The following is a 57,671-nucleotide window of genomic DNA, read 5'->3' as shown; positions in this document are numbered from 1 at the left end:
GGTGAGCCGACGAGGATCGCCGCCCATCTGCGTGGTCCTTCTGAGTGAGGGGCGCCGGCCGGTGAAAGACCCACTTCGCGATACCGGCGTCCCGCTCCTCCTCGGTGTACCCGAAATGTGCCTCGACCCGTTCTCGGTGCGGTTCGGGTCATTCGACCCCGGACGGTCATATCCGCGATATACGAAAATGAACTCGGCAGGTCGGTTCGGTGGAAATAGGAAAACACGCCTGAATCAGCGAAATATTGACCGCCTCAGTGTCCTCTGTGAAAGTCGTTCGGGCTCGATACGCGGAGGGGACACTGTGGCGGTCACGTACGGCGACCTGAAGAGCTGGCTCGATACGGTCAAAATAAACTCTCGGCTGGATCTGACACCGAATCGACACGACAGAGTCAAGGGGATTCTCGACCTGATCGATTTCGCCGCCGTCGATCAAGCGGCCGGGGCCGCGTCGACGGTCGTCCAGATCGATCGGAAGAGCGATCTCTCCCTCACGGGAACCCTCCCCAAGGGCGGGCTGGAGGTGACGCTGGAGTTCACTCTCGAAGACTCGAAGTCGACCGATGAAAAGCCGAAGTCGGACGATGGGGACTCGAAGTCGTCTGAGAAGGAGTCGGAGCCGGCCGACACGACCCCGGTGACCGGGCTCTCCCTCACGATCTCCCTCGATACGGACCACTCGGTCTGGGGGGCTCTCACCGACGTGGGCCTGAAGTCGCCCAAGCTCGTCTTCGCGGCCGAGAAGGTCACGAAGAACGACGACGAGGCCTCGGAGACCGAGAAGAAGCCCCCGAAGGCGGACGACGAGCTTTCCGAGAACACCGAAGAGAAGCGCTCGGAGGCCACCGAAGAGAAGAAGCACGAGGAGACGGAAGAGAAGGGTTCCGAGACCGAGGAGAAGTCTCCAAAGGGGGTGAGGAAGCGGCTCACCGTCGAACTCGTCCTCAAGACCTCGCCGGAGCTCCGGGCCTCCTGCGAACTCGGCTTCGAGAAGAAGAAGCGCACGAGCTACCTCTTCCGTGTCGCCCGCGCCGATAAGACCCCGTTCTCCCTCGTGGACGCTCTGAGCAGGCTCGGCATGACCGGGGTGGACGAGTTCGGCCGGCTCCTGCCGAGCACCCCCGGCCTCCGCCTCGACTACACCCCGGGCGGCGAGGACGTCGAGGTGGTGATCACCGCCGACAGCACCGAGGAAGAGGAAGAAGAGGAAGAGGAGTCCACCGAGGAGGAGAACGAATCCACCGACGAGGACGACGAGAAGAAGGAATCCGCCGAGGAGAAGAAGTCCACCGACGACGAGGACGAGGCCCCGGAGGGGTTCACGTGGGGTCTGGCGCTGCTGCCCAAGGCCGAGGGAAAACGCCCGCTGCTCCTCTCGGCGTCCTCCCCCCTCGGTGATCTGGCCCGTCTGTCCCGTCTCGACCTGGTCGAGGGCCAGGTCCCGAAGGACGCCGACCTGTCCTTGGACGCGGTGACGGTGATCGGAGCCACCGCCCCGATCCCCGAGGACGCTCTGACCAGGGTCGGCACCGTTCTGGAAGCCTACGGTGCCCCCAAGGTCCCCGGCTCCGGGGACCTGGCCAAGGGCCTTCGGGTCGGCCTGGACTTCACGCTGCTGAAGGAGAAGCGCTCCGTCGTCGTCCTGGGACGTAAGAAGGACGAGCCCGCGCCCTACGCCGTCTCCGCCGCCGAGATCGAACCCGCCGCCGACGACCCGGCCCCGGTGCGCTCGGACTCCTCCTCCAGCGAGGTCCAGCGCCCTCTGGGGCCTTTGCACATCGACCGGGTGGGCCTGCGGTTGGCCGTTCCCGAGGACGACTCAGAGGCCACCCGGGTGCTGTTGGACATCGACGCCGCGCTGGTCGCCGCCGGTTTCGAACTGCGCGCCACCGGCCTGGCCATCGGCCTGACCATCACTAAGGACCCCCGCGTCACCGTGGAGCTCTCCGGCCTGGGGGCGACCTTCTCCCGCGATCCACTGACGATTACGGGCGCGTTCGCCAAGCGGGACCGCGAGGGCTACGCGTACGACTACGAGGGCCTGCTGCTGGTCAAGGCGGAGAAGTGGGGGCTCCTGGCCGTGGGCTCCTATGCCCGGCTCAAGGACACCGAGAAGCGGCCCGGGTACACGTCCCTGTTCGTGTTCGGCGGGCTGGCGGGCAAGATCGCGGGCCCGCCTCCGGTGGTCTTCACCGGCCTGGCCCTGGGCGGCGGCTACAACAGCAGGGTCGAGCTGCCCGAGGCGGACGGCGTCTCGGACTTTCCGTTCGTCCAGGCGCTGGCCGACATGCCGGGGTTCGTCGGGGACCCGCCCGACCCGCTCTCCACGCTGGAGAAGATCACCGGGGGCGCGGAGGATTCGAAGGACGCGGTCGTGCTCCCCGAGCCGGGCGACCTGTGGTTCACGGCGGGGGTGGCCGCCACCATCGCCGAGACCGTGGCCGTACAGGCGCTGCTGATCGCGCAGTTCGGCCCGGACGACTTCTCCGTGGCGCTCCTGGGCGCGATGAACGCCGACTTCCCGGCTCAGCGCAAGAAGAAGGCCGAGTCCGGGAAGAAGGGTCCGAAGGCCCCGGCCACCGCCTCCGAAGACGCGGACACGCCCCGGGTGGCCCACATCGAGCTCGGGTTCCGCGCGCTGTACGAACACGCCAAGCGGCGGCTCGCGCTCACGGCGGCGCTCTCGGACAACTCCTGGGTGATCCACCCGGACTGCAAGCTCACCGGTGGCGCCGCGGTGTACGTGTGGTTCCCGGGCAGCGACCACGCGGGCGACTTCGTGGCCACCGTCGGCGGCTACCATCCGGCCTACCGACCGCCGGCCCACTACCCGCAGCAGGTGCCGCGCCTGGGTCTGGACTGGTCGGTGAGTTCGGACGTGCGGATCAAGGGCGAGCTCTACGCCGCCGTGACCCCGAAGGTCGGCATGGTGGGCGGCCGACTCTCGGTCGACTTCGTCTCCGGAGGGCTGCACGCCTGGCTCGACGCCGGGTTCGACGCCATCGTGCGGTGGGCGCCGCTCTACTTCGACCTGCGCATGTGGATCAGTATCGGGGCCAGCTACACCGCGCGGGTGCTGTGGTGGGACGTGACGATCCGGGCCGAGGTCGGCGCGTATCTGAACGTGTGGGGCCCGGCCACCGGCGGCACGGTCCGGGTCGAGGTGGGGCCCTTCTCCAAGAGCATCGACTTCGGCGAACCCAGGAGGCTCCAACGGGAACCGCTCCCGTGGGCGGACTTCCACGCCAGGCAGCTCCCGGCCGACCCGCTCGGCATCAGCCCCATGGACGGCCTGCTGACCGACCCGACCAGGCCGGAGGCGACCAAGGGCGGGCGTTGGCCGGTGAGCACGGACGGGTTCTCCTTCAGTACACGAAGCGCGCTGCCCTCGACCGGGTGGAGCCACGGCGACGACACGGCACCACGCGACCGGGCTCCGCTGACGGTCGGGCCGATGGGCGACGCCCGGGTGTCCATCACCCAGCACGTGAAGGTCACCCGAGGCGGCACGACGGTCACGGGCTGGGATGCCTCCGAGATCACAGGCGCCTTCCCCATGGCCCTGTGGGCCGCCCAGGAGGGGTCCGGAAGCACGCTACCGGGTCCGGGCGAACCGCAGACGGTCTCGTGCACGAGCGGGATCCAGGTGAGCGCCCCTCCGCCCACGACCAAGGGACAGAGTCTGACCGCCGACGGCGAGGCCGTCCAGTTCTCCGATGAGCGGTGCGCGGCCAACCCCCTGAACCTGATCGAGGGCGAGTACGCGGCGGACGAGAACGTCACCTTGCCCGAGAAGGACAAGGGAAAGGCGCGCACCGAGCTCGAGAAGACGCTCAAGAAACTGAACCTACTGGTGGAGACGGTATGACCGTGACCAGGAATCTGCACTTCATCGACAACCTCGTTCCGAGCGTCTCGGCCGGCGACCACACCATCACGGTCACGCAGACGCCGACCGGCGGGAACATCCCCTCGGGGACGGCCTTCACCCTCACGCAGGACTTCACCGTCACCGGGCTGCGGTTGCGCGTGGAGGCCGACGAGATCCACGGCGTCTACCCGCCGCCCGGTACGGCGGGCCGTTTCGACCTGTACCTGCCGCACGTGGCCCTGGAACGTCGCATCGTGCCTTGGGAGCGCAGGGTCTCCTCCGACGACGATGGAACGACCCCGTGGCTGGGCGTGCTCCTCTTCGCCGAAGGCGAGCTGCCCGACGACCCGAAGGCGCTCGGCGGCACCGAGACGGGGATCGCGAGGACGCTGCTCGATCCGCGGAACGATTCCGCGGTGAGCGTCCCGGACTTCGCCGACCATCCACTGACGGCGGAGGAGGAGACCGCCACCATCAACACGATCCGGGTGCCCGGGGAGGTCTTCGCCCGGATCGCGCCCACCTCCGCCGAGCTCGCCCACCTCGCGCACATCCGTACCCCTGAGGACGCCGGAGGCTCCCACGAGGAACGCCGCTCCGCCGAGGTACGCCTACCTGTCGGCCAACCGGCTCCCCGATCCGCAGGGGGGACGGTACGTGGCCCACCTGGTCTCCTTCGAGGGCCACAAGGAGCTGCTGGACCACCCCGACCGGGCCAAGGCGCACGTACGCCTGATATCGCTCCACCACTGGTCGTTCGTCTCCGCGCGGGTCGAGGCGGGGACGGCCTACTCCGACCTGCGCGCACGGCTCACGGACGGGCCCGCCCGACCCCACCTGCTGGCCCGCCCGGCAGCGGAGTACGGAGACACTCCCGACGCCTACACCCGCCGCGTTCGCCACCTGATCGAGACGGGGCACGTGGCGCTGCGGCACGTGCGGGCCGACCGGCCCGGCGCCTACGACTTCTACCGGGGGCCGTTGACCCCCTACCCGACGGACCCGGTCGACCGCACCGGCCGATGGTGGATCACGGACGAGGACGGCTTCGGCGTCCGGAACGTGGGCCACCACACGGCGTGGTCACTGGGGCGCGGACTGGCCCTGGCCGATCAGGAGTTCTCCGCCGCGTTGGCCCGGGCGGTGGACCAGGCACAGAAGGCCGTCCAGAACCTCGCGCAGATCGCCGGGGGATACCGGGCCCGGGTCGAGGCCGTCGGCATGGCCGGCCCCGCGTACTCGGCCGCAGGCCCTCTGGACGCCCTGCTTCCCCCGGAGGGGTACTCGTTCTCCCAAGGCGAGGAGGCGTGGGGCCCGGCGGATGGGGACACGGCGTCCGAGCGGCGGGCGGGGATGGAGGCCCTCGACCGGTTGCTGGCCGGGGAGCCCCCGCGATTCCACGCCCGGGCCCTGCTCGACGGGCTGGCCACGCGGTACGGCGGCGGACCGAGCGCCGGCACCGCGGAGGGCGGCGCCGGGTCGGACGAAGAGGTCCAGGCCGACCCGGTGACGATGGTCCGGGCCGGAGATCTGTCCTTCCCCGCCTCGATGCCACCGGTGACCGAAACGGTGGCGGCGATCGCCGAGGACCTCCGGGTGATGGAGCGTTTCGCCGCGCACGTGCTCGGCTCCTCCTCACTCGGCCACTCCGGCCCTCAGGGCGACGGCGCCCCTGAGTCCGCGGCCGCGAGGGAGCCCGCGCTGGACTCGTTCCTGAACGGCCTTCGGGTGCTCTCCGGAGTGCCGTTCGACCACCTCGTTCCGGACCCGGAGGCGCTGCCACCCGAGAGCATGCGGTGGTTCCGGGTGGACCGGGGCTGGCTCGACGCCCTGGTGACCGGGGCGCTGTGGGCCGGAATCTGCGGATCACACGACCGAAGGGTGGTGGAGGCGCTGGTCGATACCTACCTCGACGAGTCGCGACCGCCCACACCGAGCTCGGGGATCCTGATCCGCTCCCGCCTGGTGACCGACTTCCCCGAGCTGGGGATCGTCCCCTCCGAGGGGCGGGTGCTCCGCCGGGCCGTCCTCGCCCCCGGGGTGCTGCTGGTGCTCTTCGACGAGGTGCCCTCGGAAGTGCACTTGAACGAGCCGGACCAAGGGGTGCACCTGGGCGTCGGCTTCCAGGGCGGTCGGGAACGGATCACACTACGAGCCCTGCGGGAAACGGACGATGTGAAGGTCGGGGACCAGGTGCCGGCCCGGGGCGGTGCCGGCACCCGCGTCACGGTCCCCTTCCGCGACGACACGCGGGTGCTGAAGCTGGCGGGCCCCGATGGACTGCTCGACGCGATCTGGACCGGTCTCGGCCCCTACAAGGACACCGGTCGGACGGCACCGTCCCCCGGAGAACTCGGCCTGCAACTCGTCCACGCCCCCGAAAGGGCCGTCCTGCACACCCCCACGGCCCCGGCCGCCGGCCCGGGCCACGACGAGGGAGCACACACATGAGCGATCACGCCCTGCTCGTCCCGGTGCGGGTGACCGCCCTGATGGTCAACCCGACCGTGCGAAAGAGCACGGAGAACACCTTCGCGCGGTGGAGTCTGAACTTCTCCGCGCCCTTCCACCAAGGCCCCGAACCGCTCCCTGGGAACCCTCCCCTCGGTGGGGCTCCGTCGGACGGTGTGCTCTTGCACTGGGAGCCGCCGAGGGCCCTGCGGGACACCGATCCGTTGCGCGAGGGCGACACCCGGCCGCTGAACTGCCCCGACCGCTGGGTCGTGGTGCGTTACGCGAAGCAGGACGGACGACGGCGGGCCAAGGCCTGGCTGATCCAGAGCGATGCTCTGCGCAGGCCCGAGGACGTGTCCGACGACAGTGACAGCTCTCCCTATGGCATGGTCTCCGACACGAAGGACGGCCGGCGGATCGACCAGAGGCGGATCGGGCGGCGGTGGGAGCTGACCGAGGACATCACCGAACCGTCGATGTCCGAGCCGCTCACCGCCTTCGGCCCGGGCGTTCCGGCGTTCTCGGTGTACCAGCCCTACAACCTGGGCGTGTTCTCGATGCACGACGACCTCGCGGGGCTGAGTGAGGGGCCGGACGGCATCGACCTGAGCTACCAGATCTTCGGATGGTACGGAAGCATCGACCGCGACCCGCTCTCCCGGGTGGCCGGCGCACCGCACGAGGAGTACGAGGAACGGCTGCGCGAGCTGCTGGACCGGTTGCGGTGGCGCTACACCGGGCCGATCACGGGCACGATGCGCTCCGTGCACGCGGGCAGCGTGCACGGCCTCGTCTGGCGTAGGCATGGAGAGGGAGAGGGGGACGAGAAACCGCGCAGGGACGACAAGACCGGCCAATGGGTCGACCTGAGCCTGGGCACGGCCGAGACCTCCTCCGAGGGTCTGAGCGCGCTCGCCCAGCGGATCCCCGACATCTGGCCGGACGAGCGGCCCGACGAACGCGCCGAGTACCAGGCCCGGTTGCAGGCCCTTCAGTACGGGCTTCTGGACGAGTACGACGCCCCCGGTGGGCGTGCCGAGGTGGCGCGCAAGGCACACGAGGCCCGGTTCGAACCGGTGGCCGGGGGTTACGTCTGGGACTTCGTGAGCGGGCAGTCCGACCAGGGCGAACCGGCCCCACCACCCGACGTCCCCCGGGCACAGGCGGACTGGCTGAAGACCCTCAACGCCGACCAGGAGGCCTACGACACGAAGCTCCGGGAGCTGACCCGGCTCCAGGAACGGCTGCGCACCTTGTGGGGGTACCGCGAGCACGCGGCCTACCTGGGTGCCAAGGGCGGCGGCGCCTTCGGCTCGACGGGGTCGAAGAAGATGAAGGCCCTCGCCGAGAAGATCTCCCCCCACTTCGATCCGGCACGGTCCGACTCCCTGGCCGAGCGGATCGAACGGGCACAGGACGTTCTGCGTGAATGCCGAGCCCTCGTACGCGAGACCGACCCGGAGCGGATCGAACGGGCCATCACCGACGAGCTGAGGGGGCTCGAAGAACTGCTGGGCCACGAACCTGTCGGGGTTCTCACACGGTTCCCCCGGGAGCCGTTCCACCGCCCGACCGAGCCGGTGGTCCTGCTGCGCGGCGCGGGCACACGGCGGCTTCTGGAGGACCGTCCCGGCGAGCTCACCTGTCGGGGTGGCGGACAGACCGTGACGAAGATGGACGGGGCCGCGTCCGCCCCGGTCGTCCCGGACGGCTTCGCCACGATCCTCGACCGGCCCGGCTGGAAGGGCGTGTTCCCGACCGACCTGCACAAGGCCCTGCTCGCCGAGTTCACCGCGCTGGACGACCACCGCTCTCCCCAGGACACGACGACGGTGTCCTTCGCAGACGAGGCGACGGCGGTCCCGTGGTCGACCACCTCCGACCCCCGGGTGGCGGCGCTGCGCTTTCAGACGGAATGGTGGCGCCAGCCATGGACCCCGCTCTACCTGTGCTGGAGCGCCGACTACTACCCCGTGCCCTACGAGGACCGCAGGCCCGGGCACGAGGGTGAACGGAACTGGGTCTTCGACGGACGGCGGTACCTGTGGCGGGGGGAGGGGCACGTCGCGAAGAAGGGCGACCCGCCGCCCTTCCACACGGTGAACGGGCGCATCCTGCTGTCCCCGCACGCCGTGCACAACCTCGCCGACCGTTACCGGCATCTGAAGGACGCCGCGCGGGGTCAGGATCCGGCCTTCCTGGAGTTCGTGTCGAAGATCCTGGAGAACTTCAACGACGCGGAGAAGGGCACCGATCTGGTCTCCCAGGCGCTGGACGGGTTCAGCGCGCAGCTCACCGGCCGGGAGTCCCTGCTGCGGCCGACTCCGGAGCTGAAGAAAGGCCTGGTCTCGCCCGACTACGCCTACGAACCCCGCCTGTTCTACACAGGAAGTAAACCGAAGGCCCCCAAGGACCCCGACGATCCGGAGAACTGGATCCGGCCGCTGCCGGCCGAGGGCCTGCGCGCGGGACAGTTCGTCATCTCACGGCTCATGATCATCGACCGTTACGGTCGGGCCTGCGCGGTGGACACCGAGGACGGGCGAGATCGTCCGGACCTGAAGGTGGAGCTCACCCGCTCGGCCACCGTCACCCCCGACGACAGGACGCCGGGCAGCGGCAAGGCCGACGCCACCGTGCTTTCAGGGCGGACCAACAAGGACTGGTCGACCCGGGTGATGCAGCTACGACCGCGCTTTCCCCAGCCGGCCCGGCTCCGCTTTGAGGCGCTGTCGAGGGGGTCGGAGACCGAACCGCCGGTGCGGCCGGTCGACGGCGATCAGATCCGGGGATGGGTGGTGCCCGACCATCTGGACCAGGGCGTGCTCTGTTACACGCACGACGGGGTGCTGTTGGGAGAGTTGCGCGATGCCGACGGGGACCTGGTCTGGGAGGACGCGGGCAGTGGCCTGACCCCCGACCCCGAACTGGTCGGTTTCCTCGACGGCATCAAGAGGAAGGGGAGGAAGGGCCCGGCCGCTCTGGCCGCGTTCCTTCAGGCCGAGGAGCTGGCCCGGCTCACCACCAGCCCGGACCGGACCGCCGCGGGCCCTCCGACGCTGCGCCTGCTGGGGCGGCCGATGGCGCTGGTGCGCGCGCGATTGACGTTGGAACCGGACGCGGGCGCGATCGTGCCGGTCAAGCTCGACCGGTTGACCGCCATCGACCCTCGCCCCGCCTACATGGACCACACCTGGCCGGTGCTGCTGGGGTCCGACGCGGCCTTCGGCGACGGGCTGGTGGGTTACTTCCAGGAGAAGGAGTACGACACGTTCTACGCGGTCTCCCCGCCGGAGGAGCGGGGCGGATACGTGGCCGACCGGAACCTCGGCTCGCGATTGAGGCTGCGGCTGAACCGGGAGGAGAGCGTGAAGGTCTCGATGCTGTTGGACCCGTGGGCGTCCGTGCACGCCACCACCCACGTGGTGCCGACCTCTCGACTGCGTTTGGAACCCGAAGCGGTGGCCGACGCGCTGGGCCGAATGGAGGCGCTCTTCCACGTGGGGCCCAGCCTGGGCGGCAAACGCCCGGTCACGGTCGAACACGGCGGGACCGTGACGGCGGAGACCACGGCCTTCCCGATGCCGCTGCCGAAGGTCGAGCACGGCACGTGGTCGTGGGTCCCGGCGATCAACGATCGAGCGAACCCGGTGCCGGTCCGCGACGACGACGGCACGGCCCGCCTCACCCCGGAAGCACCCGTACACCTGCGGACCGGACTGCTCCGGCTGCGACAAGGGTTCGGCCCGACCCGCAGGACAAGCGACACGAACGATCAGGAAGGCGGACGGTCATGACGGACACGCGGGAGCGGATCCCGGAGGAACCGGCGGACGAGCGGTGGGGCTCCACCCTGGCGTACAGCGACTCGGATTTTCCCGAGGCGCTGAGTGTCGTGGTGCAGACCGATCCGTCTCCTCTGGTGGCCTCGGGGTCGAAGGGTTCCGCCAATCAGGCGGGTCTGAGTGTGCTGGTGACCAATGTCAGCGACGACGAAGCGGTGCGGGCGCACGCGATTCAGATCCAGCTCAAGGTCTCCGACGACGGGGACGCCAAGGAGGATCTGCTCAGCGAGACCTGGTCGAAGCGGGGAGCGACCGTCACTCGGCAGTCCAAGACACGTCGTCCGGACCGTGGTGACGAGGGTTCGGGTCTCTACACCTTCACCTACTCCGGAACGGACCGTGAGGAGAAGCCGTTCGAGCCCGGTGAGACGGTCGCCGTCTTCATTCACGAAATTCTTGTCAGTGCCATGGAAGGGGCCACCGCCGTCGCCATCGGCGTGCAGGAGGAAGAGGACGGCGAGACGGTCTGGAAACACATCCCCCTCGGAAAGTTCCCGGCCGGATACTACCTGCGGGAATTGCGAGCGGACGCCAACCCGGTCAAATATGGGGATTCGGTCACGCTCACCTGGTTGGAGCCACCGATCGAAGGTATCCGTTACACACTCCTTGCCAACAAGGAAAAGGTTGAGTTGGACAAGGATCATCCGCAGCCGGTGAAGATCTCCGGGCTCACCACCGACACCACGTTCGAACTGAAACCCTCGTGGTCAGAAGACGTGCGGGATCGGCAGAGTCTGCTGGTGCGGGTGATGGGGGGTGACGTCTCCGCTCGCAATGTCTCGGTGAAGTCGAGCCTCACCGTGCGGGATCGTGTCCCCTGCTGCGCAGCGAATGGCACGAGCTCCATTGGAGTATGCCGCGCCACTTCGCCAGGGAAGCCCCCGAGACAGGGCCGATCATCACCAATTTCCAGTTGGCTCCGTATACCGGGAAAATCAGTGGAGTAAAGTTCTACGTAATGGGTCCAGATGTAGTGCTTCAGAGAAGGTACGATGTTGTCTTCGCTGGTATCAAGGGTCCGTTCAATGGCTACGGATTCGCGTACGCCTACGAGGGGTGCAGGTTGGATATGCTGATGTGGGATATCGAAAACAATTGCCGTCCTGAACTCGGATTCACTCCCGCGTTCGCTTATATCTCGTAAGAAGGAGTGGTCTTGAGGCCCCTCCGGCGGGGAAGAGCCCGAGAACGATCGGTGGGGCCTGACCGAAGCGCGATGGGTCCCGGGCTTCCCCGGGATGTCGAGTGCGGCGGTCCGCGCGGACCTCACCCCACCGATCGCTCCACCCGGAAACAGAGGTCGTTCCTCGGCCGTGTTGAGAGCCTTGGGGACCGGCACCGGCGATGAGATCCCGCCCCGTGTCCGGCGTCGTACCGGGGTGGCTCCGCCAGGACAGGGCGGAACCACCCCGGTGCACGGTGAAGACACACGTCGGATGGACCTCGGGGAGATCGATGGCACTGCCGTGGCCATCACGGCACGACCGCCCCACCGTCCCCGCTGTTCGACCTGTCGGTCTCATCGCTCCTCGCGGCCGCACCGCTCCGTAATGCTCGGTCCCGACCTCGGGTGTTTCTTGGGGTGTTCCGTACCGGATCGGGATCCGGGGGTTCCCTCACCGGGGAAGACCTTCAGTGACTTCACGTGGTGGGGCTCCGAGGCCGCACGACCGGTTCCGCGCGGACCGCCGGAAGGCGGGAGGCCTCATGGCAGGGATGGTCACGGGTATCCCGACCGGCACGCCCGGCGCGAACCTCTCCTCCCCGCCCTCCGCACGGTCGTTCCGCCACCGGTCGGTGGCCGTGCGGAACACGGCGGTCGCGGAGTTCTTCCCGGTAGCCCGCTCCCGCACGGCTCCCTTCTCCTCCTGTCCCGGCCATGATCCGGGGCCGCGCCCGGCCCCCAGCGGTCCCTCCTCGTCGATCACGGCCTCGTCCTCCGGTCACGGCCACGACGCCCGGCCTCACGCCCGAGACGGGTGGTGTCCGGATCCCCGTGCCGCACGGTCCGGAGAACACACGGAACGGCGAAGAGAGGAGAAGGCATGAGCGATACCGGAGCGGGCGGTGAGAGTCCCTGGATCCCACCGGGGCTGCGGGGCTATCGCCGCCGGTGGCTGCGCGGGGACGTGATCGCCGGGCTCACGGTGTGGGCGGTGCTGGTCCCGGAGTCCATCGCCTACGCCACCATCGCCGGGGTTCCGCCGATCATCGGCCTGTACGCGGCCCCCGCGGCCCTGATCCTGTACGCCCTCCTCGGCTCCTCCCGCCAACTGGTGGTCGGCCCGATGTCCTCCACCGCCCTGCTGTCCGCGGCCGTCGTGGCCTCGGTGGTCGGCGGGGGAGGGGACCCGGTGGCGACCACCGCCGCCCTGGCCCTGGTCGCCGGGGTGATCGCACTGGTCGCGGGGCTGCTGCGGCTGGGGTTCGTGGCCTCCTTCATCTCCGAGCCCGTCCTCAAGGGTTTCGTGATCGGGTTGGCGCTGACCATCATCGTCGGCCAGTTGCCCAAGCTCACCGGCACCGATGGCGGCGACGGAGAGTTCCTCGGAAGGCTCTGGGGGTGTTCCTCTCCGGGCTGGGGGAGACCGACGCGCTCACGCTGTCTGTGGGGCTGCTCGCCCTGGCGGCGCTGCTCCTCCTCAAGAGGATCCTTCCCCTGATCCCGGCCTCGCAGGTCGTCGTGGTCCTGGCCATCGCGGCCACCCGGGTCCTAGGCCTGGAACATCATGGTCTGGACATCGTGGGTCCGCTGCCCGGCGGGCTTCCGCCGCTCGGACCGCCGGACCTGACCCTGTCGCAGTACGGGGCGCTGGTGGCCGGGGCCGCGGGCATCGCCCTGGTGGGCTTCGCCGAAGGGCTCGGCGCGGCCCGCACCTACGCCGCCAAGGCCGGGGACCGCATCGACCCCGATCGCGAACTCCTCGGGCTGGGCGGCGCCAACCTGGCCTCCGGCCTGTGCTCGGGCATGGTGGTCAACGGCAGCCTGTCCAAGACCGCCGTCAACGGCGCCGCCGGGGCCCGCTCCCAGGTCTCCGGGCTGACCGCGGCCCTGTTCACCGTCCTCACCCTGCTGTTCCTCACCGGCCTGTTCGAGGAGCTGCCCGAGGCGGTGCTGGCCGCCGTGGTGATCTCCGCCGTGGTGGAACTCGTGGACGTGGGCGCGCTGCGTGATCTGTACCGGCTGACCACGCCCGCGCTGACCGCCGTCTACGGTCTGGCCTCCCGGATGGACTTCCTCGGCGCCGTCGCGGCCCTGCTCGGCGTGCTGTTGTTGGGCACCCTCCAGGGGCTGCTCGTCGGGGTGGGCGTCTCCCTGCTGCTTCTGCTGCGCCGTTCCTCCCGCCCCCACCTGGCCGAACTCGGGCGGGTCGATGGCCCGGCGGGCTCCGGTCCCCGCTGGGTCGACCGTGAACGCGAGAGCGACGCGACCACCGAGGATCGGGTGACCGTGTTGCGGGTGGAGAGCGGCCTGTACTTCGCCAACTCCGAGTTCGTGCACGATCGGGTCGTGGACGCGGCCCGCCCGGAGAACGTGCGGGCCGTGGTCCTGGACGTGCGCGCGGTGCCCTTCGTGGACGCCACCGCCGCGCGCATGCTCGACCGGCTCGCCGAGGACCTCCAGGGGCACGGGGCCGCTCTGCTTCTCGCCCGTGACCTGGGCCAGGTCCGTGATCTGTTGCGTCATCCCCACGCGCTGTACCCCTCGGTGGAGGAGGCGGTGCGGGCCGCCCACGCCCGTATCCGCGGCGATAACGGGGGAGACGGGGAACGGTGAGCGCACGGAGATGGTCTCCCGCAGCGCTCCGCGGGCCGACCACGGCTCGGGATCCGTGTTCGCTCCGACGCGCTCGTGCCCGTGTGTCTCGGAGTGCGGACATCGCAGGAAGCAGCGTTCGACGAACGATCCCGGAGGAGAACCATGCTCAACGCACTCGCGCAGGTCCTACCGTTCGCGTTGGGACTCATCGCCGCGCCGCTGCCGATCGTGGCCGTCATCCTGCTGCTCATGGCCAAGGGCGGCCGGGGCAAGGCCCTGGTGTTCGTCCTCGCCTGGGCGGCAGTGATCCTCGTGGTCTCCCTGGTTGTGGCGCTCATCGCGGGGGCGGGCGACACCACCGGCTCCGGGGAGTCCCCGACCTGGGTGGGCTGGGTCCAGTTGCTGCTGGGTCTGCTGTTGCTGCTGTTGGCGGTCAAGAGCCTGCGCACTCACCTCGGACGCCCAGAGGGGGAGACACCCGAGCCTCCCGAATGGCTGACCGCCATCGACTCCATGAACACCGGCAAGGTCGTGGGACTGGCGCTGCTGCTGGCCGGGGCCAACCCCAAGAGCCTGGCGATGATCCTGGGCGGCGGCGCGGCCATCGCCGCCTTCGGACTCCAGCCGGGCGGGACCGCCGTGGCCGCCCTGATCTTCGCGGTGCTGGGCAGCCTGGGCCTGCTCGTGCCGCTCCTCGCCGTCACGGTGTCGGGGGAGCGAGGCACGCGCACCCTGGAGAAGGCGCACACATGGCTGGTCGCCAATAACGACACCGTCACCATGACCGTGCTGTTCGTCTTCGGTGGTGTCTTCGCCGCGAAGGGACTCGGCACCCTGCTCGGTTGAGTCAGGGAACACCGGGTTCGTGGCGCGGGCGCGTCGGGAACGTGACACCGAGGGGCGGGCACTGGGCCCGTTCGAGCGGACCGGGAATGATCACCGGCCGGAGTGACCGTTTTCGGCCGAACCGACCCACAACACCGGCCGTTAGGGGACAATCGCCCTCATGGGACGTAAGAAGATCTGGGCGTCGGCCTTGGGTACGGTCGCGCTGGTGCTCGCCGGGTTCTGGGCGGTCCCCCGGCTCTTCCCCGACCTGGACTGGGGGTTGAACGAGCTCAACCAGGTCGCGGGTATCGCGTCTCTCGCGGTGGCCGCGGCGGCTCTGGTCATGACCGTGTGGACGTCGCGCTCGGACGCACCCTCGCACGACGGTGGCGAAGACGCCGAAGGTGACTCGATCGAGATGGATCGGGTGCGGGCACAGGGGTCGGTCACGGGTAAGGCCGGCCCTGAGACGACGTCCTCCGGAGACCGGCTCCGCATGCGCGGTATCCGGGCCGGTAAGGACGTGGTCGGCAAGAAGACCACGCAGGCGCGCCGCAGGCCGCCCCGGTGAGCGGCGAGGACACCTTCTCCCAGGTGCCCACGGCCCATATCGACATGCGGTGGATCGTCGCCGGTGGCGACGTCATCGGGCAGGTGGTGAACCTGCCCCGACCACTGCCCACCGCCCTGTTCTCCCTGCCCCCGCCCCCGTCCAGGTTGGTGGGGCGTGTAGCGGACCTCGAAGCGCTGCTCGGCGAACTCGCCCCGGCCCCCGAAGACGGCACGCGCACCGATCTTCCCCAGGGGGAGAACGCCTCCTCGGGCGTGGTGGTCTCGGCTCTGGCGGGGATGGGCGGGGTCGGTAAGACCGCCCTGGCCCTGGCCGCCGGAGCGATCGCCCACCACAAGGGGTGGTTCTGCGCCGAGCTGTTCGTGGATCTACGCGGTTACACCCCGGGGTCCGAACCCCTGTCCGCGCACGCGGCCTTGGATGTGCTGTTGCGCCAGATGGGGGTGGACCCGGAGGACATTCCCGTGGGGGAGACGGAGCGGTCCTCCTTCTACCGTTCCGCGCTGGCCGCTCTCGCGAGGGCCGATGACCAGGGGCGTCCGGTTCTGGTGGTGGCGGACAACGCCAATACCGCCGCTCAAGTGAGGCCCCTCCTGCCCGGGCCGGGCGGACACAAGCTGGTGGCGACCAGCCGCGGGGGCCTGCACTCCCTGGCCGGGGCCCGTCACGTGGACCTGGACGTCCTCGATCTCGACGGGGCCCTCACGCTGTTGGCCGCCGAGCTGACCTCGCACACCCCCGAAGACCCGCGCGCCGAGGACGAGGCGGGGCTGGGCCGCCTGACCGAGCTGTGCGGACGCCTGCCATTGGCGTTGGAGATCGCCGCCGCCTACCTCAAGCGCAACCCCCGCCTGACCCCGGACCGGATGGCGGACCGGCTGGAGAAGGCCGCGTCGCGAGTCGACAAGCTCGCCGACCCCGATCGTAGGGTCGGGAAGGAGCGGGCGCTACGGGCGATCTTCGACACCTCCCTGGAGCACCTGGACCGGGGCGAGGCCGAGGTGTTCCTGCTCGTGGCCTCCACCCCGGGCCCTACCCTGAGCACGGCCTCGGCCGCTGTCTTGACCGACCTGCCCTTCGAGGAGGTCGAAGAGGTACTGGAGGAGCTGGCTGCCGCGCACCTGCTCACCCAGCCGGCCCCCGGGCGATGGGGGGTCCACGACCTGCTCGCGGACTACGCCCGCCACCACCCCGACCCGCCCGCCGAACGAGACCGGGCACTGGGGCGGCTTCTGGACGGCTACACCGCCGTTGTTCGTGCCGCCGACCAGCACTTGCAAGCCCTGCCGGGGCGGTCGACATCCGACCTCTTTCCCGATCGGGAGACGGCATTGGAGTGGTTGGAGGCCGAGCACGCCACGCTGGTGGCCGCGTCCCTGGCCGCCCCGGGCCTCGGGCACACCGGGGCGGCCATGGTCCTACCCCTGTGTCTGGGCTTCTACCTGGGGCGTGGGCGTCACTTCGAGGACCTGGAACAGGTCTCACGCTCCGCCCAGAGGGTCGCCCACGCGGTCGGCGACGCCTACAACGAAGCAGGGGTATGGACCAACCTCGGCGTGGTGCTGCGGCGGACGCGTCGGTTCGATGAGGCGATCGACGCCTACATTCACGCCTGCGACCTGTACCACCAGGTCGGTGAGGCTCGAGGTGAAGCGCAGGCGTGGAACAACCTCGGCCTGGTGTTGGTCGACCTGCGCCGGTTCGATGAGGCGATCAGGGCCCATTTCCGCGCTTGTGGGGTCTTTGAGCAGGCCGGTGAAGCCCATGGTGAAGCGGGAGCGTGGAACAACCTGGGTGCGGTGCTGAGGCAGGTGCGTCGGTTCGATGAGGCGATCGGCGCCCATTACCGCGCTCATGAAGTCTTTCAGCGGGTGGGCGACGCTCATGGTGAAGCGCAGGCGTGGAACAACCTCGGCTCGGTGTTGGTCGACCTGCGCCGGTTCGATGAGGCGATCGGTGTGCTCAGCCGTGCCTGTGAGGTCTTTCGGCAGGTGGGTGACGCCTACAGCGAAGCGCAGGCGTGGAACAACCTGGGTGCGGTGCTGAAGCAGCTGGATCGGTTCGATGAGGCGATCGATGCTCTCAGCCGCGCCCGTGAGGTCTTTCACCACGCGGGTGACGCCCACAGCGAAGCACGGGCGTGGACGAATCTCGGTGCGGTGTTGGTCGATGTGAGTCGGTTCGATGAGGCGATCCAGGCTCACACTCGGGCCCGCGAGGTCTTCCAACAGGTGGGTGACGTCCACAGCGAAGCCGTGGCGTGGAACAACCTCGGCGTGGCGTTGGCCGATCTGGGGCGGTTCGGTGAGGCGATCGACGCCCACACCCGCGCCTGCGATCTGTACCAACGGACCGGCGACACACACGGTGAGGCGGGGGCGTGGCGGAACCTCGGCGCGGCGCTGACGCCGGGCGGCGGCCGGCGCGCCGAGGCGGTCGAGGCGATGCGGCGGTCGGTGGACCTGTACGAGACCTCCGGCGACGAGCATCGGATGCTCCGCGTACAGGAATGGCTCGCGCGGATCCAGCAAGAGCCCGATGCCGATGGTTCGACCTGACGGGATGTCGCTGTCCCAGGTCCGGCTCCGCCACCTGTTTCCACCTCGGCTACCGCAGGGTCCTTGGGGGCGGCCCTCGCGAGAACCCGCCTACGGTGAAAAGACCTCTCCTCTCCGAGGTGGGACAACGCGATGCCGATGAACGGCGAGGGGCTCCTGCGCGATCGCCGCTTTCGAACCTTCGTCGGTTGCACATAGGGCCGCGCCGGTCACCGTCGATACGGCGACCGGCACGGCCCTGTCTCTTACTCCGTGGCGCTGCCTCGCATGAAATGCCACCGGCAGCGGGGCTAACTGCCGCTTCCGTGCTCCGGCACCTCGGTTCGGAGGTTCTCGCCTTCGATGTCCACGTTGGGCAGCACGCGCTCCATCCACCGGGGAAGCCACCAGGCGGCCTTGCCGAAGAGCGCCATCACGGCCGGCACGAGCGTCATCCTGACCAGGAAGGCGTCCACCAGGACACCGATCGTCAGAGCGAAGGCCACCGGCTGGATCGTGGTGTTGTCGCTGAAGACGAACGACGCGAACACCGAGATCATGATGACGGCCGCGGACACCACCACGCGGGCGCTGGACCGGAAGCCGGTGACGACGGCCCGCCTCGCGTCGCTTCCGTGCACGAAGTCCTCGCGCATCCGGCTGACCAGGAAGACCTCGTAGTCCATGGCCAGACCGAACAGGGTGCCGATGAGCACGATGGGCAGGAACGACAGCAGGGTGTCGGTCGGTGTGACCCCCAGCAGGTCGCTGCCGTAGCCCCACTGGAACACCGCGACGGTCGCGCCGAGGGCCGCGCCCATGCTCAGCACGAAGCCGAGGGCGGCCTTGATCGGCACGAGAACGGAGCGGAAGACCAGCATCAGCAGGACCAGGGCCAGACCCACCACGACCGAGAGGAAGAGCGGCATGGCCTCGGCGATGCGCTCCGAGGTGTCGATGCTGGTCGCGGTGGCTCCGGTGACGGTGATCGTGGAGTCGGTGTCGGACTTCCAGTCCTGGCGCGCGTCCCGGACGTCGTGCAGCAGGCCCTCGGTCGCCTCCGCGGAGGGACCCTCATCGGGGACCACCACGATCATGGACGTGTCCTCGGCGTCGTTGTGGACGGGCGGCTGCACGGCCGTCACACCGTTGAGCCCTTCCAGGTCCTCACGGACCCGATCGGCGGCACCGGTGTCGTCGGACTCCACCACGACCAGCAAGGACGCGTTGTAGCCCTCGCCGAACTTGTCGGTGACGGTGTCGTAGGCCTGGTGCTGGGTGCTCTCGGGGGCGCTGGACTTGTCGGTGGGCAGCCCGAGCCTCATGTCCTGGAGCGGGAGCAGAGCCAGGCCCAGCACGATCAGGACGGAGAGCGTGGTGATCAGCGGGCGCCGGGTGACGGCGGCGGCCCAACGTGAGCCCAGGGTCGACTCGGCGGTCAGGGCCCGTTCGGCGCGAGCGCCCAGACCGGGGATACGACCGGAGCCCACCTTCGTGCCGAGCAGACCCAGGACGGCGGGCAGCAGCGTGATGGCCACCAGGACCGAGAAGGTCACGGTCATGGCCGCGGCCATACCCATGACCGTCAGGAACGGGATCCGGACGATGGCCAGGCCGAGCAGGGCGATCACCACCGTGACCCCGGCGAAGACGACGGCGCTTCCGGCCGTGCCGATGGCCCGGCCGGTGGACTCCTCCGGGTCCATGCCCTCCAGGATCTGGTGACGGTGGCGGGCGAGGATGAACAGGCTGTAGTCGATGCCCACGGCCAGGCCGAGCATCAGCGCCAGCAGCGGGGCGGTACTGGTCAGGTTCAGGACCTGGGAGAGCGCGTAGAGCAGGGCCATGCCCGCGCCGGAACCGGCCAGCGCCATCAGGATGGGGATGCCCGCCGCCACCACGGCGCCGAAGTTGAGGGCCAACACGACCAGGGCGATCAGCAGGCCCACGCCTTCTCCGCCGTGGATGCCGGAGACCTCGGCCACGGAGATGGACTGGCCGCTGAAGTCCACGGTCAGGCCGGCCTGTTCGGCCTCGGTGCCGCTGTCGAGCAGGGCGTCCACCGTCTCCGGCGCGACGCTGCCGTCGGGCTCGGTGAACTGGACGGCGAGCAGGGCCGTGGTCTCGTCCTCGGAGAACAGGGGGATCTCCTGCTTGACCCGGTCGTCGATCTCCTCGACGGCCTCCTTGGGCAGGTCGTCGTCGGCGATGCGGCGGTCGACCTCTTCTTCGACCTGCGGGCGGACGAGCTCTTCGTCGAAGGCGGGCGCCTGTGCGGCGACCTGTTCGCGCGCCTGCTCCTCGGCCTGCTCCAGGGCCTGCTCTCGGCCGGGGGCGCCTTCGGGGTACTGCGCCTCGACGGCGGCCCGTGCCTGTTCGACCGCGTCGTCCTCCGCGGACGACAGCTCGGAGTCGTAGTCCGCGCGGGCCTGCTCCATGCCCGACTCCATCAGGGTGGAGCGCAGTTCATCGCTGTGCAGGGCCTCGTCGTAGCCCTCTTCGTAGAGCTCGAAGGGATCGGTGACCGACTCCACCCCGTCGATGCCCTCGATCTCCCGAGCGGTGTCGCGTACCGCCTGCTCGTGGGCCTGTGAGGTGACGTTCTCGTCATCGGGTGCGGTCAGGACCACGGTGGCCTGGCCGCCGCTGCGTTCGGGGAAGCGCTCCTGGAGCATGTCCACCGTCTCCTGGGACTCGGTCCCTGGGATGGAGAAGGAGTCGGTCACCGGCACGCGGAAGGTGACCGCGGCCGTGGCCAGAAGGGCAACGAGCGCGACCCAGGCCAGAAGGACCGGCCAACGGTGTCGGTAGGAGAACTTTCCCAGGTGATAGAGGAGTGTCGCCATCGTCTCGTCTTCTGTGGGAGGGCGTCATCGGGATCCGGGCTCCGCGTCCGATCCGCGTTCTGATGATTTCATCAGTTATGACTCATTGCTCAGGCGAGACTATACGCGGCGCCCCGCGAGAACCCCATGCTCGGACGTGTGTCCTCTCTCGCCTCGCCCGGTTCCCTGGGTCACCTCGGGGCTCGCATGCCCTGGGTGTGCGCCTCTGCGAAGGTCGAGTGAGGTGCGGTAGCGAGTTCATGGGGGAGCGGGTGAAGAAGGACACCCGGTTCTGAGGAAATCCTCAACTCTGATGGAAGGTAGGGTGGCCGGGCCGGACGAGTCAGAGAGTGAGAGTCGACCCATGCCCGCTACTCCCGAAACAGCGCCGAACCGCACCGCACGGCGCAAGGCGCGCACCCGCGCCGCCCTGGTGCGCGCGGCACAGGGGTTCATCGCGGAGGGCCGACCCCACGCGCCGATCCTGGAGATCACCCAGGCCGCCGACGTGGGCATGGGCTCCTTCTACAACCACTTCGAGAGCCGCGAGGAACTCATGCGGGTCGCCTCTGAGGAGGCCTTCGAAGCACACGGACGACTCCTGGACGAACTGACCCTCGGCATCGACGACCCGGCGGAGATCTTCGCCCAGAACTTCCGGCTCACCGGACGTATCCACCGCAGGGAACCGGAGCTGAGCCGCGTCCTCCTGGACTACGGCCTCCAGCTGATCGATATCGAGATCGGCCTGGCCCCCCGAGCCCTGCGCGCCATCAAGGCCGGGGCCGACGCGGGACGCTTCACCGTCGCCGACCCCGAGTTGTCCCTGACGATCGTGGCCGGAGCGACGCTGGTCCTGGGCAACCTCCTGCACGAACACCCCGAACGCGACGACGCCGAGGCCACCGATCAGGTGGCCGAGGACCTTCTGCGCATGCTGGGTATGGCGCCGGAGGAGGCGCACGAGCTGGCCCACCGGCCGCTGCCGGAATTCCCCACGGTCGCCTGGCAGGAGGCCGATCTCTGAGGCGTGGCGTCGGGGCGAGTCGTGTCCACATCGCCGCGCGCGGCGGCCCCGGCCCGAGGTGAAGTAACGGGCCGCCGCGGGTCCGGGGCGTTCGCGACGACCGAGGCCGGCTCCTCAGTTGGACGCTTCCCGTGAGCGCTCGGCAGAGCCGGGCGGCTGCATCAGCTTGAACACGGTGCGGGCCGCCCCGGCCTGGATCCCGGAGCGCACACGCTCGAACAGAGAGGCGGGCGCGGGCGGCGCGGGCAGGCGACGGATCAGGGCCCTCACGTTGGCGCTGTCGATCGCCGCGGCCGGCCCGCCGCGCAGGGTGCTCTCCAAGCCCGCGGTGAAGTAACGGGCCGCCGCGGTGGGCGCGAAGGGCCAATCGCTTCCATAGAGCACGTGACCGGGCTTGGCGAAGGCCAGCAGCGTGGGCAGGGCCGCCGGGCTGGAGGACAGGGCCGTGTCGAAGTAGAAGCCGCGGAAGTCGCGCAGTACTTCCAAGGGCGTGCGTCCGGTGTCGTCGGCGATGGCCACCGCCATCCGGTGGGAGGAGTAGGGCACGAACCCGCCCGAGTGGCTCAGGACGAACCGGATGTCGGGGTAACGGCGCACCACCCCGTTGCGGACGAGCAGGTACGCGGCGCGCGTGGTGTCCAGGAGAAAGTCCGCGGCGAAGGGCGGGATCCCCTCCACCGGGGGAGCGGGAAGGTCGGCGGGGTGCACGAAGACGGTCGCGCCTCGCTCGTTGAGACTCCGCCACAGGCGGTCCTGCCCCGGGCTTCCCGCGTAGACGCCGTGGGTGTTGGCCAGGACCGTGACCCCGGCGGCCCCGAGCTCGTCCAGGGCACGCTCGGCCTCGACCACCGAGGCGTCGATGTCGGGCATCGGCAGGGTGGCGAAGAACCCGAACCGGTTCTCGTGCTCGGTGCCGAGGCCGTGGGAGAAGTCGTTGAGGCGCGCGGCCATGTCGGCGGCCTCGTCCCGATCCGTGAGGAAACCGGCTCCAGGGGTGGAGACCGAGACGATCGCCGTGGCGATACGCAAGGTCTTCATCGCCGCGAGCGCCGCCTCGGGGCTCCAATCGGGGAGGGGCCGCCCGCCGGCGTCGGCGATGCCCGCGCTCGCCAGGGCCTCACGGTAGAAGGGCGGGATGATGTGCTGATGGACGTCGATACGGCGGCCGATCACGAGACCTCCCGCGCGGCGTGGTCGGAGGTCAGGTCCAGCGCGATGTCGCCGAGCATGTCCTCCTGTCCGCCGACGAGTCCGCGTCGGCCGACCTCGACCAGCGGATCATGGCCGTCCACCCCGTTCAAGCGCCGGGCGGTCCGAGAGTGAACCAGGAGTCGCCGCCTCCCCTCTCGCTGGGTGGAGGGTCCCGGACAGGTGGAGTAACGCACCATGACCCGATCGGTCGTGGAAGCGACGTCGTGGCGCATGTCGGTGACCACCTCGGTTTCGTTTCCGGTCAGAGGCCGTTGACGGTGACGATGACCTGTTGCCAGGAGGGCAGACGGTTCTCGTAGGGGGCATCGGGATCGTGCAGGACGGTGACCGGCTCCATCCCGCGCAGGATCTCCAGGGAGCGGACGAAGGCCGGGTGGGCGGCGAGCTGGGGCTTGCAGTGCGGCACGACCACGGTGGGTACCCCGTATCCGACCATCTCGCACAGCAGAGCGATGGCGAAGTTGTCCGCCAGCCCCTGGGCGAACTTGTTCGTGGAGTTGAAGGTCAGTGGACAGGCCAACACCACGTCGGCGGGCGGTAGGGACTTACCGTGCCCGGGCTTGCGGAAGGCGACGCGGACCGGCTCGCCCGTCAACTCCGCGAGCCGGTCCTGGTCGTGGAAGTCGGTGCCCGTGGGGGTGGACAGTACGGTCACACGCCAGTCGTGGCCGTGAAGGGCCTGGACGAGTTCGGGCGCCCCTTCCGGGGCGGAGGCTCCGGACAACACCAGGTACAGGCTTCTCGACATGCGTCCGAGTCTAGGGGCCAGCGCACAGAGGAGCCGGCGTCTTGAGATCGTCTGCCCAGCGCCCACAGCCGAGTGGCGATTCCGCACTCACCGGAACAGGATAGGGGGTCAGGAAAGGCTCATTTCCTGAGTAATTCATCGATCCGATCGAGTGCTTGTGACATTCATGGTATCTCTTCAGTGAAGTGATTAGTTTAGCTGAGTGATCACATCTCGTGGGGCGTTTCTCTATTCCCGGGCACTCTGACCACGACCACCCAGCGGTCCTCCTGGTCGGCATCAGGTGACTTGACTCGCTCCGCCCACATGCTATCACGAATATGGGGAATCCAATTCTTTTTGGGTGTTAGGTCGAGAATGGCGAGAACTCCCAGGGATACGTTGGCGGCCTGATAGGCAGCTGTCTGTCCTAGGTAGCGACTGAATCCTTTTTTGCTAATTTTCCCTCTGGTTCGTTTGCACTCGATAGTCACCGAGCATCGTGATAGTCGAACCTCGATGTCCGCGCGCCCGCCACTCCGATCGGGAATCTCAACGTTAACATCCTCTGAATGGCTATCGAGATAGTCAAGAAGGTCATCTTGGAGGGCGCTCTCCAGGGGGAGGTTCTGTCCCGGTCCTGGTGAGAATAGGTAGGAAAAAGCGCGGCCATGATGGGCGCGCCCTCTATTGGTTCTATTTGCCAAGAAGCGAATCAATAGATTAATGATACGAATAAAATCTCGGCGAACCTCGACCGTTCTGAAGTCGGCACAATCTTCCAGTGTCTTAACGACATCACTGTAGATCTGCTGCTGGGCTACCGGTAGCCTGGGTTCTACCGGGCTCTCATAGCTAAGAATTTGTTCCGACAGGAAATCGATGATTTCCTGCGGAACTTCATCGAGAGCCTTGGCGCCAAGAGTGGCGACCAACTGGGATTTGGGCGCCTGATGAACTTTTCCCGGGTTCACTACTTCCTGAGGTGTAGGTTCTCCGGAATGCAGGCGATCATCCACGGCTTGAAGTAGTCGTTTGGCTGACCGATTGTCCCAATCTTCGGGTGCATCAGTAATGAGTCCGCGAAGTTGAAGTAGCAGGCCCTGGCGTGAGGCGAAGGCGTCCTCGATGCGCGGAGCAACGAGGATCTGGGTCCCCAGCGCGCTCTGAGGGTCCTGGAGACGGACGCTGCGGTGTGCGGTGTAGACAGTCAGGATATGTTGGATGGTTTGGTTTGGCCATACGGTTACCGGTTTATCCAAGTACTGATCGGCTTGCTCGAGGTCGAGCGCTAGTTCGTACCAAGAGGCCTCGGTATCGTATCGGCCAGCCCTCCAATGGGTGCGCGTCCCCATCAACCAAAGAGAGCGTTCTGTGGTAGTACGGCGCAACTGATTAGCAGCCTTTTTTAAAGACGCGCTCTGTCCTGTTTCGAAAGCGAGAAAGGCTTCGATCGCGGCCAGGAAAGCGGTAGCGTCGGTACGATCCTCATCCGCCTTGACAGCTTGTGACAACAGAGCCTGAGCGGAACAGAAATATTGAACGAGCGAGTCGCGGTCTGGGGCGTTGGCTGCATCTGCCAGGCGACACATAGCCATTTCGTAGACCGCATCTCCGTGAACGTCGGTGTGCGCGAAATTTTCCAAGGCTAAGAAAAGTTCCTCTTCGCGCCAATGCTCATAGGCGGCACCCAGGGCGCGCACCACTTTTCTAGCATAAGAAGGTGGTGCTGCTGGGGCTTGCGGGTCCACAAGGTAGGAGAAGAGACCGTAACGACTGGTACTACCGGACAACACCAGGCGCAACGATGCTTCGAGGAATACCCCCGCGAGTTCGGCGTCGAGGGGTGTATCGCGGTGGTCAGCGCGTTGCAGAGCGAGTTTGTTGAGTTGAGGCGCCGTACTCCGCAGATATCCGCTGTGCTCGACCAACTGATCGAGGATGTCGTCGGCGACAGCCGGTCTGTCAGTGGATGCCAACGCCTGGTTGATGAAGGACACTGCGCGTTCAGGAGCCTGCAGGGCGTCCCACTCGACAAGCATGGTCTCGGCGGCTCGGAACCACCAGGGAGAGTCGATGAGAGTATCCGCGTTCTCCCAGAGGACCGACTCGCCGCCCAGCTCATCAAGCGTGGGCGGCTGCCCCTCCTTCAACAGCAGCATCTCGAGTCGGGTCAAGGTGATGTCCTTTCTCGAGAGTCTGCTTGGCAGGTCGGTTGCCTCTTCCTAACAGACGTTCACCACACTGGTCTGCCCGGGGCGGCGGCTTTGATGCGATGTTCGGGGATCACGTTGACGGCCACGTCGCGTTTGGCAGTTGCGGTGATCACTTGCAGGCCAGGCGTCTCCTCACAGATGCCATGAAGTTGACTGAGAACCTCGGCAAGGTCGACATCGATGGATTCCTGTGCACCAGGGGAATCCAGGAGGAGCAGACCAGGATGGCGCCCGACTCCGGACTGCTGGCCGATCCTCAGCAAGGCCAATAGGGTGGCAATCCGAAGCCGTACCTGCTCTCCCGGGGTGACCTTAGTGAAGGTGGTGTCAGAGCCGCCCTTCCACACCTTCATGGAGCCGTTGCCACTGAGTTTGATGTTCTGGATCTCAGAAGCTCCCAAACGGACGGCGAGCCGACAGATCTCCTGGCTGACATCCTCCAAGAGCTGAGAGGTAGCGGACTTGGCTCGTTTGTCGGCTTCCTTTGCCGCGGCTTGGAGGATCTGCTCTTCACGTGAGGCACTCTCGGGGCGTACCGCGCGTCGTTCGGCGTCTTGACGTTCCTCGATTCGCCCTTCGAGTCTGGCCAGTTCCAGATACGCGTGCAGCGTGGATTGCTCCGGTAGTGAGGCCTCCGCTGAGGTGAAGGCGGTGCGTGCCACTTCCACGGCATGCTCTGCTGTGGCGACCGAAGTTTCGAGCTCTCGTGTGGCCTGCCTCGCCTTCCGTTGGCTTTGCTCGAGGATCTCGATTGATTCGGTGAGCTGGGCGATCGCCGCAGGCTCATGTGATGCCTCAGCGGGAACCGAACCACAGATACCGCAATGCTGATCGCCCAGATCCGCGTGGGGGAGTTCTGTCAAGGCGGTCGAGCAGCGTGGACAGCATGTTGGTGTGAGGGCTCCGAAGAAACGCTCCGCCGCCGCCGTCTCACGGAGATCCCTCAGGCGAGACTGGTCCGCGACCAGTGCCTCCCGCAATTCTTCTTCACTCCGCCGGGCCTGACGCATCCGCTCCATTAGAGCGGAGTGTCTAGCCGTCGACTCGTTCAGATCCGCAGCGGCTTTTTCTACCGAATGAGTGACTTCCTGTAGAGTTGGTGCGGCTTCGGCTTGGGCGACTCTCTCCCTCGCGCGGACTAACTGGTCCTGCAGCTCCTCGAGCGAGGTGCTACGGGCCTGTAGGTCCTGTTGGGCTCGGCGTCGTTCACCTCGGCGGGATTGTTCGGCCAAAGACAGGGCGGTCTGGGTGTCCCTGCGTGTGGTCGTCCATGGCAGCCCCACATACATCTGTAGGAGGCTGACCATGGTCCCGCCCCCTGCGGTTTGCCCCAACAGCGCATCATTCTCACGGTTGCGGCACAGGAGCGCGTGGCTGAATGCTGGCCAGGAGGTGATTACCACTTGACCGTCCGATTTTTCCGCAGATATGTCTGGGGAATCACTGTTGGTGTTTGATTCTCCCTTGCGCCAGGTTCGTAGGGGCTCCAACCCGAGACGGCTCATCATGAACTGGCCCATCACCGAAGCGAACTCCTTGTCACCTGTGAAGGTGATAGGAAGGCTGTTGTGCCCGACTGTCAGTTCCCCAGTGAGTTGTCTGTCGGTGATGTCTGCACTGACTTGAAAGGGTTCTCCATCGATCTCTGCGTTCAGACTCACTCTGTGCAGCCATCTGCGCACATCGGTCTGCAGATGGTCCGATCCTCGCAGGCACCACCAGATGATTTCTAGGATGCTGCTCTTGCCCTTCAAGTTGTCGGCGGTCACACACCACAAGCCTTCGTCCACATCCCAAGAAAAGTCGACGGATCCCGTCGATTTTCCCGTTTTCTCCCCCGAGAATTGCACGCGCCTCACCAGGAGTTTGTGAGGTCGTGGCAGGACCCCACTCTCGCGCACTCCGTACCGTGTCAGCACCTCATCCACGTGCTCGACTTCGAGATCGACACGGTTGGCCACAGCTTGCAGGAACTCGCTCACCCTGCTGCCTCCCAATCCTGATCGATCATTTTATCCAAACGCTCTCTTACTCGATCGGTGATGCCGCTGATGCTCGCCCTCCACACGGTTCGTTCGTATTCGGTTTGTTGATACTGCGCTTCTTTCAGTTGGGTTCCTGAACGTTGACCAGCTACCGTGAGCACCACACTTGCCCGTTCGTCGTACCAGAGCAGGTCCGGTGCGTCTGAACGAAGTTGGTTTGCCATAGTGCGGCCCGGCTTTGACAAGTAATAGTCCCAACGGTCGATTTTCGTGGGTGGATCACCCACTGCCTTCACCACTGCCAGACCATGGGAGACTAGAAGTGAAAGAGCATCGTCTAGTGCCTCCCACGCCCCGAATCGCCACCGAACCATCGGATAGCGAGATATGTCGGGTTCGTTGCCATGCAAGAGGGACCGTGCTTGCGAAAGCGCTGCAGTCGGATCATCTGTTATCCCTGACTCGATTTGAGTCAACAGTTCATCTGCTAGATAGTCCGGATTCCTCAGCCAGAAATCCAGCGCCTGTAGTCTTTTTTGCCCCTTGATTACGGAAACGGATTCTTTGGGGATGTAATCGCTTGATGGGTCATTGCATGGAATTCCACAGCGATCGAGAAGAAATAGCAGTCGAACCGCGTCTTGGACGCGTGACGCCCGTCGTGTCCCCAAATTTTCCATATGACCCACCTTGGGTGTTTTCACTGTCGAACATTGTAGTCCTATAAATAGATAACATAGGATTTTTATCCATGGTATGGCCAAAGGTCCTTAATTAGGATCCTCAGGTTGAAGGGTTGCACCGTGCAGCGAGGTTGACACGGGTCCACGCCCAAGAGAACGGAGCGGTCGCATGAATGTTGCAGGTAGTCAGGCGCAGGGGTGGTGTGTCGACAGTAGACGAGCGCGGCAAAACAGCAAAGACAGCAACCGCTTACGGGTGCCGGTGTTCAAAGTCGCTTCGCCATACGACGCGGATCCACTGGGCCGTCGCTGCGGGCAAGGGTTCACCAATGGATGTGGTGTACCGAGCGATCTTCTCGAGGGTCATAGCCCCAGATCAACACGTCGACATGGAGAACCTCGGGAGGTGCCATCGGGTCCTGTCGGTGATCTGTGGCGAAACAGTATGAAGTGGTACGTGCTGGCGCCGGAACATCGGACTTTTGATCCAGTGGCCATAGGTTCGAATCCTGGTGGGTGCGCCAGAGGACCCCAGTTCAGATAGGGCACACGAGGACCTCGCAAGGGAGCCCACCGTGTTGGCGTTGATACGCGCTCTTCAGCCGTGCTTCAGGAGAAACGTGCTCATGAGACTGGAAAAACGGCGACTCGGCCTGTTCGAGGTTGAGAACGACATTGGGAAGCCCGGGGCCGGTCACATGGTCGTGGTGACCGGCCCCGGGCAGTGGATATCGGACGTGAGGCCCAGGCGTCGCGGGAGAGGTCGCCCAGCGGGGTCACGCCGGACAGCCCCCTCCCTCCTCGACCTACGGGGCGGTGGTCGGTTCGTGGTCGGGCTCGTCCTCGGTCTCGGTGAGGTCGGCCTGCGAGGAGACCCCGCGGAGCATGATGCCCGCGAAGATCCCCACCGCGAGCAGGATCAGCGCGGCGATCCCTCCGGTCGCCGAGAGCGCGGACGTGAACGCGTCGGTGGCGGCCGTGGCCAGGGCCTCACCGAGTTCGCCCGGTAGTTCTCGTGCGTAGAGAAGTGCTCCGGCGAGGGTCTCCTGTGCGGCGTCGAGTACTCCGCCGGGCAGCCCCGCCGGGGCGGTGTCGGCGAGGTCCGTGCGGTAGAAGCCGAGCAGGACCGAGCCGAGGATAGCGGTGCCGAAAGCGGTGCCGAGCTCGTAGGCGGTCTCGCTGACCGCGGCGGCCTGGCCGGACTGTTCGGGGCGCACCGAGCTCATGATGAGGTCGTTCGTCAGCATCATGCCCACACCGGCGCCGAGGCCGACCAGGCACAGGGCGATGGCGATCACCCACGGCGGGGTGTCGGGGGTGAGGGTGAGCAGGGTCGCGAAACCTCCCGCTGTGATGAGCACGCCCGTGGAGACGAGGAGCGCGGTGGGGATCCGCTTGACGAGCGCCGCGGCGATGAAGCCGGCGCTGGCCGAGACGGCGGCCTGCGGCAGCATCCATAGCGCCGATTGGATGACGCTGAGGCCGACGACGAGCTGTAGGAACTGGGTGAGGGCGAACATCGCGCCGACCAAGGAGAACACCGAGAGCAGGTCGGTGATCACCGCGCCGGTGAAGGCCCGCACGCGGAAGAGTCGGACGTTGATCATGGGCACCGGCACGCGCAGCTGTCTGATGACGAACAGGACGAGCAGGGCGAGGCCGAGGAGGAAGGTGAGGAGGGCGAGGCCCGGTTCCTTGCCTCCGGCGAAGGTCTTCACGCCGTAGACGAACGAGATCATGCCCGCCAGCGAGAGGACGATGCTGGGGAGGTCGACGCGGCCCGGGTTCGGGTTCCTGCTCTCGGGGACGAGGATCGGCGCCAGGATGAGCAGCAGGATCATGACCGGGATGTTCATGAGGAACGCGGCGTGCCAGCTGAACACCTCGATGATCCAACCGCCGACGATCGGGCCCGCGGCGGCGCCGAGCGCGCCCATCGAGGACCAGACCGCTATGGCGGTGCGGCGCTGGTTGCGGTCGAGGAACATGTTGCGGATGAGGGAGAGCGTTCCCGGCATGATCGCTGCGCCCGCGATGCCGAGGAGGGCGCGGGCGGCGATCAGCATCCAGGGTTCGGTCGAGAGAGCGCCCATGACGGAGGCGATCGCGAAGAAGACCGCGCCGATGAGCAGGACCTTGCGCCTCCCGAAGCGGTCTCCCAGCGACGACATGGTGATGAGCAGGCCCGCGAGCATCAGCGCGTAGATGTCGAGCATCCACAGTTGTTGGGCGCCCGAGGGCTCCAGGTCCGCGGCGATGTCGGCCAGGGCGAAGATCAGCACCATGCCGTCGACGGCGATGAGCAGCATGGGCAGTACGAGTACGGCCAGGCCTATCCAGGTGCGGGTGGTGGCCCGGGGTGGTGTTTCCGGCATGGGTTTCTGCCTCCTAGCGAGTTACTTCACCAAGCAGTGTACTTCACCAGAAGGTATACTAATCGAGTCGATAGGAGGAACCGATGGCTCGACCGAGCGCACGGCCCAGGCTGATCGAGGCCGCCCTCACGGTGGTCGAGGAGCGCGGCGTCACGGCGCTCACACTCGACGCGGTAGCCGAGGAGGCAGGGGTCACCAAACGTGGCCTCATCTACCATTTCCCCAGCAAGCACGCCCTGCTGGCGGGGATTCACGAGGACCTCGCCGCGCGTATGGAGCGCGAACTCCTCGAAGCCACGGGAAGGGAACCCGAAGGGGCGAGCCTCGTGGAGCGCACGCGTGGGTACGTGCGGGCTTCGATGAAGTCCCCGACCAACGTCGAGATGCGGCTCATCATGGAGGCCGCCAACGAACCCGAGTGGATGGCCCCGTGGGAGCGGGTGTACCGGCGCTGGTTCCCCGAGGGGGAGCAGCCTGTGGGGGAGCTCGACGATCTCTCGCTGCGCTGTCTGGTCGCGCGGATGGCCGCCGATGGTTCCTGGGGTTACGAGAGCACGCTGTCGGCGCCGATGACCGGGGCCGATCGCGCGCGCATGCTGACGGGGATCCTCGCCCTCATCGACGACTAGCGAAACCGGTGCCGGAGGCGTTCGCCATCAACTGCGCGTGATCGTGTCCTCTGGTGCTGTCATGGAGAAGACGAGCGGAGCGGGGTCGGCGAACCGACTCGGCCGTCATGGGCGCGCCGATGCCGATCGGGTCCCGCTCATGTCCATCGACATCCCCTGAGGCGAGAAGCGGGCCGACCACCGGCGCGGCCCCGACACGCTCCCTGTTCCGCACCCGTGCCCCGATCGCCGATTCGCCCGGAGTCCTTCCCGGTGGTCTTCTCACCCTCACACCCCGACCGTTCGTGACCTGGGGTGGTCGCGAGCGGTCGACTCCTGTCAGGTGCCGGGGGCCGGGTGGCGAGCGCCGCCGTCGGGTTCGCGCGGCGATGAACCCACCTCCGAAACCCACCGGGTGTGCGACGAGGTCCCCGGCCCACGGCGCCCGTGAAGTACGGGCCGAGCGGTCGAAGCGCACCTCCGTAGCCGGTTCAGGGTATCCGTCACTCGCTGAGACACCCCCCGACACACTTACCGACGCACCGTCGGTATATTTACCGACGGTGCGTCGGCAAGCGACGTACTCGTATGCGTACGAAGAGGTCCGACATGTTTCTAGCCGTGCGCGAACTATGGTTCGCGCGTTCCCGCTTCGGGCTGATGGGAGGAGTCGTCGCCCTGATCGCGGTACTGATGGTGCTGTTGTCGGGGCTGTCCTCGGGGCTCGTGGAGGACGGGGTCTCGGGCCTACAGCGCCTTCCCGTCCACGGTCTGGCCTTCGACGAGGAGACCGAGGTCGGTTCCGCCTTCTCCCGGAGCCGTGTGAACGAGGAACAGCTCCAGGAGTGGCGTGACCGGCCGGGCGTGGAGGAGGCCGCCTTCTTCGGCAACCTGCTCGTCAACGCCCGTAGCGACAAGGACGTGCCCATCGACCTGGCCCTCTTCGGAGTGGAGGAGGACTCCTTCCTCGCCCCGGAGACCGCCGAGGGCGAAGGGCTGGGGCGACGCGATGGCCTGGTCGTCTCCCAGAGCGCCATCGAGGACGGCGTCGCCATCGGCGATGTCCTGACGGTGGACCGCTTGGGCACCGAACTGGAGATCGTCGGGGCCCTGGAGGACAAGCACACCTACGGTCACGTCGACGTCGCCTACCTGCCATTGGAGACGTGGCAGGAGATCTACGCCGGTATCACCCCGGAGCAGGAGGCCGACCCCGCCGTCTACACCGAGGCGACCGCCGTGGCCCTGCGCGCCGAACCGGACGCGCGGATCGATCACTCGACGGGTGACGACGAGGCCGGGACGATGAGCCTGCCCTTGGAGGAGACCTTCGCCGCCTCTCCCGGGTACAGCGCGGAGACCTCGACCCTGAACCTGATCAAGGCCTTCCTGTACGCGATCTCCGCGCTGGTCGTCGGTGCCTTCTTCACCGTCTGGACGATCCAGCGCAAACACGAGCTGGCCGTCCTTAGAGCGATGGGCGCCTCCACCGGCTACCTCGTGCGCGACGGGCTCGGACAGGCCCTCGTCATCCTCGCCGTGTTCTGCGGCATCGGGCTCGGCGTGGGCGTGGGGGCCGGATCGCTGATCACCGGTTCGGGAGTGCCCTTCCTCTTGGAGGGAACCTCGGTCGCGTTGGCGGTGGTCCTGCTGATCGTCCTGGGGCTGTTGGGCGCGATGGCCGCCATCGTCCGCGTTTCCTCGATCGACCCTCTGGCTGCCCTGGGAGGACAGCGATGACCATCACGGCCGCGTCCAACGCGGAATCCACCGACGAGAACACCGAAGGACTCCTTCTCGAAGGCGTCACCCTGCGCCTGGGCGATGGGGACGCCACGGTCACGGCCCTGGACGACGTCTCCATCTCCGTCCGTCCCGGAGAGCTGGTCGCGGTGGTCGGCCCCTCGGGCGCCGGCAAGTCCAGCCTGCTCGCCGTCGCCGGTGCCCTGACGGTGCCCGACTCCGGCGTCGTCCGTGCCGGTGGACGGGACATCACCGGTCTTTCCCGGCGCGCCCGGGCACGTTTCCGTCGAGACCACATCGGCTTCGTGTTCCAGTCGGGCAACCTGCTCGGCGCTCTCACCGCCACCGATCAACTGCGCATGATGGCCCATCTGGGTCGAGGGGGCCGCGGGCACGACCCTCAGCGGCTCCTGGAGGAGGTCGGTATGGCCGACAAGGCGGACCGGAGGCCGCACCAACTCTCCGGAGGAGAACGTCAGCGGGTCGGGATCGCCCGTGCCCTGATGGGTGAGCCCACGGTCCTGCTCGTGGACGAACCGACGGCGGCGCTGGACCGGGCCCGCAGTCACGAGATCGTCCGGCTGCTCGCGCGGGAGACTCGACGTTCCGATGTGGCTACGATGATGGTCACCCACGACCACGACGTTCTGGAGTACTGCGACCGGACGGTCCAGATGACGGACGGTCGCCTATCGGAATGAGCATGGAGGGGCTCTTGCCTCGGATCACAGCGGCCACGCTCGCTGATCACCAGGCCAACCAGCGCCGGGCCGTGCTCGACGCGGCGCGAGAGATCCTCGCGGAGGTCGGTGGCGATGCCCTGTCCCTGAGCAGGGTCGCGGCCCGGGTCGGTCTGGCCCGCTCCAGCCTCTACCAGTACTTCGACTCCCGTCAGGGTCTGCTCGACGCACTGGTCGAGGACCTGTTCCCTCGCTGGTCGCGCATGGTGACCGGCGAGATGAACAAGGAGGAGTCTCCGGCTCTTCGGGTCCTCGCCTACGCCAAGGCCAATCTGCGTCTGGTGGCCGACGGAGAGCACGTGGTGGCCGGAGCGCTCGCCGCCGCCTCTCCCGGTGCCGAGTTCGCCGAGCGTAGCCGTGTGATGCACGAACAGCTCGCGGCCCCTCTGACCGAGGCGCTGGAGGCTCTGGGGGTCCCGGACCCGCAGGCCACGGCGGAGCTGGTCAACGCGGTGGTCCACAAGGCCTCGCGCATGATCGAGACCGGAACCGCGGAGGCGGAGGCCTCGGCCAGGGTCGAGGAGATCCTCCGTCCCTTCCTCCTGGAGCAGGAGAACCGGCACTCCTCCTGAGCGGGCCGTCCTTGAGTCCCTCCCCGACGACTTCGTGAGCGGTCGTGTTCCTCCCGCATGCGGGGGACCCCCGCACCCCTCACCCACGACCAACGTTCCTTTCGCCGACGACCGCTGACCGCGGGCCTATGACCGCGGGTCGGTCCACCGTCGGTGAGTCCATCCTGCCCGGCCGAGCGCGGCCGACCGCCGGCATCGGCGTGCGTCGAGCATGCCCTCACCGGCCCCGTCGAGGTTCCGGGACACGCACCGTACTCCCGGTCACCCGACTTCGAGCCGCGCCGTGCCCTCGACCCCTGAGAAGGAAGAAGTGAACATCGAGATCTCCGATCGGCTCGCACAGAGCATGGCCTCGATCAGCGACACCCTGATCATCACCATGGTGGTGACGTACGCCGTCGCCCTCCTCCTCTTCGCGCTGGAGGCCGCCTTCGGCCGCCGCACCGAGATCGCGGAGAGCCGGCGCTGGAGACGGAGGGCGTACCGAACGGAAGAAGGCCCTCCCCCGGAGGTGATCACCACCGAACGCGCCGCGCGAAGGACCACCGCGCCCAGGAACACGCTGGGGCGCATCGCCCTGTTCGTCACCGGGGCGGGCTTCCTGTTCAGCCTGGCGCAGGTGATCACCCGAGGGCTCGCCGCCGGCCGTTGGCCCTGGGGCAACATGTTCGAGTTCATCGTCACCCTGTGCCTGGTGGCGGTCGGCTCGCTGCTGTACGCCTCCTGGAGGTATCGCGCCCGTTTCCTCGGCGTGTTCGTGCTGGTGCCGGTGTTGATCCTGCTCGGTATCGGTGTGCGCTGGCTGTACGTCGACCCCGGTCCGCTCATCCCCGCGCTCCAGTCCTACTGGGTGCCGATCCACGTCCTCGCGGTGAACATCGCGGGCGGTGCCTCCATGGTCTCGGGGGCCGCGGGCATCACCTACCTGGTCTCGCACCGGGCCGAGGCCAAGCGGGCCCTGGGGGAGAAGGTGGCCGGTATCGCCGGACGTCTGCCCAGCCCCGAGCTGCTCGACCGGATCTCGCACCGGTTCATCCTCTTCGCGTTCCCGCTGTGGACCTTCGGCATCATCGCCGGATCCATCTGGGCCGACGAGGCCTGGGGCCGCTTCTGGGGCTGGGACCCCAAGGAGGTCTGGTCCTTCATCTCCTGGGTCATCTACGCCGCCTACCTCCACGCCCGCGCCACCGGCGGTTGGAGGGGCCAGAAGGCGACCTGGATCAACGTGATCGGCTTCCTCACCGTCATGTTCAACTTCTTCGCCGTGAACTACATGTTCAGCGGCCTGCACTCCTACGCCTGAGGAGACCGGGAGGGCCTCGCGTCGCGGGAAGGCGTGTCCGTGACGCGAGGTCCTTCCTCGCGATGAGGAGAAGGAATGGCCTCTCGCCTTCTCGCCCGGTGTCACCGTCCCGACGTGGCGGTGACACCGGATCGGGAGAGGTCGTCCGTGATCCCGCTCCGGAGCGCGTCATCGTTCCCAGGCGGAGCGGCGCAGCAGGCGCGCGCCGTTGAGCGCGACCAGCACCGTGGACCCTTCGTGTCCGGCCACCGCGAGAGCGAGCGGCAGTGTTCCGACCAGGTCCCAGACGACCAGGGCGGCTATCACGGTCCCGGCGATCGCCAGGTTGGCGATCACGTACCGGCGTGCTCTGCGGGACAGGCGCACCAGGTGGGGAACCGCGCCGAGCTCGTCGCGGACGATGATCACATCGGCCGTGTCCAGGGCCAGGTCCGAACCCCTGCGGCCCATCGCCACCCCGGTGGACGCCGCGGCCAGAGCGGGGGCGTCGTTGATACCGTCACCGACCACCATCACCCGCTCTCCGCGGGCCTCAAGGTCGGTGACCACGGCGACCTTGTCCTGGGGGAGCAGAGAGTGATACACCGTGCCCATTCCGGTGCGCCCGGCCACTTCGGCGGCGGCGGAGGCGTTGTCACCGGTCAGCAGCACCGCCGGTGCTCCGATCGTCTCGACCGCGGCCTCGACCGCCGCGGGGGCGTCGGGACGCAGCCGGTCCACCAGCGTGATCTCTCCGGCGGTGTCCTGGTCGACGCGGACGTGGACCAGGGTGCCGGTGGCGGTCGAGGCCGCGTCGGCGCGTTCGACCGTGACCACGCGTCCCTGCACCCGACCGGTGACACCACGCCCGGGCAACGCTCGAAATTCACTCGCCTCGGGGACCGGCAGTCCGCGTTCGCCCGCCTGGCCGACGATCGCCCGACCGAGTGGGTGTTCGCTGTAGTGCTCCACCGCGGCCGCCAGGGCCAGCACTTCGTCTTCGTCGCGTCCACCGGCGGGAGCGACGGCGATGACCTCGGGGGCGCCCTCGGTGAGGGTACCGGTCTTGTCGTAGGCGACCAGGGTGGTGCGGCCCAGGGACTCCATCACGGTCGCGGACTTGACCAGGACGCCGTGGCGGCCGGCGTTGGCGATGGAGGCCAGCAGCGGCGGCATGGTGGACAGCACCACGGCGCAGGGGGAGGCCACGATCATGAAGGCGATCGCGCGCGGCAGTGCCTCTTCGAAGGTGTGGGCGAAGAACAGCATCGGTACGGTCAGTACCAGCAGGGTGGCGATGACCACGCCGAAGGAGTAGGTCTGCTCGACCTTCTCGATGAACAGCTGCGTTCCGGCCTTGGTCTCGGAGGCCTCCTCGACCAGGGCCACGATGCGGGCGATCACCGACTCGGAGGCCGGGCGGGTGATACGGACGGTCAGGGTGCCGGTTCCGTTGACGGTGCCGGAGAGGACCTCATCGCCCACCTCGCGCACGACGGGTACGGACTCGCCGGTGATGGCCTGTTGGTCGACCTCGCTGGTGCCGTCGATGACGATGCCGTCGCCGCCGACGCGCTCGCCGGGACGGACGAGGACACGGTGTCCGGGTTCCAACTCGCGGCTGGAGACGGTACGGGTGGCGCCGTCCTCCTCTACCAGGGTGGCCTGTTCCGGGGCCAGGTTCAGCAGGGAATCGACCGAGTCGGCGGTGCGCCGGGTGACGATGACCTCTAGGGCACCTGAGGTCGCGAAGATGACGATGAGCAGGGCGCCGTCGAAGATCTGACCGATCGAGGCGGCGGCCAGGGCGGCGACGATCATCAGCAGGTCGACATCGAGGGTTTTCTCGCGGAGGGCGCGCAGCCCGGCCAGGGCCGGCTCCCAGCCGCCGGTGGCGTAACAGGCCAGGTAGAGGGTCCACCACAGTGGTGCGGGAGCTCCGGCGAGCTGGAACGACCAGCCCAGTAGGAACAGGGCCAGGGCGGCCAGGGCCCAGCGCACCTCGGGCGGTTTCAGGGCGGTGGAGAAGATCGATGGTGGCCGTGGCAGGGGCCGCTCTCGCACGATGGGCGGCGTGGCCGTCCGTGTCATTCGTCTTCCCAGGAGGTGTCGTCGGTGGAGCGGGCGGGGCAGGTGGGGGTGGTGCCCCGACGTGCTTCCGGGTCCACACCCGCACGGTGGTGGGCGGGGGAGTCGTCCAGGGCGTGCTCCGCCTGGAAGACCGCCTGGGCCACCAGTTCGCGGGCATGCTCGTCTTGGAGGCGGTAGAAGACCCGGGTGCCGTCCTGGCGGGTGGCCACGATCCTGCCCCAGCGCAGCTTGGCCAGGTGCTGGGAGACGGTCGTCGGCGATTTGCCGATGGCTTCGGCGAGTTCGTTGACCGAACGTTCGGCCTCACGCAGGGCCAGGATGATCCTGATCCTGGTGGGGTCGGCCAACAGGCGGAAGACCTCCGCGGCCAGGTCGACGTAGGGGCTGTCCGGGCCAAAGCTGCAAACCTTCTTATCTTCACGCATGCGAAGATGATAGGATCACTTTCCTTCTCAGGGCAAGACGAGCCTCGACGAACCGTGGTGAGCCGGTCCAATGGAGGAACGGGGCGGGAGAGGCCTCGCCCAAGCCCTGGTCCATCGGAAGAACGCCGAGGTCTTTCGTGACGGTGCCGCCTGGTTCTGGCCGTGGGAGGCCGCTCTTATCGGCGAGGCCGGACCGCTCTCAGTCGCGGACGGGTTCCTTTCCGGACGATATGGGTAGGCACCGCCAGGTCCGAGGTCCGGCGTGCGGGGCCTCGGTGGTGATCGGCACGTTATGGGGAGGTCTCGTTGTTCGACCTGATCATCAGGGTCACCGGAGTGGCCGTCGGACTGGGCGCCGTGCTGCTCGCCCACAGGAACCAGCGGGCGGAGACGGAACTCACCGCACGTGCGCGGTCGGGCGAGCTGAACCGATTGCAGGCGGGCGAGGCCCTGCTGGGGTCGCTGTACAGGTCACGGCTCATCGGGCTCCTCCTCACCACGGCCATCGCCGGGCTGCTCGCCGCCGTGCTGATCCGGGCCGCCGTGACGGGCGAGTGGGGCGCCATGACGATGTACTACCTGCTCTTGTTGGGTCTGCTCCTCGCGTGGACGGGTATCGGCCACGGCCGGACCGCCACGCGGATCACACAGGCCAAGGCGGAGGTCTCCGTCCTCACACGAGCCGCCGAACGTCGCCGGATGCCGCCGGACCCGCCGGGGTAGGTGCGGCGCGTTCACCAGGATCCGCCATGGTCCGTCCGGCCGCGGGGGTGCCTCTAGGTCTTTCGGTAAGACGCTCATGTCGGTTTCGGGCCGGGTTCGGGGGCGCTGCGCTCAGTTGCGGGGCAGCGCCTCGGCCACGATGGTCTGGGAGGGGTCGATGTCGGTCCGCCCGTCCTCGATGTCCCACAGTGTGTTCTGCAACAGCCGGGCCAGGGTCCAGCCGGCCGCGCGCCGACGGTCCAGTCCGAGCGCTTCGGTCAGCAGGTCGAAGCGGCGCCGCACCACCCGGGGAGCGTTCCCGGTGGCGTGGAGCCTCTCCCAGCCGGTGTCCAGCGCGGGCCACAGATCGAAGCCCGGGTCGCCGATGAGGGGTTCGGGGTCGATGACCAGCCACGGCTCGCGCTCGGCGACGAGCACGTTGTCGTAGTGCAGGTCCCAGTGCAGCATCCGGTCGCCGGGCTCCCCGACCAGTTCGGTGACCGCCGAGGCCCAGCCGTGCAGCCGCCGTCGGTCCTCGGGGTCCGGCAGGGCGGCGAGGGCGGCCGGCACGGACGCCAGCATGTCGCGCGCGAGGTCACCGAGGTCGCGCAGGCCCTCGGGAGCCGGGACGGAGTGCAGCCGGGTCATGAGTCCGGCCAGGGTGGTCATGGCCACGTCGTCGTCCTCGACGGAAGCCAGGGTGCGTGAGCCGTCCAAGCGCTCCAGCAGCATGGCGCCGCTCTCGGGGTCGTGGTCGAGCAATCGCACGATGCCGTCGCCGTTCCATGCCCGCAGCCCGATCAGCGCGGCGGTCGTCTCCTCGCGGGGCATCTGGAGTTTGAGGGCGGCGCGGGTGCCGTCCGTGCGGCGCACCGGCACTACCAGTGAGGCTTCGCCGGACCTGATGTCGCCGTCGCGCTCCAACTTCCATCGGTCGAGCAGTTCCGCCACCAGTGCGGGCAGCCGGGCGATCCAGGCCCGTTCCTCCTCACCGCCGTTCCTCGTGTACGACGCGACCAGGGCGTCAGGGACTTCGATACCCTGCGGCGAACTCATGGGGGTGCCCTTCGGGGAGTGGGTTTTCCCGCCGTGACTCCGGGAGACCAGGTAAGACCGAGGGGCATGCGGTGGCTGCTTCGGGGCGCGGGCCTTGTAGAAGGTGCCGTCGCGGAGCATAGCGAATGGGACGCCGACGCGTTGGCGAGCGAGACGAGAAGAGGGCTTGGGCGTGGGTTCTGGCCTCGCCGGGATACAGGTGCACGAGCGGCCCCAAGACGCCATCGAAGGGTCGGGCCGCTCGTGCGACGGGGCGGTCAGAAGAAGAAGGCGGCGACGCCCCGTTCGAGCGCGGTGGCGTTGCGGCACCAGCCCATGCAGGTCTCGATGGCGTGGAGCACCTCGGAGTCGATGGCGGACTTGGCCTCGTCGGTGGCGGCCTCCCACTGTTCGAGGGCCTCGCGGCACTGCTCGAGGCTCCACTCCCCGTAACCCGGCACGAGATCCACCGGGGAGGGGATCGGGGAGGGGACGCTTCCGTGGCTGAACGAACTGACGTCGACCGCGGTCACCCCGAGTTGCTCCAGGCCCTCGTCGACCATCTCCAGCCAGTCGTACTTCATCGGGCAGAAGTCACCGTTGACCTGGAATCGGCCGTGGAACTCGCACATCCACTTGTAGGCGTAGGAGTACATCGTTCCGTGCCGGTCGTCGAAGGGGCCGCCTTCGATGACCGTGCGGATCGCGTCACGGATGTTGGGGGCGCCCTCATCGATCAGTGAGTCGAACTGCTGGTCGTCGAAGTCCAGGTGCTTCTTGAACCGGCCACCGATCATGCGCCGGAGCTTGTCGTCCTTGGAACCGATGCCGCTGTGCAGGACGTCGAGGTCGACCACGTAGGGGGAAAGCGAGGAACTCATGGTGGGAGATTAGCGATCGCCTACGACAGACGGGTGGGCATGTTGTCCTGGCTTCGGTGATGCCTGTGGGTGCGGGTGTATCGGCGGGCGGGCGGTGGCTGTAGCTACGGTGGCGGGTTGTCCACAGGCTCGGAAGATCCCCCTTCTTCTTTGAAAGAGAGCGCCCTAGCCTGGAAAGGTGTTCGACTTTCTCAGCGTCTCCCACGGGCATGTGTCCTTCGACGTCGACGAGTTCTTCGCCTGTTCCCTGAACGACCTCAGATGATCTTCGCCTGCCGCTGCCTCCGAACAGGTGGGGGTGACTAGGTTGGTGGGGGAGTGGTGCTGGGGTGGATGGTTGAGGGGTGTCTGTTTTGTCTGTTTCTCGACAACTTGCAAAAATGGCGGGTTGGCCGGGATAGCGTTGCAGGTCAGGAAGACTGCTCCCCGCGCACGCGGGGATGGCCCCCCTGCCCCCGGAGTCAGCTGACCGGGCCAGACTGCTCCCCGCGCACGCGGGGATGGCCCCCCCGACGAGTGGACCATCCGTGACCACACCCTCTGCTCCCCGCGCACGCGGGGATGGCCCCGAAAAGGACACACATGGCTACCCAGGTCAACACTGCTCCCCGCGCACGCGGGGATGGCCCCTCACGAGGATGAGGATGAGACGCCTTCGGCTCCTGCTCCCCGCGCACGCGGGGATGGCCCCCTGATCACCGCCCAGGCCTCTACCGAGCACGACTGCTCCCCGCGCACGCGGGGATGACCCCTCGGAGGCACCCTGGTGGAACGCACATCTCAGCTGCTCCCCGTGCACGCGGGGATGGCCCTCAGACTTGTGCTCTAGGTAGCGGGTGAGTTTTGAGCGGATAGTTCTATGGCCAGTTCCATGCAGCGCCATTGGGCCGGGGAGGCGTCGTAGGGCATCTTGCCGATGGCTTCGAACGCGCTCATGGTGCCTGCCTCCCGCCTGCCGGAGCTGATGTCGGCCTCGTCGTCATCGGTGGGCTCAGGGTGCAACGCGTCCCAGGCGTCGAAGAGGGCATCGTCGTCCTCATCCAGACCGGATTCCTCGATGACGGTCTGTAGGGCGCTTTCAAAGGTGTGCCGCTCGACGGCCACTTGAGCCACCCGTGGATCATCGACGGCGACACTGTCATCGAGCGCCTCCTCGGCAACGTCGATGCGGTCGGAATCCTCCCGCAGAGCAGGATGCGTGGCCAGGACGATGAAACGGGTGGCCTGGACGGCCGCGCCGAGCGGGCCGAAGATCCGTTCAGTGACCAGCAGAGTGTCCAGGTCCGCCTGACGCAGGGAACCCTCGGGCAGGTTCTTGAGTCGGTCGGTGACGAAGTCGGAGAGCAGACCCATCCGGCTGCCTTCGGTGCGCATCCGCCGCACGGCGGTCCGTTGCCGCCGCAATTCGGCCTCCTGCTCGGCGAGGGTTTCCTCCAGCCGTTCCAGAGTGTTCGCGATACCGTCTTCGCTGTCCGTGCCGGTGGTGAAGGCGTCACGGATGTCGTCGAGGGCGATCCCGGCGTCGGCCATCTTGCGAATCCACAGCAGGCGGATCATGTCCTCGTACCCGTAGCGACGACGGTCATCGCCGCCCCGCTCAGGCTCGGGGAGCAGGCCGATCTCGTGGTAGTGGCGGATCGCTCGTGGCGTGGTGCCGGCGAAGGCCGCCGCGTCACCGATCTTGACCTGGCGGGGTGGTTTGAAGGACGAGTGCATGAGCGGGGGCCTTTCCTCAGGGGATCGGGACGTGAGTCCACTGGACCACATGCCGTTACGGAAGGTGCAACCTCGTACACACCGCCCCGTGCCGATTCCAGGCGCTCTAGGCTGGCGGGGGAGTGGCGTCGGGTGGGTGGTTGAGGGGTGTCGGTTTTGTCTGTTTCTCGACAACTTGCAAAAATGGCGGGTCGGCCGGGGTAGCGTTGCAGGTCAGGAAGACTGCTCCCCGCGCACGCGGGGATGACCCCAGCAAGCAACCGCATGAAAGCCCGTGACCAGACTGCTCCCCGCGCACGCGGGGATGACCCCGCCTCGCCGCCGGAACCAAAACCCGCGCTACCCTGCTCCCCGCGCACGCGGGGATGACCCCTTTTCGACAAGGCCCGGGTTGCCGCCCGGGCCCTGCTCCCCGCGCACGCGGGGATGACCCTATCTACGACGTAAAGCTCAAACACCCTTTTCCCTGCTCCCCGCGCACGCGGGGATGACCCCCGGGTCTGGCTACCCGGTGCGCACCCCCACCTCTGCTCCCTGCGCACGTGGGGATGGATCCGACCTCCGAGGAGGTGAGGGGCCTCCACCGGATCACCCGGCGGGTGATCTCGGTGAAGGGCCGTTCCACCGGGTCCGGCCAACAAGAACCGGCCCGGATGAGCCGGTTACCGGAACCCGGCGGGAATCGTCATGAGGTCGATTCCCCACAACAGCGGCAGCAGGAACAGCGTCCCCACGACGATGAGGGCGAGGGCGAAGAGGTTCAGCCAGAACCCGGTCCTGACCATCTCCATGATCGTCACCCTGCCTGTGCCGAACATGATCGCGTTCGGAGGAGTGCCCACCGGAAGCATGAACGCGCAGTTCGCGGCCATCGCGCAGGGGACCATCAACGCGTACGGGTGGATGTTCAGGGAGAACGCGAGGGCCGCGATGACCGGAAGGATCATCGTCGCCGTCGCGGCGTTCGAGGTGATCTCCGTCAGGAACAGGACGAGCGCGGTGGCGAAGATGATGGTCAAAATGATGTTGACCCCGTCGAGCACGCGCAGCTGCTCACCGATCCACGCGGAGAGGCCGGTGTCGACGAACCCCGCGGCGATGGCCAGCCCGCCACCGAACAGCAGGAGGATGCCCCAGGGGATCTTCTTGGAGTCCTCCCACTGGAGGATCCTCTTCTCCCTGGCGCTGCGGGTCGGCAGCGTGAACAGGACCACCGTCGCGACGATCGCGATCAGCCCGTCGCTGATCCCCGGAAGGAGGCCCTCCCAGAGGAACGACCGGGTCACCCACATGAACGCCGTTCCGAGGAAGACGGCGAGCACGATCTTCTCCTCGGCGGACATCCCGCCGAGGGCCTTCCGCTCCTTCCGGATGATCTCCCGGCCACCGGGAAGCTGCTTGAACCGGACCTTGAACTTGACGCCCGTCAGGTAGAGCCACGCCGAGGCCATGAGGATGGCGGCGATCGGGACTCCGAACAGCATCCACCCTCCGAAGGAGATGCTCTCGTCGAAGAGCTCCCCGACGGTCGCCGAGAGGATGGCGAGCGGCGGTGTTCCGATCAGTGTCCCGAGGCCACCGATGGTCGCCGCGTACCCGATGCCGAAGATGATGGACTTCTCGAACTTGGGCAGGTCGTCGGCGAACTCCCCTCCCCGCAGCGAACGTGCGGCCTGGTACACGACCGCCAGTCCGACGGGGATCATCATCATGGTGGCGGCCGTGTTGGAGACCCACATCGACAGGAAGCCCGTCGCGACCATGAAGCCGAGGATGATGCGGCGCGGACTCGTCCCGATCGCCGAGACGATGGAGAGGGCGATGCGCTGGTGGAGGTTCCATTTCTCCATCGCGATCGCGAGCGTGAACCCTCCGAGGAAGAGGAAGATGATGTCGTTGCCGTACGCCGAGACCACGGCGTCGCCGTCCAGCGCGCCGGTCAGCGGTAGGAGCACGATCGGGAGCAGGGACGTGACCGGGATGGGGATCGCCTCGGTGATCCACCAGGTCGCGACCCAGAGAGTGGTGGCGAGGACCGCCAGCCCCTCCGGTGAGAGCCCTTCGGGTTCGAAGAACAGGAGCGTCACCACGAACAGCAGCGGGCCGAGAACCAGCCCGGTGACGCGAGCGGGCGTGTAGCCGGGGCCTGGTCCGGGTCCTGATCCTGGACCGGGGTCGCCGGGCTCCGCGGCCGGCCCCGTGGCCTCGGGGCCCGCATGCGCGGCGGATCCGCCGCCGGAGGCCACCGGTTCCCTCTGCGGTGGCTCCTCACGCTTCGCGAACATCAGGAGCCTTTTGATCTCCCGGTGGGAGGCCCACAGGCTCTCCCAGAGGGTGTACGGGTAAGAGGTCGCCATTGCTGCACCTTCTCTGCTCTTCGGCCCGGCTCGTACCGAGGCGAAGAGACCGGTTCGGGGGGGAGGGGGTAGCGGGTCGCCATCGGCCGTGTTCGGGAACAGGGCCGTGGGGACTCCGCGGGGAGGTAGGTGACCGTCGCCGGTCGTGGCACCGGTTCAGTCGGCGGTGCTCGTGGACCGGGCGGTCGTTCGCACCGCCTTGGAGGCATGGTGCGCGGTGTCGGAGACGGTGGCTCCCGTGCGCGCGACCGTCGCGGGAGCCGTCGGTCTCGGACGGTCAGCCGTGCAGGTCTCGGAGGATCTTGTAGAACTCCGCCTTGCCCTCGAGGCCGATGCCCGGGAGGTCGCCCGGCGCCACACGGCCGCGGGTGATCACCGCGTCGTCGGTGAAGCCGCCCGTGGGCTGGAACTCTCCGGGGTAGGACTCGTTGCCGCCGAGCTTGAGGGCCGCGGCGATGTGCAGCGAGAACTGGTGCCCACCGTGCGGAATGCACCGGCGGGAGGACCAGCCGTGCAGGGCGAGCATGTCCAGGATTCGGCGGTACTCCGTCAGGCCGTAGCTCAGTGCCGGATCGACCTGGAGGAAATCCCGGTCCGGGCGCATTCCGCCGTAGCGGATCAGGTTCCGGGCGTCCTGGAGGGAGAACAGGTTCTCTCCGGTCGCGATGGGGTTGCGGTAGTTCTCGGACAGGGTCGCGTTCAGCGCGTAGTCCAGCGGGTCGCCGACCTCCTCGTACCAGAAGAGGCCGTACTGGTCCAGGGCCCGGCCGTACTCCAGGGCGGTCCGCAGGTCGAACTTCCCGTTGACGTCCACCATCAGCCGGGATCCGTCGCCGTCCAGGACGTCGATGACCGCCTCGATGCGCTTGAGGTCCTCGGCAAGGTCGGCGCCGCCGATCTTCATCTTGACGACCTCGTAGCCGGCGTCGAGGAAGCCCCGCATCTCGTCCTGGAGGTCCTCCAGGGTCTTGCCGGGCGCGTAGTAGCCGCCGGCGGCGTAGACGAAGACGTCCTCGTCCGGGGCACCGTCACCGTAGTGATCGGAGAGCCACCGGTACAGCGGCACGCCCGCGGCCTTGGCCGCCAGGTCGTGCAGAGCCATGTCCACCACGCCGACGGCGACGGAGCGTTCACCGTGTCCACCGGGCTTCTCGTTGCTCATCATGACGTCCCACGCCTTGGCGGGCGAGAGTCCGCCGTCCTCGTCGAGGAGGTCCTCGGCCGCGGCGTCGAGCAGCCTCGGCAGCATCCGCTCGTTCAGGATGGCCGTGGCGTTGTACCGGCCGTTGGAGCTGAAGCCATATCCCACCAGCGGCCTGCCGTCGACCACGACATCACTGACCAAGGCCAGGATCGTGCAGTCCATCTTGCTGAAGTCGATGTAGGCGTTGCGCATCGACGAGCTGATCGGGATGGTGCCAGCGTGGGCGGAAACGATTCGCATGGGTCTCTTCCTGCGGAAACGGATCTTATAAGGTACTTATAAGTTATTCGGACCCTATAATGGCTGAGATGGGGGTCACAAGCCCGTGGGGGAAGATCTTGTGAGTGAGGTCACGATGAGCAGTGCGAACGTCTTCTCCAGCAAGGGTGGTCTGGCCTATACCGAGCTGCGCCGCCGCATCACCTCGGGTGAGCTCGCCCCGGGATCACGCCTGTCTCAGTATGAGCTGGCGGAGGAGATGGGGATGAGCATCACCCCTCTCCGTGAGGCGGTCAGGCGGCTGGCCAGCGAGGACTGGGTCGTGATGGAGACCCACCGAGACGTTCGCGTGGCACCCATGAGCGCGTCCGAAGCACGTGAGCTGCTGGAGGCCCGTTTCTCGCTGGAACCCTCCGCCACCGAGCTCGCCGCGCTGCGCCGGACGGAACGAGAGATAGCCGCGATGAGAGCGGCGGCCGACGCGCTCCTTCCGGTGACCCGCACCTGGGGAGAGGAGGCCATCGTGGCGCATAGGGCCTTCCACCGGGCGATCTATACGGCCTCCCATAACAACGTGATGATCAGGCTTCTGGACGACCTGTGGGACAAGACCGACCGGTACCGGCGGATCGGCCTGGAACTGCCCGCGGGCGCCGAGCCGCGCACCATCGACCAGAACCAGCACCACGAGATCCTGGAGCTCGTCGTCAGCGGTGATGGTGCCGCCGCGGCCGCGCTGGTGCGCTCCCACATCCTCAACAGTCTCGGCGCCGCGGTCACGAACGCTCTCGAAGGAAGGGAAGACGTCGCCTACCACCCTTTCTTCGGGTATTCGGTCTGAGGCGGCACGGAGTGGTGGCGCCACACCGACCTGAGTACTGCGCGCGCGAGGATGGGCTTCAAGACTTCGCCTCTGCTTCTCGCAAGGATGTCTAGGCTGAGGGAGTGGTGTTCGGGTGGATGGTTGAGGCGGTGTCGGTTTTGTCTGTTTCTCGACAACGTGCGGAAATGATGGGGCGGGCGGGATAGCGTTGCAGGTCAGAAAGACTGCTCCCCGCGCACGCGGGGATGACCCCCCGTCCCCGAACCCACTCCTCGGGCCGTGGCCGAGGCCGCGGCACTGCTCCCCGCGCACGCGGGGATGACCCCATCTTGGCCGGGTGGGCCCTACCACCGAGCTGCTGCTCCCCGCGCACGCGGGGATGACCCCGCGGGCTCGTCCAGGTGGTCATCACCACCTACCTGCTCCCCGCGCACGCGGGGATGACCCCGCCGAGGCCATCGTGCGCTTGGACGGGGTGGACTGCTCCCCGCGCACGCGGGGATGACCCCAGGTTGCCGCGGATCACCCGGTTGCCACCGAACTGCTCCCCGCGCACGCGGGGATGACCCCGCCGAGCGCGACACCACCGCCCGTGAGCGCATCTGCTCCCCGCGCACGCGGGGATGACCCCCAGCGGCTCTTCGGCAGGGTCGCGCTCGCGGCCTGCTCCCCGCGCACGCGGGGATGACCCCCGTCCCATGCCCTGAAGCCCATGCTTCAGGGGCTGCTCCCCGCGCACGTGGGGATGGACCGGCGCAGAAGGCGTACAACAACATCCGGTCGGCCTGAGCCCCACGCACGTGGGGATGGACCAGGTCACACGCTGTACGCGCTCGACGGCGCCGACTGAGCCCCGCGCCTGTGGGGATACGTCGATCTCGCTTTGTCCGAAGCAGTTGTAGAACCCGGTTGTCCCCACACGTAGGCGCGGATGCTCCTGGCCGGATCATTCGCCTTTCAGGCGATCACGGGCGCGTAGCACCAGGTCCAGGGCGGCTTTGCCGTTCACAGCGTCGCGGTCCATGGAGTCGAACACTCGACGGTAGGGCTCGACCGCGTCGTCGTCGGTCAGGTCCAGCTCCGCGCCGATGGTCTCCACGATCACACGTTCGTCGTCGTAGATCCAAAAGCCGTGCACGGGTGAGGCCGACAGGGCGGCCCCTAGAGGCACGATCCCGATACGTCCCCGCCCGGTGCGCACGCATTCGGCTAGGTGATCGAGTTGCTCCGCCTGGACTCGCCTACCGGCCTGTCGTGTGTACAGCGCAGGCTCCCACAACAGGATCCGTAGCCCCTGGCGCCGCACGTCCAGGATCGAACGCCGTTCCATGCGCTTGCGTACGCCGTCCTCGATATCGGTCGGCGTCCCGTAGAGCTCCGTGGCCTTGCGCAGCATCATCCGGGCGTAGTCGGGGGTCTGGAGGATCCCGGGAACGCACACCGACTCGAAGATCCCCAGCGTTCCGATCCGGCTCTCCATCTCGATGGCGTTCTGCTGGCGCGCCCGGTTGCCCGCCGCGAGACTGCGCCGCCAACCGGTGTAGTGCGTCTCCAACGCTCCGAGCTGGGCGATGAGCCCTTCGGTCGCGTCCTGGCGCCCGCACAACCACGCCCACCGGCGCAGGTCGGCGACGGCCGCGGTCTGGTTTCCGCGTTCCAGGCGGGAGACCTTGGAGGGATGCCATCCCGCTCGGGAGGCGAGTTCGCGCCCGGACAGCCCGGCCTCCTCGCGGAGTTCGCGGAGTCGAACGCCGAGGGAGACACGGGCCGTCTGGTAGTCGGTCATCGCACCCTTGTCGCCATGTACTGAGTGAACGTCAGTGCATGATGCCACGCGGCGTCTCGCGCACGCAGGGCGGTGAGGACCTGTTCCGGTTCCTCGCTCAGTCTGGCTCCGAGGACGTTGCCCTTCTCATCGAACTCGAACCAGGCGACCCGTCGGCTGTCGAAGACCCAGAAGTCCTGGTCGGGGAGTTCCTCCACGATGGGGTGGGTGCGTGGAAGGTAGCGGATGTCCTCGCCGATGCCGAGGTTGTAGGGGGTGCTCCACAGCTCCCAGCGCAGGTAGTCCGAGGGCGGGTCGTCGATGAGGCGCACTCTCTCCATGCGTTTGCCGGTGGCGAGTTCAGGGCGCATCATCTTCAGCCACGGTGTGAACCACTCCAGGTCGGAGTCGTCGCCTGCGAGCCATCGTTGGAAGGGTTCGTTCTCGTGGAGGACGCCGTAGAAGGTGCGGGTCTCCAGCCGCCAGGCGGTGTGCCGGTAGTGGCGGAAGAGGTCGTCGAATTCCTCTCCGGTGACGAGGTCGGACACGTTACTCCTCGGGGGCGAATCGGGTCAGGAGTTCTCGGGGGACGATGACGAACTCTTCGTTCGGTAGGACATCGGCGAGCTGGGACAGCGCTTCGGGGTCGGTCAGGCGGTAACCCTGGACCACGATGTTCCCCTCGTCGGTCTCGTACAGGGTGGGGCAGTTTCCTCCGTGGGAAGTGGTGCCCAATTTGCGGAGTTTCATGGTGCTCCTCGAATCAGGGGGCCTGTCTGGAGTATGTCGAGCGATGATCGACCGCGACAGGGTCTGAGGAAGGCGCTGGACGCAATCCCGCGCAACACCGCCTTTCCGAAGCGGGTCCCGTTCTACGCTCACCATGTCTCCCACATTCCGGGGGATGTCATCGGCTTTCGAAGCGACTCGAACTACTCCTGAACCCCCGTTCACACGGAACGGATTTCCTAGCTCGTGCACGGAACCGGCCCGTTGGCCGGTTCTGGCCCAAAGCGTGTTATTCCGAACACGGATGGTTACGTTCCTGGTCGAGTTCGTGCGCACTGTCCACCCTCACCCCCCCATTTCAGGAGGGCAAGTGACCGTCACCCCCGAACGAGCCACCTCCCGACCCGTCGGCATGCTCTGGCTCGATCTCACCCGACGCTGCCAGTTGGAATGCGCTCACTGTTACAACTCCTCCGGCCCGGCCGGCGACCACGGAACCATGACGCTCACCGACTGGCGGCGCGTCATCGACCAGGCTGCCCAGAGCGGGACACGCCTGGTCCAACTCATCGGCGGAGAACCCACCCTCCACCCCGACGCGCCCCGGATCGCGGAACACGCCCTGGCCGCCGGTTGTGCGGTCGAGGTGTACTCCAACCTCGTCCACGTCACCCCCGCCTGGTGGGAGCTGCTCCAGCGGCCGGGAATGTCCCTGGCCACCTCCTACTACTCCCATGACCCCGCACGGCACAGCGCCATGACCGGTCGCCCCGCCTCCCACCGCCACACACGGACGAACATCGTCCGTGCCGTGGAACTGGGGGTTCCACTGCGCGTCGCGATCATCACCGCTGATGGAGAAGGGGTCGAGGAGACCCGGGCCGAACTCGAAGGTCTCGGTGTCGCCCGTATCGGCGTCGACCGAGTGCGCCCCTATGGACGTGGGGCGCAGGGCGATGAACCGGATTGCTCTGGTCTGTGCGGGGCGTGTGGGGATGGGCGGGCGTCGATCGCTCCTGACGGGTCGGTGTCCCCGTGCGTGTTCTCCACGTGGATGTCTGCGGGAAACGTCCGAACGGAAGGGTTGATCGATATCCTGACCGGCGATGCGATGGCCCTGGCCCGCGCCACGATCAAGGCCGCCGGCCCTGACGATGACGACGAGGATGGGGGTCACGTCATCGTGGAATGTGCCCCTGATTCCGAGTGCAGGCCGGGCCCTTTGAGTTGGTGCCCGCCCAGGACGTGATCATGAACCAGGACATCATCGCCCTCGTCGAACCCCGGCTGGGAGCCGATCTCGTCGTCAAACCCACCACGGGTGGCTACGGGACGGCCTCCACGGCGATCGTCGAGAACGACTGCGGGGAGCGTTTCTTCGTCAAGGCCACACCGAACCGGCCCGGAGGAGCCCGTGCCGCGGCCCTCCGGGAAGCGTTGATCGGTCCTTACCTGGCCGATGTGGCCCCGCGACATCTGTTCTACGTCGAGGACGAGGGGTGGATCGTGGTCGTGACCGAAGCACTCGACGCCCGGCCCAGTGATCTGGCTCCGGGCTCACCCGATCTGGAGGCGGCGTTCGCGGCGGTCGACCGCATCACCACCCTTGGGCTGCCGGAGGTGGCGGCCACATGGGTCGACACCCGCTGGGACCGGTTCGCCACCCAGGAGGAGATCTCGGCTCTGCGGGGGGATTCTCTGACCCACGCCGACATGCACGGCCGCAACATCCTTCTCGATGCCCAGGGCCGGGGGTGGGTGGTGGATTGGGATTGGCCGACTCGGGCCTGTGCCGCGCTGATGCCGACCATGCTCGGTGTGCAGTTGGTGTCGGCGGGACACATGCCCGAGTCGGCGCTGGAGTGGGTGTCGAGTCTGAAGGTGTGGGAGGCGGCGTCGGAGCAGGAAAGGCAGGTGTGCGCATTGGTGAATGCTCGGATGTATGAGGAGTTCGCCCGCTTGCGGCCCGAGGAGGGGTGGTTGGGGGCGTTGTCCAAGGCGGCGGATGCTTGGGCCGAGTGTCTACGCTGATTGGTAAGGGACTCTCGTAGAGATCGAGGGGTGTCTGGTTTGTCTGTTTCTCGACAACTTGCAGAAATGGTGGGTCGGGCGGGATAGCGTTGCAGGTCAGGAAGACTGCTCCCCGCGCACGCGGGGATGGACCCATGAAGATCTCTCTTTCGGGCTAGGGGCTACACTGCTTCCCGCGCACGCGGGGATGGACCCCGCGGGCTGTGCGCCTGGACGAGCTCGGCGTCCTGCTCCCCGCGCACGCGGGGATGGACCCATGCGCGGCCTCGACCGGCTCCGCTACATCGTTTGCTCCCCACATACGTGGGGATGGGCCTGGGGCCAGGTCTCCTGGAAAGTGGCATGACTGCCGAGCCCCGCGCACGCGGGGGTGACCCCTTTTCCCGACCGCCCGAACGGGTGGTTCGACTCATGCCTCCGCGCACGCGTGGGTGGGTTCTCTCCGTGCCGGTGGCTCTTGTTCTCTTGACGCGCCTGGGAGAGGCCGCGGGTCACGTGACTGAAGACGGACAGTACGTGAGGACAGCATGACTTCGATTCCGTTCAATGAGCTCATCCACCCCTACACCGGGGATGCCCTGGAACTTCGCCCAGTAGAGAAGGGCCATGGTTGGAGTACCACGGCCATCGTCGTGGGGGAGAAGGGGGAGTTCTTCGTCAAGGGTGTGCCGAACCGTCCGGGAGGGCGGCTCGACTCGGCCCGGCGAGAGGCCGCCATCAACCCGACCGTTCAGGGCATCTCGCCGACGATGCGCTGGCAGGCCGAGGACGAGAAGTGGTTCGTGATGGGTTTCGACCTGGTCCAGGGTCGGGCGGCCGACTTCGGCCCCGACTCCTCGGACCGGGAGCGGGTGGTGGAGGCGCTGAACCGTGTGTCGGCGCTTCCTGTGCCCGACATCGCGCGGGGGTGGCAGGAGACGCGTTGGGACCGGTTCGCCGCCGATGAAGAGCGCGAGCTTTTGGCCGGGGACACGATGACCTACACCGACATCCACGAGAACAACGTCCTGGTCGAGGGGGAGCGGACCTGGCTTTTGGATTGGGCCTGGCCCACGCTGGGGGCTTCGGTGATCACGCCATCGTGTCTGGCCGTGCAGCTCATCGCGTCCGGGCATACGCCGGATTCGGCGTTGGGGTGGGTGTCCGGGCTGGAAGGGTGGAAGACCTCTTCGGAGGAGAGCGCCGTGGTGTTCGCGAGGGTGGATGTGCGTATGCATCGGTGGTCGGTCGAGGCTCGACCGGAGGAGGAGTGGTTGAAGGCGATGCTGGTGGCGGCCGAAGCGTGGGTGGAGCGTCTACGTTGATGGGTGAGGAACTCTCGCAGAGGGATTGAGGGGTGTCTGGTTTGTCTGTTTCTCGACAACTTGCAGAAATGATGGGTCGGTCGGGATAGCGTTGCAGGTCAGGAAGACTGCTCCCCGCGCACGCGGGGATGATCCCAAGTCGACGCCGACCACCGACGTGGTGGCCGACTGCTCCCCGCGCACGCGGGGATGATCCCATCCACGCGGACCGGTTCGAGCTGTTCGACACCTGCTCCCCGCGCACGCGGGGATGATCCCTCCTGCGCGATGACCGCATCGAGGTGCACAACCTGCTCCCCGCGCACGCGGGGATGATCCCCTCACCTGAGCCCGAAGCACAGATCGAACCTCCTGCTCCCCGCGCACGCGGGGATGATCCCAAGGTAAGCCGGAAAGGGGCAACGGGCAGGTTCTGCTCCCCGCGCACGCGGGGATGATCCCGATCGGCCCGAAGCCCGGTGACCCGCTTGGCGCTGCTCCCCGCGCACGCGGGGATGATCCCGAAGGAGACCCCTGTGAAGCACAGCGCCACGCCTGCTCCCCGCGCACGCGGGGATGATCCCTGATCTCCCGCTTGCAGGTTCCCTTGGTCGATCTGCTCCCCGCGCACGCGGGGATGATCCCCTGCACGCCCTCCGCCAACACGAGAGCACCACCTGCTCCCCGCGCACGCGGGGATGATCCCGAGGCTCGCACCCAGATGTTGATGATCAAGCGCTGCTCCCCGCGCACGCGGGGATGATCCCTGGTCGACGCGATGAACACCGCCCTCATGGCTCTGCTCCCCGCGCACGCGGGGATGGTCCCGCGCGTGCCTGCTCTTCGCCGACCGACCAGTGCTGCTCCCCGCGCACACGGGGATGGTCCCCAAAGACACACCTGCACCTACACCTGCTGCTCCCTGCGCACGCGGGGATGGTCCCGTCTCCAGCGTCCGCATGTAGTTCCCCGCCGTCTGCTCCCCGCGCACGCGGGGATGGTCCCCCGGCTGCCAGAAGGGCGGCGATTCCGGCGACTGCTTCCCGCGCACGCGGGGATGGACCCGCCAGCGGCGACCCCAACTCAGGCCACGAGATCCGAGAACATTCGAAAGCAGTGTCCATACCCCCAGAGTGGGCCTTCCCGGCGCCACGACTTAGGAACTTCAGCGCATGCGTACCCTCGACGTGGTCAGCACCGATGGCGTTTTTCTCGACGCGGTTCTCCATCCCGCGAAGGCCGATCCGGTCGGGACCGTTGTTCAGGCCCACGGGATCACCGTCGACAAGGACGAGGGCGGCATGTTCGTCCGCCTGGCCGAGGCCCTGTCCGGCAGGGGGTTCGATGTCATCCGGTTCTCCTACCGCGGTCACGGCAAGAGCGGTGGCACGCCCCCGGGGGTGACCGTCACCGGTGAGATCATCGATCTTCAGTCGGTCATCGAGCTGGCCCTGGAACGGCGGTCCGAGCCGCTCTCCGTCGTGGCCGCGAGTTTAGGGGCCGTCTCCTCCTCGCTCCTGCTGCCGGTACTCGGCGACCGCATCGATTCCCTCGTTCTATGGAACCCCGTGCTCGACCTGGAGCACACCTTTCTGAACCCGGAGCTGCCCTGGGGCTTGGAGAACTTCAACCCTGAGCGGCAGCGGAGATTGCACACCGACGGCCGGTTGTTGATCGACGACGAGTTCCCCATCAGCCCCGTCATGTGGCGCGAGTTCGGTCTGTACGACCCTCTCGGCGCCTACATGGCGTCCCCTGTTCCCTCGCTGGTGGTGCACGGAGATCAGGACTCCTACGTGTCCTACGACATCGCCCGGACCGCGGCCACGTCTCGGAGCGATACGGACTTCCACACCGTCAGAGGATCCGATCACGGCTTCGACTCGACCGAGCGGGAGAACGAGGCCATCCGAGTTTCAGCGGATTGGCTCGAAACTCGGGCTAAGCGGTTCTGATGGCGTTGAAGAGCTTGTACGGGCCTGTAGAGGTGGCTGAGGGCTGCCTCATCGGTGAGCAGTGCACGATCGGGGTGCCCAAGGAGTCTCGCCTACCTGGAGGTCGAGGCCGGCAGCCGGGCGGAGGTGGTGCGTGTGGCCGCGTTGCTCGGTTTCGATGAGGCGTCTCTGACCGGTGAGAACACCACGAAGGTCTACGCCCGCTACGGCATCGATCTGGCAGCGATTATGGACCTGCGCTTCGGTTCCTGAGGAGAGCGGGTGCGTTGTTCGAGGCGGCGGATGCTTGAGCGGAGTGTCTACGCTGATCGGTGAGGGACTCTCGCAGAGGTATCGAGGGGTGTCGGTTTTGTCTGTTTCTCGACAACTTGCAGAAATGGTGGGTTGGGCGGGATAGCGTTGCAGGTCAGGAAGACTGCTCCCAGCGCATGCGGGGATGGACCCGCGGGACATGAAAAAGGGCCGGGAGATCCTACCTGCTCCCCGCGCATGCGGGGATGGACCCCGCCGCCAACGCCACGAGGTCGACCGCAAGGCACTGCTCCCCGCGCATGCGGGGATGGACCCGGAAGTCAACTGCGGATGCTCCCCCTATGGGGCTGCTCCCCGCGCACGCGGGGATGGACCCATCAACCACCTGAGCAGGGAGACGACCGTCTTCTGCTCCCCGCACACCCCACACCGTGCGGATCACTCGGCGCCCGTCCAGCTGCTCCCCGCGTGGGCGGGGATAGCTCCACGAGGTCGCCGCACTGCTAATGCGGTTGGGGCCGTTCTCCGCATGTGGGGGGATGGGTGGGCGCGGGTCTGTTGGGGGTGCTCTTGGCCCCGCGGCCGAGGCCGGTCACGTGGTTCATGGTGACCGGCCTCGGGGCTCGACGGCTACAAGCAGTGGCTTTGGTAGAGGCTCTGGCCGTCGCCTGAGGGGCTCAGCCCGTGTGGACCGCGCTGAGCAGGGCGTTCCATTCGCGAGCGGGCAGGGTGAGTTCGCTCAGGTCGCGGTTCTGGGTGTCACGGATGTGGGTGGTGGCGCCTTCGGCCACCTCGACACAGCTTCCGTTGGCCGCGCTGTAGCTGCTCTTGTGCCAGGTTCGTCGCGCGTTGCTCATGGTTCACTCGTTCCCTTCGGGGCTGGGGGAGTTCCGGTTCGGGGAGTCAGTGGGTGCGGAGTGTGTTGAGGAGGGCGTTCCATTCTCCGCAGGGGAGGTGGAGTTCGGCGAGCTCGCGGTATTGGGTGTCGCGGACGGCGGCGCCCTGGGCAATGGCGCGGGCCTCGACGCATTCGCCGCCGCTGCCGTTGCTGTAGGTGGACTTCTTCCAGTGCTCGTTCATCATGCGTTGCTGCCTCGATCTCTCAGATGGAGGTGGAGAGCTCTTATCGGCGAAGGTTCTGCCACTCCGCGGTGGGTCCGCCGGAGATCAGTTCGCGCGGAGGGTGTAGAGGAGGGCGGTCCACTCGAAGCTGGAGACGCTGAGTTCGGCCTGGGCGCGGTGTTGGGTGTCGCGGAGGTGGGTGGTGGGGCCTTCGGCCACTTCGACGCAGTTGCTGCCGTTGGGGCTGTAGGACGACTTGTGCCACGTGATTTCGCTGGTCATGCGCTGCCCGTTCTCTTCGGAGGTCGGAGGCTGACTGCTGCGGAACAGGGCTTCTTCAGGGGGAGTCGAGGGAGGTCGTGCACTCGGGGGTGGGAGTGTTCTCAGATCATGATTTCGGCTGAGATGATGCGGAGGTACGCAATTTCTTCTTCCCCGTTGAGCTGGGGAGTAGTCCTCGTTTCTTCACGATCGGACATATCTCCCCTTGCGTCGTTACGTATGGGAGTTACTCTAGGAGTGCACGAACACGACCGACCCCCGCCATCTCGGGCGGATTCTAGGAGTCGTCGCAACACGTGAGGTCAGTTGCTCGCCGAGAGCAGCTTAGCCAGACGCTCGGCTGGGGTTTCCCAGCCGAGCGTTTTGCGTGGGCGGGAGTTGAGCTCGGCGGCCACCGCGTCCAGGTCCTCGCGGGAGTGGGCCGCCAGGTCCGTGCCCTTGGGGAAGTACTGGCGCAGCAGGCCGTTGGTGTTCTCGTTGGAGCCACGCTGCCAAGGGCTGGCCGGGTCGCAGAAATAGACCGGGATGTCGGTCGCGGTGGTGAACTCCGCGTGGCGGGCCATCTCCGAGCCCTGGTCCCAGGTCAGCGACCTGCGCAACTGAGCGGGCAGGTCGCTCACGACCTGGACCAGAGCGTCGCGGAACTGCTCGGGGTGATAGCCCCGGGGCAGGTGGACCAGGGTGACGAACCTGGTGGAGCGCTCCACCAGGGTGCCGATCGCGGACTTGTGGGCCTTGCCGATGATCAGGTCCCCTTCCCAATGGCCGGGCACCGCCCGGTCGGCGGCCTCGGGCGGGCGCTCGCTGATCATCACCATCGGTGCGGTGAACCTCTTCTGGCGCCGGGTGGACTGGCGTTGGGGCCGGCGCATCGTGCGTCCGGTGCGCAGCAGCTTGGCCAGGTCGCGGCGCAGTTGGCCGCGGCCCTGGATGTAGAGGGCCTGGTAGATCGTCTCGTGGCTCACACGCATCTCCTGGTCGTCGGGGAAGTC

General features: G+C 67.3%; 43 protein-coding genes, 1 pseudogene and 4 CRISPR repeat arrays. Of the genes and pseudogenes, 22 read left to right on the top strand and 22 right to left on the bottom strand.

Annotated elements, in window-relative coordinates; translation table 11 throughout:
• The first annotated feature begins 304 nt into the window (after positions 1-304).
• The 9 genes from TR33_RS25185 to TR33_RS25145 all read left to right on the top strand — a co-directional run bounded on the left by TR33_RS25185 (position 305) and on the right by TR33_RS25145 (position 17,893).
• Positions 305-3,871, top strand: a complete 3,567-nt coding sequence (locus TR33_RS25185) for a DUF6603 domain-containing protein (RefSeq protein WP_042285940.1) — start codon at positions 305-307, stop codon at positions 3,869-3,871.
• Between the two features lie 660 nt (positions 3,872-4,531).
• Positions 4,532-6,325, top strand: coding sequence for a hypothetical protein (locus TR33_RS25175; RefSeq protein ID WP_042285939.1), 1,794 nt, complete (start codon positions 4,532-4,534; stop codon positions 6,323-6,325).
• Entirely contained in the window at positions 6,322-10,125 is a 3,804-nt protein-coding gene (locus tag TR33_RS25170; RefSeq protein WP_042285937.1) for a hypothetical protein, read from the top strand. Before TR33_RS25175 ends, TR33_RS25170 begins: the two co-directional genes overlap by 4 nt.
• A complete protein-coding gene (locus TR33_RS25165; RefSeq protein WP_234305960.1) occupies positions 10,122-11,123 on the top strand; it encodes a hypothetical protein in 1,002 nt (333 codons plus the stop codon). Before TR33_RS25170 ends, TR33_RS25165 begins: the two co-directional genes overlap by 4 nt.
• 1,098 nt (positions 11,124-12,221) lie before the next feature.
• Positions 12,222-12,839: a SulP family inorganic anion transporter gene (locus tag TR33_RS27470; protein WP_267880678.1), complete on the top strand. Its 618-nt coding sequence runs from the start codon at positions 12,222-12,224 to the stop codon at positions 12,837-12,839.
• Positions 12,740-13,954 carry a SulP family inorganic anion transporter gene (locus TR33_RS27465; protein ID WP_267880677.1) on the top strand — a complete coding sequence of 405 codons (1,215 nt, stop codon included), beginning with the start codon at positions 12,740-12,742 and terminating at the stop codon, positions 13,952-13,954. Before TR33_RS27470 ends, TR33_RS27465 begins: the two co-directional genes overlap by 100 nt.
• Before the next feature lie 144 nt (positions 13,955-14,098).
• The gene (locus TR33_RS25155) at positions 14,099-14,782 is read left to right on the top strand and encodes a GAP family protein (RefSeq protein WP_042285935.1); all 684 of its coding nucleotides are present in this window, start codon (positions 14,099-14,101) and stop codon (positions 14,780-14,782) included.
• A 160-nt stretch (positions 14,783-14,942) separates the two neighbouring features.
• Positions 14,943-15,335 carry a hypothetical protein gene (locus TR33_RS25150; RefSeq protein ID WP_042285934.1) on the top strand — a complete coding sequence of 131 codons (393 nt, stop codon included), beginning with the start codon at positions 14,943-14,945 and terminating at the stop codon, positions 15,333-15,335.
• Positions 15,332-17,893 (top strand): tetratricopeptide repeat protein, encoded by a 2,562-nt coding sequence (locus TR33_RS25145; protein WP_042285932.1) that lies wholly within the window; start codon positions 15,332-15,334, stop codon positions 17,891-17,893. Before TR33_RS25150 ends, TR33_RS25145 begins: the two co-directional genes overlap by 4 nt.
• A gap of 290 nt (positions 17,894-18,183) precedes the next feature.
• Here TR33_RS25145 and TR33_RS25140 read toward each other — a convergent pair whose 3' ends face one another.
• A complete protein-coding gene (locus TR33_RS25140) occupies positions 18,184-20,718 on the bottom strand; it encodes an MMPL family transporter (protein WP_042285931.1) in 2,535 nt (844 codons plus the stop codon).
• A gap of 343 nt (positions 20,719-21,061) precedes the next feature.
• Here TR33_RS25140 and TR33_RS25135 point away from each other — a divergent pair, with 343 nt between their 5' ends.
• Positions 21,062-21,724 carry a TetR/AcrR family transcriptional regulator gene (locus TR33_RS25135; protein WP_042285930.1) on the top strand — a complete coding sequence of 221 codons (663 nt, stop codon included), beginning with the start codon at positions 21,062-21,064 and terminating at the stop codon, positions 21,722-21,724.
• Positions 21,725-21,838: 114 nt separating this feature from the next.
• On the opposite strand, the gene TR33_RS25130 is transcribed toward TR33_RS25135, so the two are convergent.
• The 7 genes from TR33_RS25130 to TR33_RS25110 all read right to left on the bottom strand — a co-directional run bounded on the left by TR33_RS25130 (position 21,839) and on the right by TR33_RS25110 (position 30,922).
• Positions 21,839-22,897, bottom strand: coding sequence for an amidohydrolase family protein (locus TR33_RS25130; protein ID WP_042285927.1), 1,059 nt, complete (start codon positions 22,895-22,897; stop codon positions 21,839-21,841).
• Positions 22,894-23,148: a 4-hydroxy-2-oxovalerate aldolase family protein gene (locus TR33_RS27030; RefSeq protein WP_084570338.1), complete on the bottom strand. Its 255-nt coding sequence runs from the start codon at positions 23,146-23,148 to the stop codon at positions 22,894-22,896. Before TR33_RS27030 ends, TR33_RS25130 begins: the two co-directional genes overlap by 4 nt.
• 29 nt (positions 23,149-23,177) lie before the next feature.
• Complete coding sequence (locus TR33_RS25120; protein WP_042285923.1) at positions 23,178-23,684, bottom strand: flavoprotein; 507 nt, start codon at positions 23,682-23,684, stop codon at positions 23,178-23,180.
• Between the two features lie 206 nt (positions 23,685-23,890).
• The gene (locus tag TR33_RS26790) at positions 23,891-25,840 is read right to left on the bottom strand and encodes a hypothetical protein (protein WP_159068823.1); all 1,950 of its coding nucleotides are present in this window, start codon (positions 25,838-25,840) and stop codon (positions 23,891-23,893) included.
• Positions 25,841-25,899: 59 nt separating this feature from the next.
• Entirely contained in the window at positions 25,900-27,861 is a 1,962-nt protein-coding gene (locus TR33_RS26785) for a coiled-coil domain-containing protein (RefSeq protein WP_159068822.1), read from the bottom strand.
• Complete coding sequence (locus TR33_RS26780; RefSeq protein WP_159068821.1) at positions 27,858-28,568, bottom strand: hypothetical protein; 711 nt, start codon at positions 28,566-28,568, stop codon at positions 27,858-27,860. Before TR33_RS26780 ends, TR33_RS26785 begins: the two co-directional genes overlap by 4 nt.
• Positions 28,569-29,353: 785 nt before the next feature.
• A complete protein-coding gene (locus TR33_RS25110) occupies positions 29,354-30,922 on the bottom strand; it encodes an MFS transporter (RefSeq protein WP_042285920.1) in 1,569 nt (522 codons plus the stop codon).
• 83 nt (positions 30,923-31,005) lie between these two features.
• Between TR33_RS25110 and TR33_RS27460 the strand changes: the two genes are divergently transcribed.
• The 5 genes from TR33_RS27460 to ccsB all read left to right on the top strand — a co-directional run bounded on the left by TR33_RS27460 (position 31,006) and on the right by ccsB (position 35,888).
• On the top strand, positions 31,006-31,551 hold the full coding sequence (locus TR33_RS27460; RefSeq protein ID WP_042285917.1) for a TetR/AcrR family transcriptional regulator: 546 nt from the start codon (positions 31,006-31,008) through the stop codon (positions 31,549-31,551).
• Positions 31,552-32,139: 588 nt separating this feature from the next.
• A complete protein-coding gene (locus tag TR33_RS25100; protein WP_042285915.1) occupies positions 32,140-33,270 on the top strand; it encodes an ABC transporter permease in 1,131 nt (376 codons plus the stop codon).
• The gene (locus TR33_RS25095; RefSeq protein WP_042285913.1) at positions 33,267-33,974 is read left to right on the top strand and encodes an ABC transporter ATP-binding protein; all 708 of its coding nucleotides are present in this window, start codon (positions 33,267-33,269) and stop codon (positions 33,972-33,974) included. Before TR33_RS25100 ends, TR33_RS25095 begins: the two co-directional genes overlap by 4 nt.
• Positions 33,975-33,988: 14 nt before the next feature.
• Positions 33,989-34,585, top strand: coding sequence for a TetR/AcrR family transcriptional regulator (locus TR33_RS25090; RefSeq protein WP_042285965.1), 597 nt, complete (start codon positions 33,989-33,991; stop codon positions 34,583-34,585).
• A 346-nt stretch (positions 34,586-34,931) separates the two neighbouring features.
• Positions 34,932-35,888, top strand: a complete 957-nt coding sequence (gene ccsB / locus TR33_RS25085) for a c-type cytochrome biogenesis protein CcsB (protein WP_042285963.1) — start codon at positions 34,932-34,934, stop codon at positions 35,886-35,888.
• A gap of 168 nt (positions 35,889-36,056) precedes the next feature.
• On the opposite strand, the gene TR33_RS25080 is transcribed toward ccsB, so the two are convergent.
• Positions 36,057-37,958 carry a heavy metal translocating P-type ATPase gene (locus TR33_RS25080; RefSeq protein WP_042285911.1) on the bottom strand — a complete coding sequence of 634 codons (1,902 nt, stop codon included), beginning with the start codon at positions 37,956-37,958 and terminating at the stop codon, positions 36,057-36,059.
• On the bottom strand, positions 37,955-38,383 hold the full coding sequence (locus TR33_RS25075; protein WP_042285909.1) for an ArsR/SmtB family transcription factor: 429 nt from the start codon (positions 38,381-38,383) through the stop codon (positions 37,955-37,957). The genes TR33_RS25080 and TR33_RS25075 overlap by 4 nt, the downstream gene beginning before the upstream one ends.
• A gap of 306 nt (positions 38,384-38,689) precedes the next feature.
• Between TR33_RS25075 and TR33_RS25070 the strand changes: the two genes are divergently transcribed.
• A complete protein-coding gene (locus TR33_RS25070) occupies positions 38,690-39,106 on the top strand; it encodes a hypothetical protein (RefSeq protein WP_042285906.1) in 417 nt (138 codons plus the stop codon).
• Positions 39,107-39,217: 111 nt separating this feature from the next.
• Here the strand turns inward: TR33_RS25070 and TR33_RS25065 are convergent, their stop codons facing one another.
• The 5 genes from TR33_RS25065 to TR33_RS25045 all read right to left on the bottom strand — a co-directional run bounded on the left by TR33_RS25065 (position 39,218) and on the right by TR33_RS25045 (position 46,518).
• Positions 39,218-40,141, bottom strand: coding sequence for an aminoglycoside phosphotransferase family protein (locus tag TR33_RS25065; protein ID WP_042285904.1), 924 nt, complete (start codon positions 40,139-40,141; stop codon positions 39,218-39,220).
• A 257-nt stretch (positions 40,142-40,398) separates the two neighbouring features.
• Positions 40,399-41,001 (bottom strand): DUF7691 family protein, encoded by a 603-nt coding sequence (locus tag TR33_RS25060; protein ID WP_042285903.1) that lies wholly within the window; start codon positions 40,999-41,001, stop codon positions 40,399-40,401.
• A 419-nt stretch (positions 41,002-41,420) separates the two neighbouring features.
• A CRISPR array of direct repeats spans positions 41,421-41,814; the repeat unit is 29 nt; unit sequence CTGCTCCCCGCGCACGCGGGGATGACCCC.
• Between the two features lie 12 nt (positions 41,815-41,826).
• Positions 41,827-42,717 carry a MerR family transcriptional regulator gene (locus TR33_RS25055; protein ID WP_042285901.1) on the bottom strand — a complete coding sequence of 297 codons (891 nt, stop codon included), beginning with the start codon at positions 42,715-42,717 and terminating at the stop codon, positions 41,827-41,829.
• Between the two features lie 221 nt (positions 42,718-42,938).
• Positions 42,939-43,273: direct repeats of the CRISPR family, unit length 29 nt; unit sequence CTGCTCCCCGCGCACGCGGGGATGACCCC.
• Between the two features lie 106 nt (positions 43,274-43,379).
• Complete coding sequence (locus TR33_RS25050; protein ID WP_042285899.1) at positions 43,380-45,074, bottom strand: SLC13 family permease; 1,695 nt, start codon at positions 45,072-45,074, stop codon at positions 43,380-43,382.
• Between the two features lie 277 nt (positions 45,075-45,351).
• Positions 45,352-46,518: a mandelate racemase/muconate lactonizing enzyme family protein gene (locus TR33_RS25045; protein WP_042285897.1), complete on the bottom strand. Its 1,167-nt coding sequence runs from the start codon at positions 46,516-46,518 to the stop codon at positions 45,352-45,354.
• A 115-nt stretch (positions 46,519-46,633) separates the two neighbouring features.
• Here TR33_RS25045 and TR33_RS25040 point away from each other — a divergent pair, with 115 nt between their 5' ends.
• On the top strand, positions 46,634-47,338 hold the full coding sequence (locus TR33_RS25040) for a GntR family transcriptional regulator (protein WP_042285961.1): 705 nt from the start codon (positions 46,634-46,636) through the stop codon (positions 47,336-47,338).
• A 206-nt stretch (positions 47,339-47,544) separates the two neighbouring features.
• Positions 47,545-48,073: direct repeats of the CRISPR family, unit length 29 nt; unit sequence CTGCTCCCCGCGCACGCGGGGATGACCCC.
• Positions 48,074-48,266: 193 nt separating this feature from the next.
• On the opposite strand, the gene TR33_RS25035 is transcribed toward TR33_RS25040, so the two are convergent.
• Genes TR33_RS25035 through TR33_RS25025 form a run of 3 tightly spaced genes read right to left on the bottom strand, consistent with a single transcriptional unit; the run spans position 48,267 to position 49,835 of the window.
• Positions 48,267-49,106, bottom strand: coding sequence for a helix-turn-helix domain-containing protein (locus TR33_RS25035; RefSeq protein WP_042285895.1), 840 nt, complete (start codon positions 49,104-49,106; stop codon positions 48,267-48,269).
• Positions 49,103-49,633: a DUF6879 family protein gene (locus TR33_RS25030; protein ID WP_042285892.1), complete on the bottom strand. Its 531-nt coding sequence runs from the start codon at positions 49,631-49,633 to the stop codon at positions 49,103-49,105. The genes TR33_RS25035 and TR33_RS25030 overlap by 4 nt, the downstream gene beginning before the upstream one ends.
• A gap of 1 nt (position 49,634) precedes the next feature.
• Positions 49,635-49,835, bottom strand: coding sequence for a hypothetical protein (locus tag TR33_RS25025; RefSeq protein ID WP_042285889.1), 201 nt, complete (start codon positions 49,833-49,835; stop codon positions 49,635-49,637).
• A gap of 349 nt (positions 49,836-50,184) precedes the next feature.
• Between TR33_RS25025 and TR33_RS25020 the strand changes: the two genes are divergently transcribed.
• From TR33_RS25020 to TR33_RS26240, 5 genes and pseudogenes are all read left to right on the top strand, one after another.
• Positions 50,185-51,063: a radical SAM/SPASM domain-containing protein gene (locus TR33_RS25020; protein WP_052358250.1), complete on the top strand. Its 879-nt coding sequence runs from the start codon at positions 50,185-50,187 to the stop codon at positions 51,061-51,063.
• A 2-nt stretch (positions 51,064-51,065) separates the two neighbouring features.
• The gene (locus TR33_RS25015) at positions 51,066-51,845 is read left to right on the top strand and encodes a protein kinase (RefSeq protein WP_042285957.1); all 780 of its coding nucleotides are present in this window, start codon (positions 51,066-51,068) and stop codon (positions 51,843-51,845) included.
• A 527-nt stretch (positions 51,846-52,372) separates the two neighbouring features.
• Positions 52,373-53,149, top strand: a complete 777-nt coding sequence (locus TR33_RS25010) for a hypothetical protein (RefSeq protein ID WP_042285888.1) — start codon at positions 52,373-52,375, stop codon at positions 53,147-53,149.
• Positions 53,150-53,255: 106 nt separating this feature from the next.
• A CRISPR array of direct repeats spans positions 53,256-54,193; the repeat unit is 29 nt; unit sequence CTGCTCCCCGCGCACGCGGGGATGATCCC.
• Positions 54,194-54,300: 107 nt separating this feature from the next.
• Positions 54,301-55,083: an alpha/beta hydrolase gene (locus TR33_RS25005; RefSeq protein WP_042285886.1), complete on the top strand. Its 783-nt coding sequence runs from the start codon at positions 54,301-54,303 to the stop codon at positions 55,081-55,083.
• Positions 55,084-55,161: 78 nt separating this feature from the next.
• Positions 55,162-55,335, top strand: a pseudogene (locus TR33_RS26240) (adenylate cyclase); the annotation flags it as partial.
• A gap of 677 nt (positions 55,336-56,012) precedes the next feature.
• Here the strand turns inward: TR33_RS26240 and TR33_RS25000 are convergent.
• The 4 genes from TR33_RS25000 to TR33_RS24990 form a co-directional block, all read right to left on the bottom strand.
• On the bottom strand, positions 56,013-56,192 hold the full coding sequence (locus tag TR33_RS25000; protein ID WP_042285885.1) for a DUF397 domain-containing protein: 180 nt from the start codon (positions 56,190-56,192) through the stop codon (positions 56,013-56,015).
• 46 nt (positions 56,193-56,238) lie between these two features.
• Positions 56,239-56,418 carry a DUF397 domain-containing protein gene (locus TR33_RS24995; protein WP_042285881.1) on the bottom strand — a complete coding sequence of 60 codons (180 nt, stop codon included), beginning with the start codon at positions 56,416-56,418 and terminating at the stop codon, positions 56,239-56,241.
• 84 nt (positions 56,419-56,502) lie between these two features.
• Positions 56,503-56,679, bottom strand: a complete 177-nt coding sequence (locus TR33_RS26235) for a DUF397 domain-containing protein (protein WP_084570335.1) — start codon at positions 56,677-56,679, stop codon at positions 56,503-56,505.
• 302 nt (positions 56,680-56,981) lie between these two features.
• On the bottom strand, positions 56,982-57,671 hold a 690-nt coding region (locus TR33_RS24990; RefSeq protein WP_042285878.1), incomplete at its 5' end, for an IS30 family transposase.

Source organism: Nocardiopsis alba, from assembly GCF_000710955.1.
GTDB lineage: Bacteria > Actinomycetota > Actinomycetes > Streptosporangiales > Streptosporangiaceae > Nocardiopsis > Nocardiopsis alba.
This window is presented reverse-complemented; position numbering and strand designations above follow the sequence as displayed.

Excerpts from the sequence above, each read along its gene's own strand:
- TR33_RS27030 (WP_084570338.1), bottom strand. The coding sequence starts at position 23,148 with ATGCGCCACGACGTCGCTTCCACGACCGATCGGGTCATGGTGCGTTAC.
- TR33_RS25135 (WP_042285930.1), top strand. The coding sequence starts at position 21,062 with ATGCCCGCTACTCCCGAAACAGCGCCGAACCGCACCGCACGGCGCAAG.
- TR33_RS25075 (WP_042285909.1), bottom strand. The coding sequence starts at position 38,383 with ATGCGTGAAGATAAGAAGGTTTGCAGCTTTGGCCCGGACAGCCCCTAC.
- TR33_RS25150 (WP_042285934.1), top strand. The coding sequence starts at position 14,943 with ATGGGACGTAAGAAGATCTGGGCGTCGGCCTTGGGTACGGTCGCGCTG.
- TR33_RS25140 (WP_042285931.1), bottom strand. The coding sequence starts at position 20,718 with ATGGCGACACTCCTCTATCACCTGGGAAAGTTCTCCTACCGACACCGT.
- TR33_RS25025 (WP_042285889.1), bottom strand. The coding sequence starts at position 49,835 with ATGAAACTCCGCAAATTGGGCACCACTTCCCACGGAGGAAACTGCCCC.
- TR33_RS25155 (WP_042285935.1), top strand. The coding sequence starts at position 14,099 with ATGCTCAACGCACTCGCGCAGGTCCTACCGTTCGCGTTGGGACTCATC.
- TR33_RS26235 (WP_084570335.1), bottom strand. The coding sequence starts at position 56,679 with ATGACCAGCGAAATCACGTGGCACAAGTCGTCCTACAGCCCCAACGGC.
- TR33_RS25005 (WP_042285886.1), top strand. The coding sequence starts at position 54,301 with ATGCGTACCCTCGACGTGGTCAGCACCGATGGCGTTTTTCTCGACGCG.
- TR33_RS24995 (WP_042285881.1), bottom strand. The coding sequence starts at position 56,418 with ATGATGAACGAGCACTGGAAGAAGTCCACCTACAGCAACGGCAGCGGC.
- TR33_RS25045 (WP_042285897.1), bottom strand. The coding sequence starts at position 46,518 with ATGCGAATCGTTTCCGCCCACGCTGGCACCATCCCGATCAGCTCGTCG.
- TR33_RS27460 (WP_042285917.1), top strand. The coding sequence starts at position 31,006 with ATGGCTCGACCGAGCGCACGGCCCAGGCTGATCGAGGCCGCCCTCACG.
- TR33_RS25065 (WP_042285904.1), bottom strand. The coding sequence starts at position 40,141 with ATGAGTTCGCCGCAGGGTATCGAAGTCCCTGACGCCCTGGTCGCGTCG.
- TR33_RS25015 (WP_042285957.1), top strand. The coding sequence starts at position 51,066 with ATGAACCAGGACATCATCGCCCTCGTCGAACCCCGGCTGGGAGCCGAT.
- TR33_RS25010 (WP_042285888.1), top strand. The coding sequence starts at position 52,373 with ATGACTTCGATTCCGTTCAATGAGCTCATCCACCCCTACACCGGGGAT.
- TR33_RS25055 (WP_042285901.1), bottom strand. The coding sequence starts at position 42,717 with ATGCACTCGTCCTTCAAACCACCCCGCCAGGTCAAGATCGGTGACGCG.
- TR33_RS25040 (WP_042285961.1), top strand. The coding sequence starts at position 46,634 with ATGAGCAGTGCGAACGTCTTCTCCAGCAAGGGTGGTCTGGCCTATACC.
- TR33_RS27470 (WP_267880678.1), top strand. The coding sequence starts at position 12,222 with ATGAGCGATACCGGAGCGGGCGGTGAGAGTCCCTGGATCCCACCGGGG.
- TR33_RS25095 (WP_042285913.1), top strand. The coding sequence starts at position 33,267 with ATGACCATCACGGCCGCGTCCAACGCGGAATCCACCGACGAGAACACC.
- TR33_RS25100 (WP_042285915.1), top strand. The coding sequence starts at position 32,140 with ATGTTTCTAGCCGTGCGCGAACTATGGTTCGCGCGTTCCCGCTTCGGG.
- TR33_RS25120 (WP_042285923.1), bottom strand. The coding sequence starts at position 23,684 with ATGTCGAGAAGCCTGTACCTGGTGTTGTCCGGAGCCTCCGCCCCGGAA.
- TR33_RS25035 (WP_042285895.1), bottom strand. The coding sequence starts at position 49,106 with ATGACCGACTACCAGACGGCCCGTGTCTCCCTCGGCGTTCGACTCCGC.
- TR33_RS25000 (WP_042285885.1), bottom strand. The coding sequence starts at position 56,192 with ATGAGCAACGCGCGACGAACCTGGCACAAGAGCAGCTACAGCGCGGCC.
- TR33_RS25170 (WP_042285937.1), top strand. The coding sequence starts at position 6,322 with ATGAGCGATCACGCCCTGCTCGTCCCGGTGCGGGTGACCGCCCTGATG.
- ccsB (WP_042285963.1), top strand. The coding sequence starts at position 34,932 with ATGGCCTCGATCAGCGACACCCTGATCATCACCATGGTGGTGACGTAC.
- TR33_RS25060 (WP_042285903.1), bottom strand. The coding sequence starts at position 41,001 with ATGAGTTCCTCGCTTTCCCCCTACGTGGTCGACCTCGACGTCCTGCAC.
- TR33_RS25080 (WP_042285911.1), bottom strand. The coding sequence starts at position 37,958 with ATGACACGGACGGCCACGCCGCCCATCGTGCGAGAGCGGCCCCTGCCA.
- TR33_RS25050 (WP_042285899.1), bottom strand. The coding sequence starts at position 45,074 with ATGGCGACCTCTTACCCGTACACCCTCTGGGAGAGCCTGTGGGCCTCC.
- TR33_RS25165 (WP_234305960.1), top strand. The coding sequence starts at position 10,122 with ATGACGGACACGCGGGAGCGGATCCCGGAGGAACCGGCGGACGAGCGG.
- TR33_RS25110 (WP_042285920.1), bottom strand. The coding sequence starts at position 30,922 with ATGCCGGAAACACCACCCCGGGCCACCACCCGCACCTGGATAGGCCTG.